At 41.1% G+C, this 57,671-nt stretch carries 47 protein-coding genes and 2 tRNA genes (2 of these 49 cut by a window edge); 31 read left to right on the top strand and 18 right to left on the bottom strand.

What is annotated here, in order from left to right; genetic code table 11:
• Positions 1-816: the start of an ABC-F family ATP-binding cassette domain-containing protein gene (locus ATK78_RS19255; protein ID WP_133577763.1), read on the bottom strand. The gene continues 1,101 nt to the left of window position 1, outside the view; the window shows 816 of its 1,917 coding nt (coding positions 1-816); the start codon lies at positions 814-816; the stop codon falls past the left edge of the window.
• Positions 817-938: 122 nt separating this feature from the next.
• Here ATK78_RS19255 and ATK78_RS19260 point away from each other — a divergent pair, with 122 nt between their 5' ends.
• A complete protein-coding gene (locus tag ATK78_RS19260) occupies positions 939-1,967 on the top strand; it encodes a quinone-dependent dihydroorotate dehydrogenase (RefSeq protein ID WP_133577764.1) in 1,029 nt (342 codons plus the stop codon).
• 523 nt (positions 1,968-2,490) lie between these two features.
• Here ATK78_RS19260 and ATK78_RS19265 read toward each other — a convergent pair.
• From ATK78_RS19265 to ATK78_RS19275, 3 genes are all read right to left on the bottom strand, one after another.
• A complete protein-coding gene (locus ATK78_RS19265; protein WP_133577765.1) occupies positions 2,491-2,664 on the bottom strand; it encodes a spore protein in 174 nt (57 codons plus the stop codon).
• A 29-nt stretch (positions 2,665-2,693) separates the two neighbouring features.
• Positions 2,694-2,767, bottom strand: a tRNA-Cys gene (locus tag ATK78_RS19270).
• A gap of 49 nt (positions 2,768-2,816) precedes the next feature.
• The gene (locus tag ATK78_RS19275; protein ID WP_133577766.1) at positions 2,817-3,566 is read right to left on the bottom strand and encodes a TrmH family RNA methyltransferase; all 750 of its coding nucleotides are present in this window, start codon (positions 3,564-3,566) and stop codon (positions 2,817-2,819) included.
• On the opposite strand from ATK78_RS19275, the gene tamL reads away from it, so the two are divergent.
• Positions 3,557-5,953, top strand: coding sequence for a translocation and assembly module lipoprotein TamL (gene tamL, locus ATK78_RS19280; RefSeq protein WP_133577767.1), 2,397 nt, complete (start codon positions 3,557-3,559; stop codon positions 5,951-5,953). The genes ATK78_RS19275 and tamL overlap by 10 nt on opposite strands.
• Positions 5,954-5,957: 4 nt before the next feature.
• On the opposite strand, the gene ATK78_RS19285 is transcribed toward tamL, so the two are convergent.
• The 3 genes from ATK78_RS19285 to ATK78_RS19295 all read right to left on the bottom strand — a co-directional run bounded on the left by ATK78_RS19285 (position 5,958) and on the right by ATK78_RS19295 (position 9,317).
• Positions 5,958-6,491 (bottom strand): hypothetical protein, encoded by a 534-nt coding sequence (locus tag ATK78_RS19285; protein WP_133577768.1) that lies wholly within the window; start codon positions 6,489-6,491, stop codon positions 5,958-5,960.
• Positions 6,488-8,782, bottom strand: coding sequence for a patatin-like phospholipase family protein (locus tag ATK78_RS19290; RefSeq protein WP_133577994.1), 2,295 nt, complete (start codon positions 8,780-8,782; stop codon positions 6,488-6,490). Before ATK78_RS19290 ends, ATK78_RS19285 begins: the two co-directional genes overlap by 4 nt.
• 61 nt (positions 8,783-8,843) lie before the next feature.
• Complete coding sequence (locus ATK78_RS19295; RefSeq protein ID WP_133577769.1) at positions 8,844-9,317, bottom strand: TspO/MBR family protein; 474 nt, start codon at positions 9,315-9,317, stop codon at positions 8,844-8,846.
• A gap of 261 nt (positions 9,318-9,578) precedes the next feature.
• Between ATK78_RS19295 and ATK78_RS19300 the strand changes: the two genes are divergently transcribed.
• Positions 9,579-10,301, top strand: coding sequence for an SGNH/GDSL hydrolase family protein (locus tag ATK78_RS19300; protein WP_133577770.1), 723 nt, complete (start codon positions 9,579-9,581; stop codon positions 10,299-10,301).
• Positions 10,302-10,313: 12 nt separating this feature from the next.
• Entirely contained in the window at positions 10,314-11,744 is a 1,431-nt protein-coding gene (locus ATK78_RS19305; RefSeq protein WP_133577771.1) for an arabinose isomerase, read from the top strand.
• Positions 11,745-11,752: 8 nt separating this feature from the next.
• Here the strand turns inward: ATK78_RS19305 and ATK78_RS19310 are convergent, their stop codons facing one another.
• Entirely contained in the window at positions 11,753-12,733 is a 981-nt protein-coding gene (locus tag ATK78_RS19310; RefSeq protein ID WP_133577772.1) for a c-type cytochrome, read from the bottom strand.
• Positions 12,734-12,930: 197 nt separating this feature from the next.
• On the opposite strand from ATK78_RS19310, the gene ATK78_RS19315 reads away from it, so the two are divergent.
• The 12 genes from ATK78_RS19315 (at position 12,931) to ATK78_RS19370 (ending at position 31,646) form a co-directional block, all read left to right on the top strand.
• The gene (locus ATK78_RS19315) at positions 12,931-13,263 is read left to right on the top strand and encodes a hypothetical protein (protein ID WP_133577773.1); all 333 of its coding nucleotides are present in this window, start codon (positions 12,931-12,933) and stop codon (positions 13,261-13,263) included.
• A 134-nt stretch (positions 13,264-13,397) separates the two neighbouring features.
• Positions 13,398-16,094, top strand: a complete 2,697-nt coding sequence (locus ATK78_RS19320; RefSeq protein ID WP_133577774.1) for a glycoside hydrolase family 78 protein — start codon at positions 13,398-13,400, stop codon at positions 16,092-16,094.
• Positions 16,095-16,129: 35 nt separating this feature from the next.
• The gene (locus ATK78_RS19325; protein ID WP_133577775.1) at positions 16,130-18,811 is read left to right on the top strand and encodes a glycoside hydrolase family 78 protein; all 2,682 of its coding nucleotides are present in this window, start codon (positions 16,130-16,132) and stop codon (positions 18,809-18,811) included.
• Positions 18,812-18,907: 96 nt separating this feature from the next.
• Positions 18,908-19,939 (top strand): GntR family transcriptional regulator, encoded by a 1,032-nt coding sequence (locus ATK78_RS19330; RefSeq protein ID WP_133577776.1) that lies wholly within the window; start codon positions 18,908-18,910, stop codon positions 19,937-19,939.
• A 105-nt stretch (positions 19,940-20,044) separates the two neighbouring features.
• Positions 20,045-21,124, top strand: coding sequence for an L-rhamnose/proton symporter RhaT (gene rhaT / locus ATK78_RS19335; protein ID WP_133577777.1), 1,080 nt, complete (start codon positions 20,045-20,047; stop codon positions 21,122-21,124).
• A 23-nt stretch (positions 21,125-21,147) separates the two neighbouring features.
• Positions 21,148-23,268, top strand: a complete 2,121-nt coding sequence (locus tag ATK78_RS19340; RefSeq protein ID WP_208112404.1) for a bifunctional aldolase/short-chain dehydrogenase — start codon at positions 21,148-21,150, stop codon at positions 23,266-23,268.
• Between the two features lie 27 nt (positions 23,269-23,295).
• A complete protein-coding gene (locus tag ATK78_RS19345; RefSeq protein WP_133577778.1) occupies positions 23,296-24,570 on the top strand; it encodes a TIM barrel protein in 1,275 nt (424 codons plus the stop codon).
• 1 nt (position 24,571) lies between these two features.
• Positions 24,572-25,960, top strand: coding sequence for an FGGY-family carbohydrate kinase (locus ATK78_RS19350; RefSeq protein WP_133577779.1), 1,389 nt, complete (start codon positions 24,572-24,574; stop codon positions 25,958-25,960).
• Between the two features lie 106 nt (positions 25,961-26,066).
• Positions 26,067-28,145: a CehA/McbA family metallohydrolase domain-containing protein gene (locus tag ATK78_RS19355; protein ID WP_133577780.1), complete on the top strand. Its 2,079-nt coding sequence runs from the start codon at positions 26,067-26,069 to the stop codon at positions 28,143-28,145.
• Between the two features lie 542 nt (positions 28,146-28,687).
• Positions 28,688-29,011: a LytR/AlgR family response regulator transcription factor gene (locus tag ATK78_RS23120; protein ID WP_133577781.1), complete on the top strand. Its 324-nt coding sequence runs from the start codon at positions 28,688-28,690 to the stop codon at positions 29,009-29,011.
• Between the two features lie 183 nt (positions 29,012-29,194).
• On the top strand, positions 29,195-30,067 hold the full coding sequence (locus tag ATK78_RS19365) for an ABC transporter ATP-binding protein (RefSeq protein ID WP_133577782.1): 873 nt from the start codon (positions 29,195-29,197) through the stop codon (positions 30,065-30,067).
• 1 nt (position 30,068) lies between these two features.
• Entirely contained in the window at positions 30,069-31,646 is a 1,578-nt protein-coding gene (locus ATK78_RS19370) for a hypothetical protein (RefSeq protein WP_133577783.1), read from the top strand.
• Positions 31,647-31,772: 126 nt separating this feature from the next.
• Here ATK78_RS19370 and ATK78_RS19375 read toward each other — a convergent pair.
• Positions 31,773-31,844, bottom strand: a tRNA-Arg gene (locus tag ATK78_RS19375).
• A gap of 408 nt (positions 31,845-32,252) precedes the next feature.
• Between ATK78_RS19375 and ATK78_RS19380 the strand changes: the two genes are divergently transcribed.
• From ATK78_RS19380 to mgtE, 3 genes are all read left to right on the top strand, one after another.
• On the top strand, positions 32,253-35,051 hold the full coding sequence (locus tag ATK78_RS19380; protein ID WP_166664918.1) for an outer membrane beta-barrel protein: 2,799 nt from the start codon (positions 32,253-32,255) through the stop codon (positions 35,049-35,051).
• A 14-nt stretch (positions 35,052-35,065) separates the two neighbouring features.
• A complete protein-coding gene (locus tag ATK78_RS19385; RefSeq protein ID WP_133577785.1) occupies positions 35,066-35,824 on the top strand; it encodes a GLPGLI family protein in 759 nt (252 codons plus the stop codon).
• Positions 35,825-36,044: 220 nt separating this feature from the next.
• Positions 36,045-37,415: a magnesium transporter gene (gene mgtE, locus ATK78_RS19390; RefSeq protein ID WP_133577786.1), complete on the top strand. Its 1,371-nt coding sequence runs from the start codon at positions 36,045-36,047 to the stop codon at positions 37,413-37,415.
• Positions 37,416-37,714: 299 nt separating this feature from the next.
• Here the strand turns inward: mgtE and ychF are convergent, their stop codons facing one another.
• Complete coding sequence (gene ychF / locus ATK78_RS19395; RefSeq protein ID WP_133577787.1) at positions 37,715-38,809, bottom strand: redox-regulated ATPase YchF; 1,095 nt, start codon at positions 38,807-38,809, stop codon at positions 37,715-37,717.
• A gap of 103 nt (positions 38,810-38,912) precedes the next feature.
• Between ychF and ATK78_RS19400 the strand changes: the two genes are divergently transcribed.
• A complete protein-coding gene (locus tag ATK78_RS19400) occupies positions 38,913-39,422 on the top strand; it encodes a DUF5362 family protein (RefSeq protein ID WP_133577788.1) in 510 nt (169 codons plus the stop codon).
• A gap of 101 nt (positions 39,423-39,523) precedes the next feature.
• Here ATK78_RS19400 and ATK78_RS19405 read toward each other — a convergent pair whose 3' ends face one another.
• Positions 39,524-40,210 carry an SRPBCC family protein gene (locus ATK78_RS19405; protein WP_133577789.1) on the bottom strand — a complete coding sequence of 229 codons (687 nt, stop codon included), beginning with the start codon at positions 40,208-40,210 and terminating at the stop codon, positions 39,524-39,526.
• A gap of 118 nt (positions 40,211-40,328) precedes the next feature.
• Here ATK78_RS19405 and ATK78_RS19410 point away from each other — a divergent pair, with 118 nt between their 5' ends.
• A complete protein-coding gene (locus tag ATK78_RS19410; RefSeq protein ID WP_133577790.1) occupies positions 40,329-41,765 on the top strand; it encodes an alpha-L-fucosidase in 1,437 nt (478 codons plus the stop codon).
• Between the two features lie 64 nt (positions 41,766-41,829).
• Here the strand turns inward: ATK78_RS19410 and ATK78_RS19415 are convergent, their stop codons facing one another.
• The 5 genes from ATK78_RS19415 to ATK78_RS19435 are packed head-to-tail and all read right to left on the bottom strand — an operon-like array spanning position 41,830 to position 49,473.
• Complete coding sequence (locus ATK78_RS19415) at positions 41,830-44,967, bottom strand: efflux RND transporter permease subunit (protein WP_133577791.1); 3,138 nt, start codon at positions 44,965-44,967, stop codon at positions 41,830-41,832.
• Between the two features lie 30 nt (positions 44,968-44,997).
• Complete coding sequence (locus tag ATK78_RS19420) at positions 44,998-46,104, bottom strand: efflux RND transporter periplasmic adaptor subunit (RefSeq protein WP_133577792.1); 1,107 nt, start codon at positions 46,102-46,104, stop codon at positions 44,998-45,000.
• 7 nt (positions 46,105-46,111) lie between these two features.
• Positions 46,112-47,383 carry a TolC family protein gene (locus tag ATK78_RS19425; protein WP_243732576.1) on the bottom strand — a complete coding sequence of 424 codons (1,272 nt, stop codon included), beginning with the start codon at positions 47,381-47,383 and terminating at the stop codon, positions 46,112-46,114.
• 55 nt (positions 47,384-47,438) lie between these two features.
• Positions 47,439-48,797: a sensor histidine kinase gene (locus ATK78_RS19430; protein ID WP_133577793.1), complete on the bottom strand. Its 1,359-nt coding sequence runs from the start codon at positions 48,795-48,797 to the stop codon at positions 47,439-47,441.
• A gap of 1 nt (position 48,798) precedes the next feature.
• The gene (locus ATK78_RS19435; protein WP_133577794.1) at positions 48,799-49,473 is read right to left on the bottom strand and encodes a response regulator transcription factor; all 675 of its coding nucleotides are present in this window, start codon (positions 49,471-49,473) and stop codon (positions 48,799-48,801) included.
• A 93-nt stretch (positions 49,474-49,566) separates the two neighbouring features.
• Between ATK78_RS19435 and ATK78_RS19440 the strand changes: the two genes are divergently transcribed.
• On the top strand, positions 49,567-50,016 hold the full coding sequence (locus ATK78_RS19440) for a KTSC domain-containing protein (protein ID WP_133577795.1): 450 nt from the start codon (positions 49,567-49,569) through the stop codon (positions 50,014-50,016).
• Here the strand turns inward: ATK78_RS19440 and ATK78_RS19445 are convergent, their stop codons facing one another.
• Together ATK78_RS19445 and ATK78_RS19450 are read right to left on the bottom strand one after the other, a co-directional pair.
• Positions 50,017-50,712: a LytR/AlgR family response regulator transcription factor gene (locus tag ATK78_RS19445; protein WP_133577796.1), complete on the bottom strand. Its 696-nt coding sequence runs from the start codon at positions 50,710-50,712 to the stop codon at positions 50,017-50,019.
• Between the two features lie 34 nt (positions 50,713-50,746).
• Positions 50,747-51,856 carry a sensor histidine kinase gene (locus ATK78_RS19450; RefSeq protein ID WP_166664919.1) on the bottom strand — a complete coding sequence of 370 codons (1,110 nt, stop codon included), beginning with the start codon at positions 51,854-51,856 and terminating at the stop codon, positions 50,747-50,749.
• A 237-nt stretch (positions 51,857-52,093) separates the two neighbouring features.
• Here ATK78_RS19450 and ATK78_RS19455 point away from each other — a divergent pair, with 237 nt between their 5' ends.
• The 9 genes from ATK78_RS19455 to ATK78_RS19495 form a co-directional block, all read left to right on the top strand.
• Positions 52,094-52,816 (top strand): dioxygenase family protein, encoded by a 723-nt coding sequence (locus tag ATK78_RS19455; RefSeq protein ID WP_133577798.1) that lies wholly within the window; start codon positions 52,094-52,096, stop codon positions 52,814-52,816.
• On the top strand, positions 52,816-53,316 hold the full coding sequence (locus tag ATK78_RS19460) for a hypothetical protein (RefSeq protein WP_133577799.1): 501 nt from the start codon (positions 52,816-52,818) through the stop codon (positions 53,314-53,316). Before ATK78_RS19455 ends, ATK78_RS19460 begins: the two co-directional genes overlap by 1 nt.
• Positions 53,316-54,071 carry a pirin family protein gene (locus ATK78_RS19465; protein WP_133577800.1) on the top strand — a complete coding sequence of 252 codons (756 nt, stop codon included), beginning with the start codon at positions 53,316-53,318 and terminating at the stop codon, positions 54,069-54,071. The genes ATK78_RS19460 and ATK78_RS19465 overlap by 1 nt, the downstream gene beginning before the upstream one ends.
• A gap of 45 nt (positions 54,072-54,116) precedes the next feature.
• Entirely contained in the window at positions 54,117-54,719 is a 603-nt protein-coding gene (locus ATK78_RS19470) for an alpha-ketoglutarate-dependent dioxygenase AlkB family protein (protein ID WP_133577801.1), read from the top strand.
• A 98-nt stretch (positions 54,720-54,817) separates the two neighbouring features.
• On the top strand, positions 54,818-55,423 hold the full coding sequence (locus ATK78_RS19475; RefSeq protein ID WP_133577802.1) for a TetR/AcrR family transcriptional regulator: 606 nt from the start codon (positions 54,818-54,820) through the stop codon (positions 55,421-55,423).
• 42 nt (positions 55,424-55,465) lie between these two features.
• The gene (locus ATK78_RS19480; RefSeq protein WP_133577803.1) at positions 55,466-55,897 is read left to right on the top strand and encodes a DoxX family protein; all 432 of its coding nucleotides are present in this window, start codon (positions 55,466-55,468) and stop codon (positions 55,895-55,897) included.
• A gap of 84 nt (positions 55,898-55,981) precedes the next feature.
• Positions 55,982-56,140, top strand: a complete 159-nt coding sequence (locus ATK78_RS19485; RefSeq protein ID WP_133577804.1) for an LPXTG cell wall anchor domain-containing protein — start codon at positions 55,982-55,984, stop codon at positions 56,138-56,140.
• A 40-nt stretch (positions 56,141-56,180) separates the two neighbouring features.
• Entirely contained in the window at positions 56,181-56,780 is a 600-nt protein-coding gene (locus tag ATK78_RS19490) for an NDR1/HIN1-like protein (RefSeq protein ID WP_133577805.1), read from the top strand.
• A gap of 115 nt (positions 56,781-56,895) precedes the next feature.
• A protein-coding gene (locus ATK78_RS19495) for a PIG-L family deacetylase (RefSeq protein ID WP_133577806.1) crosses the window boundary here: on the top strand, positions 56,896-57,671 show its 5' end (the start). The gene runs 1,663 nt beyond the window's last position; 776 of the gene's 2,439 nt are visible here — the first part of the coding sequence; its start codon is at positions 56,896-56,898; its stop codon lies off the right edge, out of view.

Here is a 57,671-nt window from a genome sequence, read left to right on the forward strand (position 1 = left end):
AATTAAACGCTCTTCCTGCTTAATCTTAGCCTGTTGATTTTTAAATTCGCCTTTCTGGATTTCACCTCTCAGTGATTTTTCTTCCAGGTAGAAGCTATAGTTACCGGAATATGGGGTTAGCTTCCCTTTCCTGGATTCTACAATTTTATTCACCACTTTATCCAGGAAATACCTATCGTGAGAAACAATGACAATGGCACCTTCAAAAGTACCAAGGTAGGTCTCTAGCCACTTGATGGACGGTAAATCCATGTGGTTGGTAGGCTCATCAAGTAGCAGGATATCTGGAGTTTGCAACAGGATCTTGGCAAGCATTACACGCATCCGCCATCCTCCTGAAAAGGTATTTAAGGGTCTGTGCTGATCATCTGTGCTGAAACCAAGACCAGCAAGGATCTCGTTTGCACGGTATTCAATGCTGTATCCATCCAGGGCTTCAAACTCCTGCTGCTTATCGCTAAGCTTATTTAAAACTTCTTCAGAATAGTCTGTTTCGATCTTTTTTAACAACTCTTCGATCTCATCATGCAGCTGGTTCTGGCGCTCAAATGCTTCCATGGCCACATGCAGAATGCTGTGATGGGAGTCATAAGAAAGAAGATCCTGGTTCAGGTAACCGATTTTTAAGTCTTTAGACATAGAGATCGTTCCTGAAGAAGGGCCATATTCTCCAACAATTATTTTTAATAAGGTGGATTTGCCGGTTCCGTTGGCACCAATTAGTCCAACCCTGTCGCCTGGTTTAATGTGCCAGTTTGCCTCGTCATATAATGCCCTTGAGCCTATTAGGAATGTTAAGTCGTTTATCGAAATCATGTGGCTGCAAAAATACAAACAAAAGTGCATTTATGGCACATTATTAGGCTCGTTCTTAAATTTTATATTAAAACCTGATCGTTGCGCTTTGTGATCCATAAAAACGTTCCTATCTTCGTTGCATGTATAGCTTAATCAAGCCTCTCTTTTTTAAATTTGACCCTGAAAAAGTCCACCATTTCGTTGTAAAACGTCTGGACTGGTTTCATGATCATTTTCCATTGGGACAGACCATCCTGCGCAGCAGTTTTGATATTAATATCAAAGGACTGGAACGTGAGGTTTTTGGAATTAAGTTTAGAAACCCTGTTGGTCTTGCTGCGGGTTTTGATAAGAACGGCGAATACATTGAAGCATTGAGCGATCTTGGCTTTGGTTTTATTGAAGTAGGTACAGTAACGCCATTGCCGCAGCCGGGCAATGATAAGCCCCGGATGTTCAGGCTGGAAGAAGACGAAGCCATCATTAACCGCATGGGCTTTAACAATAAAGGTGTAGATACCCTTGCTGAACGTTTGCGCTTACTGAAAGCCAAAAATACCGATATCGTAATTGGCGGAAACATTGGAAAGAACAAGAGTACGCCCAATGAAGATGCGGTTAACGATTACATCAAATGTTTTGATCGTCTTTTTGATGTGGTAGACTACTTTGTGGTCAATGTAAGTTCTCCAAATACTCCGGGTTTAAGAGAACTTCAGGAAAAGGAGCCGCTTATGAATTTATTGAACACTTTACAGCAACGGAACCTTAAGCATGACAGATCCCGGCCTATTCTTTTAAAGATCGCCCCGGATCTGACCAATGAGCAACTGGATGATATCGTGGAAATTGTTTTAGAAACAAAGATTGCCGGTGTGATTGCTACCAATACGACGATTGACAGAACTGGCTTGCATACACCTGATAAAATAGCAAATGAAGCTGGCGGATTAAGTGGCAAGCCTTTAACGCTCCGCGCTACCGAAGTGATCCGTTATTTGTCAGATAAATCGAATAAAGCCTTTCCGATCATCGGTGTAGGCGGGATTCATTCTCCACAGGATGCGAAGGATAAACTGGAAGCTGGTGCGTCTTTGGTTCAGCTATATACCGGTTTCATTTACGAAGGTCCGGGTCTGGTAAAACGAATCTGTAAGGCACTGGTTTAGCCGGGTTTAAGAAGCCTTGCACAAAACCGGTTATAATCAGGTCAGAAAGCAGTTAGATCCGGGTTATATATGCAGGTCAATTTAAAGGTTAATTAAAGTGTTGATAAAACTGCAGGCCCTTCAACCCCCTGTTAATGCCTATTAGATGCCCAGTTATTACCTACTAAGATAGCCTGTTTATAACCGGAATATAACGTGGTTGTAACCGTTATCTACAGCGGGACTATCTTCCAGGCTTTAGTGGAAGTGTAATAGTCCGTGCTGTGTTTAACTATAACGAGATTACTTCGTGTTCTGTCTCCAATGAATTGGCGCAGGCATAGTGGTCTAAGACCATTAATAGACCGCTAAACCACCGGCAATAGATCGCTAATATTCCTTTAACTGACGGGTAATTCCTGCTATGGTGTAATGTGTTCTATCCTGATGTAGCTATATCCTGGCTGATCACTTCCAAAATTAAGTGCATAAAAAAAGAGAATGCTGTTCAGCATCCTCTTTTTTGTCTCGTTTGAAGAATTAACTATCCTTTTGTAAGTTGATCTAAGACCGCGTTGTTTTTAGCCAACTGATCTTTAGTAGATTGTTGTGAACGGCTACCCAATTCGATGTTAGTAGCTAATTTCAAGTTTTTCACATCTAACTTTGCGAAAGTTTTATTTCTTCTGTCTTTTCTTTTTAGTCTGGTAACTGCCATGTCAATCTTTTTTTATTTAATATAAAATCTGGAGGTCGAGAGCGGATTCGAACCGCTGTACGAGGTTTTGCAGACCTCTGCCTAGCCACTCGGCCACTCGACCCTGATAAAATTCAGGCTGCAAAAATAGTAATTATATGTTAGTATGCAATTTATTTCGTTAAATTTCTGCTTATATCTGAACAAAATATGGCTGCAGAAACCGCAACATTAAGTGATTCAGCTTCTCCAACGCGTGGAATTGTTACCGGATTATCAATAAGTTCCAGTATTTCAGCACTGATTCCCTGACCTTCATTGCCCAATATCACCAATCCTTCGGTGCCCCAATCCGTCTCGTAAATGTTCTTACCGTTTAGAACGGCACCGAAAACAGGCAGTTTAAATTCTTTTAAAACTGAAGGAAGGTCGAGGTAATGGATCTTAACCCTGCTCAGCGAACCCATTGTTGCCTGTACGGTTTTTGGATTGTATACCTCTACAGTTGTATTGGAGCAGATTACCTGCTTAAAGCCAAACCAGTCTGCCGTACGGATAATGGTACCCAGGTTTCCCGGATCCTGAACGCCATCCAATATCAGTGTAAATGAATTTTTTAGGTCTTTGATGCTTAAAACAGGGTTTTCAGGAATGTGTACCAATGCTAAAATTCCTTGTGGAGTCTGTAAAGTACTAATCTTATCCAGTTCAGCGTTGTTTACTTCAAATAACTTTATATTTGCAGGCAAGTTGGGCAGCAGAGACTGATATTGAACCAGGTAATAAATACTGTGAACCTGGTAAGATGATTGAATAAATTCTGCAATAGATTTTATACCTTCAATAATGAATATCCCATTTTCTTTGCGGTACTTTTTTTGATGTAACGATTTTATATAACTTATCTGAGACTTTGAAAGCATACTATAATTATAAAAGCAATTTCCTATTCCTTGCAATATTACTATTTATTATTGTTTTTGTTACAGCATGTTCATCAACCAAATACATTGCAGACTATCAATCCATCGTGAGGGATGTTCAGATTGACAGCATTGATAAGGCTTTTGAAGAAGAATCTTTAAACTATATCCAGAAAGATATCCGTCCAACTTCCGGCCTGGGTATCAATGTATTCATTTATAATATCTTCAATACCAAGAATGGCAGGTATAAAACATCTGACATCAAACCGCTTGGAACACCGCCTCCAATATTGGATAGTGCACTGGTAGAAATATCGCGTGAGCAGATTGAGAAGTTCCTGATCAGTAAAGGATATTTTAAAGCGAAAGTGAAGTCGGCTATAGAAATTAAGAACCAAAAGGCAAAAGTTTCTTTCAAGGCCGATCAGGGTCCTTCTTTTACCGTTAACAAAATTAAATATGATATTGCTGATCCTGCTGTGCAGGAGATATACCTGAAGAATAAGGCTGTTTTTAGTCATTTTAAAGAAGGTATGAGGTATGATGATGATTCATTAGCTTATGAACGCGATCAGATCTATACCCTGATGAAGCAGAATGGTTATTTTGATTTTGCCAGGCCCTATGTCAAATACTCTGTAGATTCGAACCTCAATGCCAGCAAGGCAAATGTGGTGCTGTTTATCGATAATCCGGCAGACAAATCAAAGCATGATGTGTATACCATTGGTGAGGCGAACGTGATCATTGCCCCAAATGCAGATGGTTTTCCGGATTCCATTGCCATGAACCCCAGGGTTTTCCGGGGCTTAAGATATACCGATCTTTCTAAAAAGTTTAGGAGAAACCCGATTGTCCGTTATAATTTCTTACAGGATTCTACACGCTATGACATCCGGAACGAGAACCTGACGTACGACCGGATGTACGAGCTGAATGTATTCAAGAACGTGAAGATCGATTACGATAAAGCTAAAGACAGTTCAAATACGGTTCTTCCAATTATTCAGCTGATCCCTCAAAAGATCATGAGCAACCGGGTTGAAGGAGAGGTGCCTTTTAATGCGGGTACCATCGGCTTTACCTTAAGTAACACCTACACCAATAACAACTTGTTCAGAGGGGCTGAGCGGTTCGAATTTCAGGTTAAAGGTGGTCTGCAATCCAGAATTGGTCAGGGGAACAACCTGTTTAGTGATATCTACCAGCGCGATTTTTCAATAAGTACCAATTTGAGTGTACCCAGGCTGATGCTTCCGCTGATCAAAGCCAGCCCAAGCAGAAGAGGTGGTATGCCGCATACCATATTCTCGTCCAGCTATGTTTATGCGTTGCAGAAGGATGTTTTTAAACGCCAGGTACTACTTACATCAGTTACTTATGAGTTTGTAGAATCCAAGTCGAAGTACCATTCCTTAACCCCGTTGAATTTTGAATATCGGTTTGGTGGATTGCTGTTTGATCAGGGCGACCCCAATAATGCGACTAACTTGCTGAATAACCTGTATAACCTGACGCTGCTTGACAGGAAAGACGTTACACTTGGAATTAAATATACCTATTCATTGAATGCCGATAAGCTGCTTACCAATGGTGATTTCATCTATTTTAGGGGGAACATGGACATGGCAGGTAACCTGCTGCAGGGCGTTACCAGGCTTATAGGAAATAAGCACAATGTGGATGAAGGAGATTATGCGGAGATCTTAGGACTTCCTTTTAACCAATATATCCGTCCGGAGATTGATGTGCGCTGGTACAAAGGCCTTGGAGGTGATAAACAATTTGTAGCCCGGTTTAATGGTGGTGTGGGTTACGCGTATGGTAATTCCAACTCTATCCCGTTCGAGAAGTTGTTCTTTGCCGGTGGTTCAAGCGGGGTTAGGGCCTGGCAGGCGAGAACCCTTGGTCCGGGTAATTACGACAGGGCTGTTAGATTTCCGGAAGAGGCTGTCCGTAATGCCATCTATGGAATTGACCAGTTGGGAGAGATGCACATTGAAGCCAATTTGGAATACAGGTACAAGCTGCTCAACAAGTTTTTTGGGGCTAAGTTAAAGGGTGCTGTGTTTTTAGATGCCGGTAACGTTTGGAATGTATCTAAAGGGAACGATTTTGAAGAAACCTACTTTAAGCTTAATAAGCTGGGCAAACAAATTGCGCTGGGTACGGGTGTAGGTTTCAGATACGACGTACAGTATTTTGTATTCCGGTTTGATGTGGGTCTAAAGCTGAAGGATCCGCAGTTTACAGGTTCCAATCAATGGGTGATCAACAAATTCCTTAACGGCGGAAAAGAATTCAGAAGTGCTTATGATGCGCTGCATACTCCGGAAAGATACCGCTTTGTGCAGTACAACTTCGGAATAGGAATGCCATTCTAAAACCTTAAAATATCTTTTTTAACCCGTCGAATATTGTTTCGAAAAATGTGCTTAGGTTTAGGCCGCTGCTGTGGTTAAAATAGATAAAGATCAGCAGGATGATCACTGCCGCATAGATAAACTTTCTAAACGCGAAGGCCAGAAAAATAATGATGGCCGGGAATAAGATCAGCCAGAAACTATTGATCACATAAGGTGTTAATGTTCCATCTTTTTTATAAACATACAGCAGTTTGCTGTGTGTACCTTTATCATTCTGGTGTTTGATGTATACAAATGCGGAACGTTCCAGCTGGAGCGGTAAAACCGCAACACCATCATTAAATTTAATAGATTGGGTAAAGCCGCTGACGGTGAAGGTGTAGATCCCGTTAATTTTTTCAATGGGGTTATCTAATGAATCTGTAGCGATGATGGCCATTTTACTGTTTTTAAGCAGACTTTCCTTAACCATAAAGTTGTTGATGTCTGCATTTTGTGCAAAAACAGAACCTGTAGTTAGTAAAAGTAAAAGCAGTACATAAAATAGTTGTCTCATTCTATTGATCTTTTATTATAAATTAGATATCCCAAATGTAGTAAAACGCCGTTTCTTTTTATCGGATCATCGTATATATTATAACTCAGGCTTATTGGACCAACGGGAGTATGGTAAACCAGTCCGGTTGTAGCCGCATATTGCCACTTTGTAAAAGCCTTCATTCGGTTTATGCCCTGGAAACCCATCTTTTCAAACTTTTCATAGGGTAAGAACACATATCCTTCCAGCCGGATCTCTAAGTTCCTTTTAATGTTATACACATTTTTTATACCTCCCGCCAGGTAACTGGTGGCCCTGAAATTCTCTAAAAATAAAGACCTGCTGTCCTGAAGCGGATAAAATGCTGGTGCAGCAATTAAGGTAGAATAGTAATTGGAAAATAAGGGCTGGTTAGAAAAAACACCTTCCGCCAAATAACCCAATGCGTACTTGCGCTTTTTGAAAAAGTAGTTCTCATCGCTAATCTTCAGGTTGATCCATTGCCTGAACTGTTTATTTACCACTGTTTTGCTGACGGCAGCGAACGTTTCACCTGTGATGTTTCCTGGTGTATAACTTTCCCGACCGGTGATATAGTTGAAGCTCAATAGAAAATCACGGCCGCGATTGGCGTATTGCTTGCGGTTTAAGGTATTTTGTTCAAAAGCGAAGGTAGACCGGGAACCGTTGAATATGGTTTTGTCCAGGGTTTCTCCGATAGAAAATGAATTGTTCGGACTATACCTGTCGTTGTTATTGATAAAGGCAGTGCTTATAATGATCCGTGTATTCCTGTTTAATGGAAAGCCGATCCTCAGATCAATCTTCCGGTCGGCCTGCTCAATATAAATGGGGTTCGGATTTTCCAAGAAAATGGAACTGGTATTGTAATAGTCAAAGTGATTATAAGTCATTTCTGTAGCCAGGAAGAGCGGGAGCCTGGATGGGTAATCAATACGGCCACTCAGCTGGATGGATTCATAAAAGCGGCCAGAATAGACATTGGTGCCAAATGTATACGACTTACGGTCCAGGTAATTGTATTGGAGTCCTAAAAATACATTGCTGATCGGTCGGCTGGATATGTTGCCGCCAAAATCTATTTTGAAGCTCTTTTGCGGCTTGGCAACGATCTCAAAATTATAGCTGTCAGAAATCGCATTGTAAGAGATCTTTGGATAGATGGTTTCAAACGTTTCATCTGCAACGAGCTTATAGTAGCCCTGCTTAATATCATCCAGGTTAAAGGTGGGCTGATCTTTTTTAAATAGCCTTTCTATATAACGTTTTTGCTGCGCATTTACCCCGGTTACCGTAACCCCGCTAAAGACCAGGTTGGGTTTTTTAATATTGAAATTATTTCTTTTAATGGCCAGCTCTTTATCGCTTACCCGTTTTTTTATTCGCAATTTAATGGAAGGCATCTCAGCCATGGTGGCTTCATAGCCTTGTTTAATTAAAGCCTCAACCGGGTTAAAGTTACTTACTGAATAGCCGGTTAGATCGGGTTGGATGTAAAATCCATTTTCACCAATCAGGGTAGAGTCTGATTTTGACAGGAACATCCACACCATTAGACGGTTCATAAGGCGCTCGTCGTTACTCTTTGGATACTCATTAAAGATCTTAGCCGATACATTGGATCCGATGATGATGTCTGGATTAAAGTTCTTCTTCATCACATCTGCCGGGAAATTGTTGTACAATCCACCATCAAATACGTATTTATCATCCAGTTTTATGGGCCTGTAAATCAGCGGGACGGTCATTGTTCCCCTTACGGCTTCTGCCAGACTGCCTTTACTTACGGTAATGCTGGTTTGAGAAAACACGTCGGATACCATACAGCGGTAAGGCACAAATAAATTGTCAAAGTTATCTTTAGACAGGGCAGATGCCTGTGAAAAAAGCTCTAATAGCGCAAAGTTTAACGGAATGTCATTAACCAGGTTGGATCTGAAATTTAGCCTTAAGTTGCTGTCTACCGAGAGTTTAGCAGTAAGTACTGAAGGATTGGTACTTTTCTTTTGAAAGAAAAAGCTGTAATCGCTGGTGTACCTTCCGCTTACCCAGTCCTGAAAATCGCTGCTTAACGCAATCTTTTCAATCTGAGCAGGGGAGTAACCTGCCGCATACATGGCCCCAACGATGCCGCCCATGGAGGTGCCGGTAATGTAGTCTATAGGGATGTTGTTCTCTTCAAGCGCCTTTAAAATCCCGATATGCGCCAGTCCCTTGGCGCCACCTCCACTCAATACCACACCTACCTTTTGAGCAAATGAAGAAACTGCACAAAAAAGGAGGATCACTGTAAGGAGTTTCTTTAAAGCTATCACATCCTAAAAATAGGACTTTCCATCTGTAAAGCTGTCAGTTTAATTTAAAAATGTTATAGGTAAGCAGCGTGGCAAAACTAACCCATAATATATATGGAATATACAGCAGGCCGGCTGTCTTGTCTATTTTATAGAAAACCCGCGCGTTCACAATGATCGCAATTAATAACGCACAGATTTCGTAAAACGCAGCTCCGAGTAAATGAGAATAGAAGAATAAAAATGACCAAAACAGGTTTAAAACCAACTGAATGAAATAAATAGCCATGGTACGCGGCAGGTGTTCAATCTGTTTTCTTTTTTGCCAAACCAGGTAAGCAGAAATCGCCATTAAGATGTATAGTAATGTCCACATTGGACCGAATACCCAGTTAGGCGGGTTAAAAGAAGGTTTGTTAATGTACGGATACCATGTTTTAACAGACTGGGCAGTTAAAAATGCGCCGCCGGCACCTATCGATAAGGTGATTAACAGGTTTATAATTAAGGCTAATGGATTAAATTTCATTTGGGTGTATTTATCGTGCAGGCTAACACCGGCAATTTATAACAATTTTAACTAAGTTTGGTTTGTCAGCAGTATACATGTGATACTTTTTCATGTACAATATAACGAAAGTCAGATGGATGAATTGCTATCCGGCAGGAGGATAAAATAAATGCCAACTATCAAAAAGGACAGTTTATTAATCAGATTATATAAATGAATATAAGAAAGGCCTTTTAAATTTGTGTTTGCTGATTTCCACGCTTTACTAACCAGATCAAGATGCTGCCTGTACAATATCTTTACCGTTCAATTGCCATTACTATATCGGCATTGCTATTCGGCTCATACCTCTGCACTGCCCAGGTTAAGCAGGCAGATTATTTAAAACCCATAAAAGATAAGCTGGTAAAACAGTGGCCGGATAACCGCAGCATCAACCTGGTCTTTCATGGACATTCTGTCCCTTCCGGTTATACAAACACCCCGTTTGTGAATACGCTGGGCGCTTATCCGTATTTGTTGCTTAAAGAACTAAAAGCTATTTATCCGTATGCGGTGATCAATGTGATCGTTACTGCAATTGGTGGTGAAAATTCAGTTTCAGGAGCCAAAAGGTTTAAAGATGATGTGCTGATTTATAAACCTGATGTACTTTTTATAGACTACGCATTGAATGATATGGGTATTGGTATGGCTAAAGCAAGGGAGGCTACCGGGAAGATGGTGGAAGAGGCGCTGAAGCAAAATATAAAGGTAATCCTGTTAACCCCCTCGCCAGATCAACGGATAAATATTTTGGAGCGTAACAACGCGCTGGAACAATTTTCGGATCAGATCAAGTCGGTTTCTGCAAAGTATGCTGTTGGTGTGGCTGATAGTTTTGGTGCGTTCCGGGATAAAGCGGGAACACCCGATGGATTAAAACCTTATATGGGCTGGGTAAACCATCCCAATGAAAAGGGACATCAGTTAATTGCCGGTGAAATACTTAAATGGTTCTAATAAAATGATCATATGACTAAAAACTACTTAAAGATCGGTTTGTTTGGTATTGGCCTGGAAACCTACTGGCAGCAATTTGAAGGGCTCGAACAGCGATTGTCCGGATATGTTGACCATGTGGAACAGCGCCTGGCGGGTTTTGGCGCCGAGGTTGTTAACCTGGGGCTGATCGATACTACTGATAAGGCTTTTGAAGCGGGCCACGCGTTTCGACAGGCTGATGTAGACCTGATCTTTTTATATGTTACTACCTATGCCTTGTCTTCAACAGTACTTCCAGTAGTGAGAAGGGCCAAGGTGCCGGTTATCGTGTTGAATCTTGCTCCGGATGCGCACATTGACTATGAAAGCTTTAATGCAATGGATAATCGTACCCAGATGACCGGAGAGTGGCTTGCCTGGTGTTCTGCTTGTCCGGTTCCTGAGATTGCCAATGTTTTTAAACGTTCAAATATTTCTTTTTACCAGGTTACCGGAACTTTATATGATGATCCAATTGCGTGGCAGACCATTGAAGACTGGATCTCTGCCGCCAGGGTAGCCCATGCGATGGAACACAATACACTCGGTATTATGGGCAATTATTATGGTGGCATGCTGGACATCTATTCCAATTTAACGCTGCAGTGTGCCACTTTTGGAGGCCATATCGAGGTGATAGAAGTAGATGAGCTTTCTGCACTTGGAGCAGGGGTTACCGAAGAGGAACTGATCAGTAAGCAGGCAGAATTTAGACGGGTATTTGATATTCAGGAAGATTGCTCTGATTACGAATTGATGTGTGCTGCAAAAACAGCTGTAGCCCTGGATCAGCTGGTGGATAAATACCAGTTGGGTTCTCTGGCCTATTACCATAAAGGAACTGGAAATCCACAAAATCAAGAAAGTATCCGCTCTATCATACTCGGAAATTCACTGCTTACCGCAAATGGCGTTCCTGTTGCCGGAGAATATGAAATCAAAAATGCACAGGCCATGAAGATCATGGATAGCTTTGGTGCCGGAGGTTCATTTACGGAATATTATGCCATGGACTTTAAGGATGATGTGGTTCTGATGGGACACGATGGCCCGTGCCATATCGGCATTGCCGAAGGAAAGATCAAAGTTAAGCCCCTCAAAGAATTTCATGGAAAGGTAGGTTCTGGGCTATCTGTAGAGATGTCTGTAAAATATGGCGATGTTACCCTGCTTTCTGTTGTGGAAACTGCCGATGGAAAGATCGTTTTTCTTGTTGCAGAAGCAGAATCTGTACCTGGGCCTATTTTGGAGATCGGCAATACGAACAGCCGTTACCGCTTTAAAAATGGCGCAAGGAACTTCGTTGAATCCTGGAATGCCGAGGGACCTGCGCATCACTGTGCGATAGGTACAGGCCATATCGCTTCAAAAATAAGTAAACTTGGTGAGCTGATTGGGGTTAAGACAATTGTGATCAGGTAATCACCTGTTTAACCTTTTTTAGCGGGCACAAAGCGGGTTACTTTATTCGGGATGGGTTTAATCGTTTTCAGGTAGGTATATATTGCCGCAAGGTCTGATTCTTTCATACCTGAATACATGACCCATGGCATAATGGTTTGGAAATCGCCAGGCTTAACGGTGTGGATGCTGTTGCTGTCGGCATATACTTTAAACCTGCTTACAAACATCTCTTTGGTCCAGTTTCCGATTCCTGTAGTTTTGTCTGATGTAATATTGGTTGAGTACAGGCTGCCTGCGGGTGATGCGAATTCCCGTCCTCCCGCAAACTCCATCCCTTTAATGTTATTGCCCTTATCCTGTTTGGTATGACAATCTACGCAAGCCGCTGCATTTAACAGGTAAGCTCCATATTTTAACGTATCAGATGCTGCCGGTTTTTTCTGCGGCATGGCTTTACCCGGAATGGTGTTCACAATAAAGTTAAGCGGAAAATCCAACCTGCGTTCTGGAATGGTTGAAGGAATAGGTTTTAATGTACGGAGGTATGCAATAATATCGTATACATCTTCAGGATCCATTTTTGAATAGGCAGGATAAGGCATAATGTTCATCATTGCTTTTCCGTCTTTAGTTACCCCGGTAGTGATGAGTCGGTAAAGCTCGCCATCTGTCCATCCCTTTAAATTAAATGGGGTAATATTTTTAGAATATACAGCACCGGGAAAACCTGCATTTTCATCGAACACTTCACCACCTTTACCTAAGGTGCCTGGTTTTGGCGGTCCGGCGAACTTGCTCCAGTCGCGCGTGGAATGACAATCTACACATAAAGTAACATGATTGGCAATGTATTCGCCCCTGGCTATGCGTTCCGGAGTGATCTCAACCTTTAGATCAGGCGCTTTCTCTGCATTTGGTAATCCCCATTTTACATAACCCATGGATATTCCAATCAACAGGATTAACAGTAAAACGATAATCAGCAATACTTTAAATATCTTTTTCATGGAGAGTTTATTTTAGTGACTTAAGGTTTGTTTGGTGACTGGTTAATGTCTGTTTAAATGCGTATATAGAACAATGTTACTCAAAAATAAATAAATATTTTACGTGAGGAAATATTTTTTACCAATTTATACTGGTTATAATTAAAACCAAAATCCTGCAGCGATGTTTTCCATATACAAAATCTAACAGAGCAACTATGGAAAACAGGAATGAGGATTCTGGAAAAGCGCATTTGGAAAATGCCGGCCAGGCAAAAGATATTGATCATACCAATAATGGGGTGCAATTTGAAAATTCTGATGTTGATCCCGGCTTTGACGGCCATCAGCATGATGACGGTTTAACTGGTATTGAGGATGAGCGTGAACACGATATTGATGCAGGTACAAGCATTAAAGAGCTGCGCGGTGAAGGCACTGATGATACCCTTTCTGAACAGAAAGGTACAGATGATGAGGCTGGTGAAAATGATGCCCTAAACTACAAGAACGACAGAGAGAATGGGGCCTATAACCCTAAGAATATCTAGGTTATTTGGAGGTATTGTTTCATTGATGTGGTGAAATGGCTGTTATGGAACAGCACAGTACATGACGCGCATTTTAAAATTTTTACGGATACTAGAAGAATTTTAGGATACATTTAGTCAACCAAACACCACAAATGAACCAATACCTCCAAAAGTTAGTGAAGCAAATTCTGTTTGCTTCTTTATTTGTTTTGGGTTTTAGTGCCACAGCGCAAAAACTCAAACTGTCTGAACCAAAGGTTGAATATCAGGATAATCCACTTAGTATTGAGACACTTAAGCCAAGATTCAGCTGGAAGTTAATTTCAACATTAAGAAATACTACCCAATCTTTTTATGAGGTACGCGTAGGTACCAGTATCCGCATTGCATCTGGTAAGGACGTAACCTGGAAAGGAAGCATGAACTCTGATCAATCGGTTCATATTGTATATGAAGGACCGGAACTGCAATTTAAACAGAAATATTACTGGCAGGTTAGGGCAAAGGATAACCACGGTAATACGTCTGCCTGGACTGAACTGAAGTTCTGGCAGATGGGCATGAAGCCTGCTGACTGGACTGCAAAATGGATCACGGTTCCTGGTCAGGATACTTCGAGGATCAGTCCTATCTTTAGAAAAGAAATTACCTTAAAAAAAGAGGTCAGGTCTGCAATGGCCTATATCACGGCTAAAGGTCTTTACGATGCCGAGATCAATGGAAAACGGGTTAGCGATAGTTACTTTGCCCCGGGATGGACCAGTTATGCCAAACGTTTACAATACCAGGTTTATGATGTAACCGCTTCTTTAAAAAAGGGGAATAATGCGATCGGCGTTACCCTTGGCGACGGATGGTATAAAGGTTATATCGGCTTTGCCACACAAAGGAATTTTTATGGCACTGCACGTGCTTTGCTCCTGCAAATTGCAGTAACCTATACAGATGGTACTAGGGAACTTGTGGAGACCGACGAAAGTTGGAAATCTTCTAAAAGTCCAATATTGGTTTCTGACATCTACTCCGGAGAATACTATGACTCCAGACTGGAAAAAACGGGTTGGACCAGTCCCGGATATAAAGAAGACGGAACATGGGCTGGTGTTCAGATATTGAGCAGTGGTACGGAAGAATTGGTGAGCATGAGCGGGCCTCCTGTAAAAAAACATGAGCAGTTTAAGCCATTAAAGATCTTTAAAACTCCTGAAGGAGAGACTGTGGTTGATTTTGGACAGAACTTAGTGGGTTGGGTACTGCTTAAAGCTAAAGGGCCTGCAGGTACTAAGATTACCGTAAGCCATGCCGAAGTCCTGGATAAAGCCGGTAATTTCTATACCGCAAATTTAAGATCTGCCAAACAACAAAATACTTACATTTTGAACGGTACGGACGGACAGGTTTTTGAACCCCACTTTACCTTCCAGGGTTTTAGATATGCCCGCGTAGAAGGTTTTCCCGGTGATTTAAAAGCTGAAGACCTTACGGCTGTTGCGTTGTATTCGGATATGAAGAACACCGGGAACTTTACCAGCTCTAACCAAATGGTAAACCAGCTGCAGCACAATATACAATGGGGTCAGAAAGGTAATTTTCTGGATGTTCCTACCGATTGTCCGCAGCGTGATGAACGTTTGGGCTGGACGGGTGATGCCCAGGCTTTTTACACTACTGCTGCGTATAATATGGATGTTGCCGGTTTTTTCACCAAATGGCTGAAGGATCTGAAAGCTGATCAGTTAAAGAGCGGAAGTGTTACCCATGTGGTGCCTAATGTTTTAGGACAGGGATGGGCTGGTGCTGCCGGCTGGGGTGATGCCTCTACGATCATTCCATGGCAAATGTATGTGGCTTATGGAGATAAGCGCATTCTTGAAGACCAGTATGAAAGCATGAAGGGATGGGTGGGATTCATCACCAGCAATACGCGGGAGAATCTATGGAATACAGGTGCGCATTTTGGCGACTGGTTATTTTATCGTCCGGAAGATGACAACGACGGACGTGCAGCAGTAACTGATAAGTACCTGATTGCACAAACGTATTATGCGAATTCTGTACAGATCATGATCCATACTGCGGAAGTGCTTGGTAAAAAAGAAGACGCCCAGAAATATACGGAGATGCTGATAAAAATTAAGAAAGCATTTGTGAACGAATACCTGACGCCGAATGGCAGAATGGTTTCCGGAAGTCAGACCGCTTATGTGCTGGCTCTACAGTTTGATATGCTGCCGGAAGATCAAAGGCAGCAGGCGGCGCAAAGGCTCGCAAGAAATGTAAGAGATTATGGCAACCACTTAACTACAGGCTTTTTAGGAACACCTTATTTGTGCCATGTACTTAGCCGCTTCGGTTATAGTGATGTTGCTTACGACCTCCTGCTTCAGGAATCTTACCCATCCTGGTTATACCCTGTAAAAATGGGCGCTACTACGATTTGGGAGCGTTGGGATGGCATAAAGCCTGATGGTTCTTTTCAAACCATCAGCATGAACTCATTTAACCATTATTCATATGGTGCCGTTGGTGATTGGATGTACCGCTCTATGGCCGGTATCAATTCTGATGCTTCCGGACCTGGTTATAAAAAGATCCGTATTGCTCCAAAACCTGGAAGATCAATTACCAATGTATCCGCTGATCTGGAAACAGCTTATGGTATGGTAAGGTCTTCCTGGAAGATTGAAGGCGGTCTTTTTAAACTGGATGTAACCATTCCGCCGAATACAACGGCTACCGTTGTTCTGCCACAGCCAGCTTCCAGAAATGGTGCGAACAACAGTAACAATTTAGATAATATTAAGGAAATTGGCTCAGGAAGCTACCACTTTGAATATACCTATCAATAGATTAATTAGTATTGCAACACACACATTAAACAGATATGAAAGCTTATTTACTGAAATTACTTTACCCGTGTTTGCTGATCTGCCTGGTTTTACCCTTAAGCGGTAAGGCTTCCGGCTATGCAGATATACAACCGATCGCTTTAAAATGCGAACATCTTGAAAATCCAATTGGAGTTGATGCTGCACATCCGCGGTTATCCTGGATGATGTCTGACAACCGAACCGGTGCAAAACAAACGGCTTACCGCATTGTGGTTGGAACAGACTCTTTGGCTGTTCGCAATGGTAAAGGCGTAACCTGGGAAACCGGCAAAGTGCTTTCATCCAATAACCTGGTTATTTATAACGGAAAGGCACTTGCTGCCTTCACTAAATATTTTTGGCTTTTAGAGTTGTGGGATAAAGACGGTAAAGCCATCCCGGCAAAGCAGGTGTCAAGTTTTGAAACCGGTATGATGGGCATGGAAAACTGGAAAGGTACCTGGATCAGCGACCGTAACGATGTAAATATCTTACCGGCACCCTATTTCAGAAAAGTATTTTCAGCAGCTAAGAAAGTAAAATCTGCACGTGCTTATATTGCCGTTGCTGGTTTATATGAGCTTTATTTAAATGGTAAAAAAGTGGGTAACCATAGACTGGATCCTATGTATACCCGTTTTGACAGACGAAATTTATACGTTTCATATGATGTTACGGCACAAGTACAGTCCGGTAAAAATGCAATAGGGGTATTGCTAGGAAATGGATGGTACAACCACCAGTCTATTGCCGTATGGAATTTTGATAAGGCTCCATGGAGAGCCAGACCTACTTTCTGTATGGACCTTCGTATTACATACAGTGATGGATCTACGGAAGTGATCGCTTCTGAAAACAGCTGGAAAAGCAGTCCGAGTCCAATCACTTTTAACAGTATTTACACTGCAGAGCATTATGATGCGCGCCTGGAGCAACCGGGATGGAATACGGTTGATTTTAATGACAGCAGATGGAGAGGCGTTACCATGCGTGCTGCTCCTTCTAAAAATATTGTAAGCCAGGTGATGCACCCGATCCGTAATGTAGAGGAGATTCCTGCTAAAACCATGCAGAAATTTAACGATACCACCTATGTATATGACCTTGGCAGAAATATAGCCGGTGTAAGTAAGATCAAAGTTAAAGGAGAAGCAGGAACGGTTATCCGCATTAAACACGGTGAACGTTTGTATGCAAATGGCCATGTTGACCTTTCGAATATTGATGTTTACCATCGCCCTAAAGATAAAAATGACCCTTTTCAGGTAGATATTATTACACTTAGCGGTAATGCTGACGAGTTTATGGCCAAATTTAATTACAAGGGCTTCCAGTATATCGAAGTAACCAGCAGTAAGCCTGTTGAGTTAACCAAAGAAAGCATTACCGGTTATTTTATGCACAGTGATGTGCCTGCAACGGGTACGATCAGTTCCTCTAATCCATTAATTGACCGGTTATGGTGGGCAACGAATAACTCCTACCTGTCTAACTTATTTGGCTATCCTACGGATTGCCCGCAGCGTGAGAAGAATGGCTGGACTGGTGATGGTCACTTTGCCATTGAAACCGGTTTGTATAATTTTGACGCGATTACGGTATATGAAAAATGGCTGGCCGATCACCGTGATGAGCAGCAGCCAAATGGTGTATTGCCAGATATTATCCCTACTGGCGGATGGGGTTATGGCACTGCAAATGGTACAGACTGGACCAGTACAATAGCGATCATTCCATGGAATATTTATATGTTCTATGGTGACAATAAATTACTTTCTGACAGTTACGGCAACATTAAAGAATATGTAGATTACGTAACACAGATTAGTCCGAATGGCCTTACCTCTTTTGGCAGGGGCGACTGGGTTCCTGTTAAATCTCAATCTTCGTTAGAATATACCTCTTCGGTCTATTACTACGTAGATGCAGTGATCCTGAGTAAAGCGGCAAAAATGTTTGGCAAGCAAAGTGATTATGCATTTTACAGCACACTGGCAGAAAAGATAAAGACAGCGATCAATACCAAATACTTTAACCGGGAAACAGCCATTTATGGTAAAGGTGTACAAACGGAGTTAAGTGTTGCATTACAATGGGGAATTGTTCCTGAAGAATTTAAGGCCCGTGTTGCAGAGAACCTGGCCAAACGTGTTGCCGCTGATGGTATGCACCTGGATGTAGGCGTACTTGGTGCTAAAGCGATCTTAAATGCATTGAGTGATAACGGACAGGCCGAAACGGCTTATAAAATTGCGGCACAGGATACCTACCCATCCTGGGGATGGTGGATTGTAAATGGGGCAACTACATTATATGAGAACTGGAACATCCAGGCTACCCAGGATATCTCTTTAAACCACATGATGTTTGGTGAAATTGGCGGATGGTTCTTTAAAGGATTGGGCGGTATTAAAATTGATGAACAACAGCCCGGGTTTAAGAATATCCTTTTAAAACCAAACTTTGTTTCTGGTCTGGATCACTTTGAAGCCACTCATGATGGTCCTTATGGCAAGATTGTATCGTCATGGAAAAGATCAGGAAATTCAGTGATCTACAAGGTAACTGTTCCTGCAAATTCAAGTGCTACTGTTTATTTCCCGCTGGCCGGAGGTAAAAAAGCATATAAAGGTACACAGATGTTAACAGACAAACTGGCCATTGGTGCAGGTAATTATCAATTTGAGATTAAATAGTGATAAAACGGGCTGCGGTTTTTAAACAAAGCAGCCCGTAATTAAGATAATACCAAAAGGATCATTTCAATTGATAATAATCGCTTAAATTTAGAAATGAAGAAAAATAGTTTTTTTGATTTTATACATGTAGATGAGTATTCTGCTACGCCAAAATACCTGCAGCTTTCCAGTGCAATCATTAAGGCTATAGAACAGGGCAACCTGACGCAGGATAACTTATTACCTTCGATCAATGAACTGAGCTACCGCCTGGAAATTTCCAGGGATACTGCAGAGAAGGGATATAAGTACCTGAAGAATGTTGGGGTAATTAATTCGGTTCCGGGTAAGGGGTATTACATCACGAATGTAGATTTTAAGCAAAAACTAAAGATCTTCCTGCTGTTTAATAAGCTTAGTGCACATAAAAAGATCGTCTATGATACTTTTATTGCCGCGCTGGGCGAAGATGTATCGGTTGATTTTTATGTATATAACAATGATTTCAGACTTTTTAAACGCCTGCTTACGAATAAAAAAGAGGATTATTCACACTATGTGATCATCCCTCATTTTTACCATGGCGAAGATTATGCGCGGGACATTATCAATACCATTCCGAAAGAAAAGCTGATCCTGCTGGACAAGAAAATCCATGGTGTAGATGGTGAGTATGCTGCGGTTTATGAGAATTTTGAGAAGAATATTTACGATGCCCTTGAACAGGCCCGTAAGGAATTAAGTAAATACCATACGCTGAAGATCATTTTTCCGAAGCGGAGTTATTTTCCTAAGGAGATCCTGGATGGTTTTCACCGGTTCTGTCAGCAATATGCATTTAGTCATGAGGTAGTAAATGACATTAATGTAGAGCCGATCAACCAGGGAGAGGCCTTTATTAACCTGATGGAAGCTGATTTGGTTGTTTTGCTGGAGCGGCTGATCAGCATGGATCTTAAAATTGGCAAAGATGTAGGGGTCATCTCTTACAATGAAACCCCGTTAAAGAAAATTTTATTGAATGGGATCACTACGATCTCTACAGATTTCAGATTTATGGGTACTGCCGCTGCTAATCTGATACTTGACAATTCGAGAAGACACATAGAAGTCCCTTTTTATTATACAAAAAGAGCTTCTGTATAACTACTAATTGTGCCATTTACATGATGGTACAGGATGGTTAAATAAAATAACCTGCATAAATTGGTAGCACGATAATACCTAACCATATTATAAAACCAAACGTTTATGAATGCAATTTTTGGAATTCTGTTCCACTTTATAGGAGGCTTTGCTTCCGGGTCTTTCTACATCCCTTATAAAAAAGTAAAAGGGTGGGCATGGGAAAGTTATTGGATCATAGGCGGGGTATTCTCCTGGCTTATTGTACCTCCGGTAGCAGCCTGGATCACGATTCCGGGATTTGCAGATATTATTGCAGCAACAAGCGGTAAGATTTTATTACTTACCTATTTTTTTGGGGTACTGTGGGGCATTGGTGGATTGACATACGGACTTGGGGTCCGGTATTTAGGAGTTTCACTGGGAAGTTCAGTGATCCTGGGGTTGTGTTCCGTTTTTGGTGCAATCATACCCTCGGTTTATTATAATTTTTATCCAAAGGAGGGTAAAGATAGTTTAACAGATATGTTAAGCAGCAGTTGGGGACAATTTGTCCTTTTGGGCTTACTGGTTTGTGTGGTTGGGATTGTGGTGTGCGGAAAAGCCGGCGGAATGAAAGAAAAGGATCTGGTAGAATCCGGCAAGGTTGATCCATCCAATAGTGAGTATAAGATTGGTCTCGGACTTACGGTAGCGATCATCTCTGGTATATTGAGTGCCTGTTTTGCATTTGGTATTGATGCAGGAAAAGATATGGCGAATGAAGCCAATGAAATATGGAAAAGTGCAAACCCCGGACAGGGCGAATTCCTTTTCCAAAATAATGTAACCTATGTGATCATTTTGTGGGGTGGTTTAACAACCAATTTATTTTGGTGTATGCTTTTAAACTTCCGCAATAAAACCTTTGGCGATTACACGAATAAGAAAACCCCGCTGCTGGCCAATTATATTTTTTCGGCACTTGCGGGTACGACCTGGTTCCTTCAGTTCTTTTTTTATGGAATGGGAGAGAGTAAACTCGGAAACGGGCCAAGTTCATGGATCCTGCACATGGCTTTCATCATTTTGATTGCCAATGCCTGGGGCCTTGTATTAAAGGAATGGTCGGGAGTGAAGAAAAAAACATTGATTACCGTATTATCCGGTATTGGAATTATAATACTTTCTGTATTGATCGTTGGGTACGGAAATTCAATAAAATAAAACGCTATTAATTAAATATTTTTATGACTGTTCGAATAACTGATTTTAAGTATGTAAGCTACTTGTGGGACGAAGCAAAGGCAGCAGAGCTGGCCGGAGACGAAGTGGCATTGCTAATTTACCGTTCTAATTTGCTTGGTGCAGATTTGCGCCTAACAAATTACGGAGGTGGTAATACCTCCTGCAAGGCGATGGCCAGGCATCCGTTAACCGGAAAAGAGACTGAGGTAATGTGGGTAAAAGGATCTGGTGGTGATTTGGGTACCTTGAAACAGAGTGGTCTGGCGGCCTTATATGTGGACGAACTTCAAAGCCTGAAAAATGTTTACCGGGGTATTGATCATGAAGATGAAATGGTTGAATTGTTTAACCATTGCATTTATGACCTAAACTCTAAGGCACCTTCTATCGATACACCTTTACATGGATTTTTACCTTTTAAACATATAGATCATTTACATCCGGATGCGGCAATTGCAATTGCTGCAGCGAAAGATGGTAAAGCAATTACTGCGGAACTGTTTAATGGATCTATTGGCTGGGTAGACTGGCAAAAACCTGGTTTTGACCTGGGTTTACAGCTGAGACAATGCCTGGATGAAAATCCCGGTATCAGAGGGATTATGCTGGGTTCTCATGGTTTATTTACCTGGGGTGACACGGCCTACGAAAGTTACATCAATACGTTAGAGGTTGTAGAGCGCTGCTCTTTGTATTTGGCAGACCATTATGGTAAAGATGCACCTGTTTTTGGCGGACAAAAAATAGAAAGCCTGGAAGCTGAAGCACGTAAGGCACAAGCAGCAGCATTAGCACCTGTTTTAAGAGGCTTATGCTCCAGCAAAAAACACATGGTTGGTCACTTTACGGATGATGCCCGTGTACTTGAATTTATCAATTCAAATGACCTTTCCAGACTTGCCCCAATGGGTACGAGCTGCCCGGATCACTTTTTAAGGACTAAGATCAGTCCGCTGGTATTGCAGCTTGATCCTGCTGAAGACTTAAGCGATGTTGCAGCAATAAAGAGTAAGCTGATCCCTGAGTTTGAAGCTTATCGTGCGATGTATACCGCCTATTATGAAAGCTGTAAACATGCAAATAGCCCGGCAATTCGTGATACCAATCCGGTGATCATTATATATCCTGGTGTAGGTATGTTCTCTTTTTCTAAGGATAAACAGACTGCAAGGGTAGCTGCTGAGTTCTATATCAATGCCATTAATGTAATGAAGGGCGCTGAGGCGGTTTCTTCTTACACTTCTCTTCCAAGACAGGAAGCTTTTAATATCGAATACTGGTTATTGGAAGAAGCGAAGTTACAACGCATGCCAAAGCCTAAAGCTTTATCTGGTAAGATCGCTTTGATTACTGGTAGTGCAGGTGGTATCGGTAAGGCTATTGCAAAGAAATTTATTGATGAAGGTGCCGTTGTGGTGGTTAATGATAATGATGGAAACCGATTGGCAGAAGCTGATCATTGGTTTAATACCACATATAATGCAGACAGCTACGTTACAGCACCCTTAGACGTTACCTCTGCAGCGCAGATCCAATCTGCTTTTGATATTGCCGCACTTTCTTTTGGAGGTATTGATATTGTTGTAAATTGTGCTGGCTTATCTATTTCCAAGCCGATTGCAGAACACACTGAAAAGGATTGGGATCTATTGTATGATGTATTGGTTAAAGGCCAGTTTTTTGTAACCCAGGCCGGAGTAGCTGTGATGCGCAAGCAGAATATTGGTGGTGATGTTGTTAATATTGTAAGTAAGAATGCTTTGGTATCTGGTCCTAATAATGCAGGTTACGGATCAGCAAAAGCGGCACAATTACACCTGAGCAGATTAAATGCTGCTGAACTGGGTGAAGATAGGATCCGCGTAAACGTGGTAAACCCGGATGCGGTGATCTCTGACAGTAAAATTTGGGAAGGTGCATGGGCTGAAGGAAGGGCAAAAGCATATGGTATTACCGTTGCCGAGCTACCTGCTTTTTATGCAAAACGTACGCTGCTGAATGAAGTGATCCTGCCTGAGGATATTGCCAATGCCTGTTTTGCCGTAACCGGTGGATTATTAAATAAATCTACAGGGAATGTACTAAATGTTGACGGCGGGGTTGCCATCGCATTTGTAAGATAACGGTGTATTTTATTAAAATATTTAAGAATGAGAATTGAAAAAGACCAAATAGAAGCACATAATGAATTAGCAGCAGTAAAACATAAACGCAAATTCGCGTTTATGTCGGAAGAGATTGAAGGACTTGAGGGAATCATTGAGAAACTGATCAAGTTCCAGATTGCAATTCCAAGCTGGGCTTTAGGTACAGGGGGCACGCGTTTCGGACGTTTTTCCGGTGGAGGCGAGCCAGGAAACCTGGAAGAAAAGATACAGGATATTGGTCTTTTACATGCTTTAAACCGCTCAAGTGGTGCAATATCACTTCATATTCCCTGGGATATCCCAACGGATTATGATGCGATCAAATCTTTGGCTTCTTCGTACGACCTGAAGTTTGATGCCATGAACTCGAATACGTTCCAGGATCAGGCAGACCAGGCTTACAGCTATAAATTTGGTTCTTTACAGCATGTAGATAAAGGTGTTCGCCAGCAGGCCATCGATCATAATATTGAGGTAATCCGTCAGGGTGTTGCATTGGGTTCCAGTGCACTTACCGTTTGGCTTGCCGATGGTTCTTGTTTTCCTGGCCAGCTTAATTTTCGCGGGGCTTTTCAAAATACACTGGAAAGTTTAGAAGAGATCTATGCGGCATTGCCGGATGAATGGAAAATATTTGTAGAATACAAGGCTTTTGAACCTAATTTCTATTCGACTACAGTTGGTGATTGGGGGCAATCTTTATTGTACGCTACGAAATTGGGTCCAAAAGCCTATACACTGGTTGATTTGGGTCACCATTTACCGAATGCAAATATTGAACAGATCGTTTCTCTGTTGCTGATGGAGGGTAAGCTTGGCGGTTTCCATTTTAACGACTCTAAGTATGGCGACGATGATCTAACGGCTGGAAGCATGAAACCTTATCAACTGTTCCTGATCTTTAATGAACTGGTTGAAGGTATGGATGCAAAAGGGATGGACCATGCTACCGGACTGGGTTGGATGATCGATGCATCTCATAATGTTAAAGACCCGCTGGAAGACCTGATCCAGTCTGTTGAAGCGATCATGCTTGCCTATACACAGGCCTTGTTAATAGATCGTAAGGCTTTATTAGCCGCACAGCAGGAAAATGATGTAGCTAAATGCCAGGAGATCTTACAAGATGCTTTTAGAACAGATGCCAGGGCAATTGTTCAGGAAGCCCGTTTGAGAACTGGTGGCGCTGCCAATCCGATCCAACTGTTTAGGGAACTGAAGATTCGTGAGAAACTGATTGGATCGAGGGGATTGAAAACAGTTGCTACGGGGTTATAGTATGGCACGTATTCCTGTAATTGTAGTTATTGATGTTGGTAAGACGAATAAAAAGATCTTTGTTTTTGATGAACGCTACCGGATTGTTTACGAACGTTCGGCACGTTTTATAGAAACCAGTGATGAAGACGGCGATCCATGTGAGAATCTGGAGAGCTTAAGGCTTTCTGTTTATGACTCTTTGCGGGAGGTTTTTAAAAAGAAGGATTATGAGATCAAAGCGATTAACTTTTGTACCTATGGTGCCAGTTTCGTCTACGTAAATGAATACGGACAACCGCTTGCGCCCTTATATAATTATTTAAAGAAGTACCCGGAAGCGCTGAGTAAAGATTTTTACGAAACCTACGGAGGTGAAACAGCGATCTCACTGGCTACAGCTTCTCCGGTATTGGGGAGCTTAAATTCCGGAATGCAGCTATACCGCATTAAAAAGGAACGACCAGAGTTGTTTGCTAAAATTAAATATGCGTTACACTTACCACAATATTTAAGCTATCTGATCTCCGGGCAATTTTATACTGATCTAACCAGTGTAGGCTGTCACACCCAGCTTTGGGATTTCACGAAAAACGAATATCATAATTGGGTTAAAAAGGAAGGATTAGCCGCCAAATTTGCAGAAATTAAGTCTGCAGATTCGGTATTTCCTGCTGAGTTTCCCGGAAATAATTACTTTGTAGGTACGGGTTTGCATGATAGTTCTGCGGCTTTAATTCCATACCTGGTTAACTTTAGAGACCCTTTTGTATTGATCTCTACAGGTACCTGGTGCATTAGCTTAAATCCATTTAATGATCTGCCGCTTACTGATGAAGAGTTAAAGAAAGATTGCCTGTGTTACCTTCAATACCAGGGTAAGCCTGTTAAGGCTTCCAGGATCTTTGCCGGTTATGAGCATGAGATGCAGCTGAAACGAATTACTGTGCACTTTGGATCGGACACCATGAAATACCGGACTATGGATTATGATTCGCTATTGATGCGGGAGATTATCGATAGGAACGAGGCTAACCCGGTAAAAATTAAACTGGAAGATCATGAGTCTGCCTTTGGAGCACGTGATCTTTCCTTGTTTGCAACGGATGAGGAAGCCTATCACCAGTTTATGTATGATCTTGTGCAGCTGCAGTATCTTTCTACGTCACTGGCTTTAAAAGGCTCTGATGCCAGGAGGATCTTTGTGGATGGTGGTTTTAGTAAGAATGCCATATTTATGAATATGCTGGCCTTTGTGTTTCCTGATCATGAAGTTTTTGCGGCCTCTATGGCACAATCTACCGCACTTGGTGCCGCACTGGCTATCCACAGCAGCTGGAATGAGCGGCCAATTCCAAATGACATTATTGAACTTAAATATTTTTCTGTTCCGCAGCACCAGCGTTCCTGATGTAAGCGGGATCATTTCATGATCTTAGGAAAAAAATGTTTAGATTGTATTCCTGTATTCTCATCCTATGAAAATACAGGAATAAATTTATGCCATTTATAACCTTATGAAAAAGACCCTATTGTTGATCCTGCTCATCTGCAGTGCAGGAGTAAAAGCTCAGATTTCTGTAGATTTAAAATCCTTAAAGAAGAACGGGACTACCGTTTCTGTAAATAAAAGCACATTGACCGTGAACTGGCCTGCAGGTAAATCGGGTTCCGGTAAAATGATCCTCGATCTTGATCATTCCAAACCCTTATTTACCAGTATCCAGCTGGGTAAAACAGGATCATTCCAGGAAATTGCAGCGGGTCTTGATCCTGCATTTATTTTAAGGGTTGGAAAGCGTACGCTGAGTCCGCAGAGTGGGGGATGGGATGTGTTTTTTGACCGCGTGCCTACCCGACCAAATCAATCCTATGTAGTAAAGATGGATAAGCAGCGGGCAACGGTTTCTGCTTCAGGTTCTCAAACCATCATCAGCATCTCTGATTTAACCGCCTCTACATTTAAAGGAAACCTGGAGATTACATTATATACTGGTAGTCCGCTGTTTAATGTTGCTGCGGTTTTGGCTACTCCGGTTGATTCTACTGCAATCCTTTATGATGCAGGTTTAGTGAACAAAAGCAAGCTGTGGGAAACGATTGCCTGGTCTGATGTTAAGAACAATCTGCAGACGGCTAATCCAGCGAAAACAGATCAAAGTAAAAACCTTGAAGTAAAATACCGGACGGTTATTGGGGAAAGTAAAGGTGGAAGCCTCGCACTTTTTCCTGCTCCCCATCAATATTTCTATCCTTTGGATGAAGCGTTTAATCTTAAATTTACCTGGTACGGAAGTAATTACCTGGATCTGATCCCTGATTTTGGGATTGGCATCCGTCAGGATCCTTTAGGGGATAAACGATATGTACCATGGTTTAATGCACCTCCCAATACGAAGCAACGGCTTAATTTCTTCTGCCTGTTGAGTGAAGGAAAAGCAGCTTCCGTTTTAGAAGATGTTAAGAAGTATACACATGGTGATTCTTATGTGCCTATTGCCGGGTATAAAACTATGGCAAGCCACTTTCACAATGAGTTCATCTCTGATGTAGTATTGAGCGGGAAACCCGTTCCTGAAAAGCCTGAATTTGTGGATGTGCTGAAGAAAGCAGGGTTGAACATTGTGAAGCTGGCCGAATTTCATGGGCCTGGTCACCCGAAAGGGCCTGATAGTACCCGCCTGCGGGAATTGAAATCGTTGTTTGATCAAACATCGCGTCTATCTGATCCTGATTTTCTTTTATTGCCCGGAGAAGAAGCAAACAACTTTTATGGCGGTCATTGGCTGGCCTTCTTTCCAAAACCGGTGTACTGGGTCATGTCCAGAAAGCCGGAGGTGCCATTTATGTCGTCAGATCCCAAATATGGAATAGTTTATCATGTTGGCGATAAAAAGGAAATGCTGAAACTGCTGGAGTTAGAGGGTGGTCTTGCCTGGACTGCACATGCACGTACGAAGGCTTCTACCGGTTTTCCGGATAAATACAAGGAGGAAGACTTTTTTAAGTCGGAGACTTTCTTTGGAGCGGCCTGGAAAGCCATTCCGGCCGACCTGTCTCTACCTACCTTAAGCAAGCGGGTGCTTAACCTGATGGACGACATGGCGAATTGGGGATTGAAAAAGCACATCATATCTGAGGCGGATATATTTACCATTACGGAACAGAATGAAATGTATGCGCATTTGAATGTGAACTACCTTCAAATGGATAAAGTGCCTAGTTATAAAGATGGCTGGAAGCCCGTTTTGGATGTAATGCGCAATGGGAAGTTCTTTGTTTCTACAGGAGAGGTTTTGATGCCGGTTTTCAGCATCAATGGTAAAGGTGCAGGTGAGACTTTAAAGCTGGATCAAAGTGGTAAAGCAACGGTTAAGATGCAGCTTGACTGGACATTCCCGATGAGCTTTGCAGAGATTGTTTCTGGTGATGGTAAAAACGTTTACCGCGAACGGATCAATTTGAACCAGAGTCAGGCTTTTGGCAAGCAAACCTTTAACTGGCCGGTAAATCTTGCAAAGAGAACCTGGGTTAGGGTTGAGGCCTGGGATATCGCCGCCAACGGTGCATTTACCCAAATGATTTGGCTCAACTAATTGAATTGACATTCCCTCTTGTCTTGCCATCTGCTTTGATTTAGGAGGCAGGGGTGATAGGTATTTAGGATTGGCACTTATGATTTACCGTTTTTCTTTTGATCCATTTGAAGATGAAAAGGAAAACGCCAACACAAAAATCGTATTAAAAATAAGTCAGAAGGTTTGTGGTAAGTTGATAAATTTTAATCTTTAGTGGTTATTTTTATTCTTTTAAAGAGTTTGATAACAAGAAAAATAACTAACGCCAATACTGCTAAATTTATGATTGGCCAGATGGTAGATGATAGATTCAAAAAAAGTAGGCTCATAATTTCATGTTCTGTTGTAAAGCATTAGAATGAGGTAATGCTTAATTAATTCTGAGTTACTAAGCTATGTTAAATAAACAGTTAATTGCTGCATAATCTGAGTTTTATGAATCTGGTATATATTTTTAAGAATAAGCAGGTTTTTTTGCAGGATAGTACAGGTTGCTGTGTTGACTAATCTACAGTAATTTTAGTCATCACATTTATATATTTTCTTATTGCATACGCTTCATGAACAAAATTATCCTTCATTCACAGAACCAACTGGTATTTATAAACAGGTCTGATATCGTATATTGTAAATCTGATAATTGTTATACGATTTATCATCTGGCTAACCATGAGGAACATATTGTTTGTAAGTCTTTAAAAAAGACTCAGGATGAATTAGACTCTTTTACCTTTATACGCATTAGCCAATCTTATATTATAAACCGGGATTTTATAAAGCTAATTGATAAAAAGAAAAAATTTCTAAAGATGGCCGGAGATGAACAGTTACCTTATACTATATCCTTATCGTCGCTGGTTAATCTGATCGGTTTTAACGATTAAGGTTAACAGGTGCTCCTTCTTTAAAGGGTAATTGCTAAGCCGATAAAATTGCCCCTGAAAATGATATTCTTAATAAAGGTTACCTGCAATTAGATATCAATATTTAAGCAGGCTTCACTTATTTACAAATGCCTGTAACTTAATCTGCTTAAACGTTGTCATACCGGCATACTCAACCTACTCATGGCGCTTACGATAACCAATGTTACCAAACAGTACAATGCACAAAAAACGGCACTAACCAATTATTCCATTGACATTGATAAAGGTGTATTGGGATTATTAGGGCCAAATGGTGCTGGAAAATCAACACTCATGAAGATCATTGCTACAATTAGCAAACCATCTGAAGGAACATTGTTTCTAAATGGTATTGACATTGTGCGAAATCCAGATGCCATCCGAAAAGTGCTGGGCTATTTACCGCAGGATTTTGGGGTGTATCCCAATCTTAATGCTTATGAGTTTTTGGAATACATAGCCGCCATGAAAGGTGTTGGAGGTAAAGGACTTCGACGGCGTATTGACCTGTTGCTGGAAGGTGTTAATCTTTCTGCCGATGCTAAAAGGCCCATTGGCAGTTATTCGGGTGGTATGAAACAGCGTATTGGAATAGCACAGGCTTTACTTAACGATCCGCAGGTGCTGATCTTTGACGAACCCACTGTTGGCCTCGATCCGGAAGAACGTATGCGGTTTCGCCAACTGATAGCCGATCTGGCCCAGAATTGTATCATTATCCTCTCTTCGCACATTGTATCAGACATTGAGACCATTGCCGATCAGGTAGCCATTATGCAGGACGGAAAGCTATTGATCCATGCGCCCCAGCATGACATTATTAAACAGGCCGACGGCTGCATATTTGAATTGTTATTGGACAATAGTAAACTTGGTTCATTTAAGCAACAGTACAAGGTAATTGACACTGCCCGGCAGGCAGATCAAATCAGGGTGCGATATATCAGTTCGAAGGGTAAAGAGGCCCCGTCGTCAACGCAGGTTACGGCTACATTAGAGGATGCGTACCTGTTTTTAACCCAGGATAACGGTTAAGATGCAGTACATCTATCCTATCATTAAAGCTGATTATCTGCAGCGTACCCGAAGTTATTCATTTCTGATTACACTGGCTATTACCATTTTTATGGCCTATTCATTTATACCAGCCAATTCTGCAAACTACACCACTTTAAGTGCTTTGGGCTATAAGGGAGTTTATAATTCAGCCTGGGTGGGCTATGTATCGGGTATTATGACGACCGTTATGTTGTCTATTTACGGCTTTCTGTTGGTTAACAGTGGTATTAAAAAGGACATCAATACCGAAGTTGGCCTTATTGTAGCCACTACGCCTATTACCAATTTTAAGTACCTGCTCAGTAAACAACTCAGCAATTACATAGTACTACTTACCATTGCCGGAATTACCTTTATTGTGAGCATTGGGGTATTTTTTATGCGTGGTACGGGATATCCTTTTATCCTGGGTAACTTCATTTTTCCGTATCTGTTTTTTGCTGTACCGGCGTTGTTTGTAGTCGCGTCGCTTGCCGTTGCCGGGGAAGTTTTTCTAGGGAGGCGCAGTATATTGCAGTTCATTGCATACTTTTTTCTGGTCGGGATCTGCATGGGACTCATTAATGCCAAAAGCGATGATCAACCAACTGGCATATTCGATCCATTTGGTTTAAGCCTGATCACCAAAAGCATCACCCAGCATATCAATTCACATTTTAACGAAGATCTCAAAGGCGTATCGTTTGGCTTTATTTTTAATGGCCGTAGTGCCTATAAAACTTTTACGTGGGAAGGACTTAACTGGTCGGCCTTATTTATATTCAGTCGCTTGCTTTGGATGGGATTAGGTCTGGGTGTGGTTTATATCTCTTCCCTTTTTTTTCATCGGTTTGATTCTAAGCAAGCTGATCCTAAAAGGAAAACCAAGGAAGTAGCGGCTATTCAAACAGATCAACCCATTGAGCAGCATGCAGGGATCAGCAGGGCAGTCTTACCACCTCTTGTTTTTGATTATGGGATTTTTCCACTGGTGAGAACGGAATTGTTCATGTTGATCAGGCAGGGTAAGAAATGGTTATGGCTGGTTAATGCCGCATTGTGGGTAGCGATGTTTATTGTTCCCTTTAATATTGCCCATAATTATCTGCTGCCGGTATTATTGTTCCTACAGGTAACGCGATGGTCAGAACTGGTAACTAAGGAAAAAACGAACCGTGTCCATTATTTTTCTTTTGCTTCTTACAAGCCATTACAGCGGATGTTGCCTGCCCAGATCTTATCGGGTGTTCTGCTGTCGATTGGCCTGTCTTTGCCACTCATTATCCGCGGTGCGTTAACTTTTAATAGTGATGTGGTCTTGAGCATCATTAACGGAGCAGTGTTGATTGTCTTACTGGCTGTAGCATTTGGGATATTAACCGGAGGCAAAAAGCTTTTTGAAGTGTTTTTCTTCCTGCTTACCTACTCTGTAGTCAATAAGGTGCCAGTAACTGATTATCTGGGTAGTTTGCCCCATCAGGATATGTCGTTTTTTATGCTGGTGATATTGGGTATAAATACTGTTTTGGTCATAGTTAGTTTTATGATCAGAAGATACCAAACCAGACATTCTTAGTGGGATTGGTTGATGTGTATGAAGGCTATAGCGATAAATGAAATTATGTATGCTTACTACAGGACCGGCAATAAGTATATATAAAAAGCGGATTAAGTCTTAATCTTAAGGCTCAATCCGCTAAAGTGTCCCCGACGAGATTCGAACTCATATCGTTGGTACCGGAAACCAAAATTCTATCCATTGAACTACGGAGACAAGTCCGCGAATATAGGAAATTTAGCGTACAGTCAAAGCACAGTATTGTTTTTTCTGGCTTTATCTTAAGTATTTGATTTATTTCTAAATGAACATATTTAAGGATGTCTTCGTCAATTTATGTCTGTTTATTATTGTTGAGCAGATAAATATCAAAAAATTTTATTTCATAATAAAATGATTTTTATGTAGTGCAGGTTAATTGGGGTTTAAAGTTTTATCATTATTACATGTATTAAGTAAGCTGTTTGTGTGTAATAATGATGTAGAAAATATTTTTCTTTTTTTTAAACCCAAGCTCCCGGTTTACCGTAACACAAGGGAATGCTATTGAGATTACGGGTGTTCTCCAATACCAGAACCAGAAGTAACCGCTCTTGCTTGAATAAAACACACTTAAATCAATTTATGAATAAACGGCTACCGATATCTCTAACTAAACTTTTTTTTACTGGTCAATGGAAAGTATCGCTTTTTCTGCTCTTATCAGCGTTTAATAGTTATGCTCAGCAAAACCACAGCATTAAAGGGAATGTTGCGGACGGCCTCAATAAGGTCAAGATCAGCAACGCTGTGGTATGTCTCTTATCTGCTAAGGATTCCATATTGGTAGATTTTGCATACAGTGATGCAAATGGTGCTTATCATATTGATAAGTTTAAAAGGGGAAATTTTTTACTGTTAATTCTTCATCCCAATTATGCCGACCAGTCTGCACCGATCCTCCTTTCCAGGGATCAAACAGCTACAATTTATAACATTGAATTGACCTCAAAAATAAACCTGCTCAATGAAGTCATTATTAAAGGCGAAGCCCGAAACGCAGTGTTGAGGGGAGATACAATTGAATTCAATGCAAAGAAAATAGTGCTTCAAAAAAATGCGAAAGTCGAAGATCTTCTGAAGCAGCTTCCAAACATCCAGGTTGATCAGAATGGTAAGATTACTGTGCTGGGAGAAACAATCAGTACAGTTCTGGTTGACGGTGCTGAATTCTTTTCTGATGACCCAACCCTTGTTACCAGGAATCTGCGTGCAGATATGGTAGATAAGGTACAGCTTTACAACAGGAAATCGGATAAGGAATTGATTACCGGTGTTGGGAATGGAAAGAAAACAATCAATATCCAATTGAAGGAAAATAGTAAAGAAGGTTATTTTGGTAAGCTGGAAGCAGGCAGTTCTCTCGATGGGCGATACCAGGGACAGGCGATGGGCAATATGTTCCGGCTAAAGTATAAAGTCTCGGTATTTGGAAATATATCTAATACAGGTAAACTGGGGTTAAATAATGCCGATTCCAAAAGTCTTGGTTCTGTGCAAATGGTGCAGGCTGAGGGGCCAAGATTTATCTCCAATAAAAACTTTAATGATATTACCAGTAACGGCGCAAGCGGGATTCCGTTAGCCAGATCTGCAGGGATGCATTATGATACGCAGTGGAACAAGAACAATCAATCTGTAAATGCAGATTTTAGCCTGTCCAAAGTGGATATCAACGGGCAGGAAAATACCATGTCTCTAAATGCTTTGCCATCGACGGTTCTTAGAAGCGATGCTGATCAAAGCTTCCGTAACGAGGTTTCCGTTAAGAAACTAAACATTACCTACCAATCGAAGTTTAGTTCTTCTTCTTCATTAAAGGTAATCATTACCGGAAGTCAAAGTCTGACCAGTTCATCCAGCAGCAGTTTTTCTGCGAACAGGTTTGGAACAGATACACTGGTTAACCAGGGAAATCGTGAGGTTAACAGTAACGGAGAAAAAACAGTCTTTAAATTCAACTCGTTTTATGCAAGGAAATTTTCAAAACCAGGAAGGTCGTTTAGCTGGACAGCCAATATTTTTACTGCGAATGACCAGAACGCGGGGAATTTCAAATCTATAAATACTTTTTTTGATCGTTCCGGAATCACAGACAATATACTTCTTACCGATCAATATAAAGACAATGGGATTAATACCTCAAACTTTGTCAACGAGTTCACCTGGTCAGAGCCATTATCTAAAGGTTTGTCTCTGCTGTTTAACTATGAAATCGGCTGGAATAAAGGTCATTCGGACCGAAGAAGCTTTAACAGGTCTGCCTCAGGTTTATATGCTGAACCTGATGCCCGGTTCAGCAATGATCTCAGGTCAGATCAGTTAGCCAATCAGGGAAAAATATCTTTGATCGTAAAGAAAGATAAGCATATATTTAATATCAGTAATGGGGTTTCTTTACTACATTATCATCACAATGACCGGTTTACTGATGCCGCTTTCCGCCGGACATTTGTTAACTGGAACCCGACTGTTAATTACACGCGTCAGGTTTCAGCACTTACCATGCTTCAAGCTGGGTATTCCGGGCAAAATAACCAGCCAACAATAGACCATCTGCAGCCACTGAATAATAACAATGATCCGTTGAATGTCCGTCTGGGAAATCCGGAGATACGAAATTCTTTTAGTAATAATTTGTCCATTAGTTATATGTCGATGAGACTGGTAAGCGGCGCATCTTATGTACTTCAGAGTATGTATTCAAATACCATTAATCCTATTGTACCGGATATCACAACCGATCCGGCGGGTAAAACTACTTATCGCTTTGTTAATGCGGATCGAAATGCATCAAACCTGATGCTCGCTGCCATGATTATGTCAAAGGTAAAATCACTGGGAATGATTTTGGCGTTAAAGCCAAATTTCACGAATAATATAAATTTTGGAATGACAAATGGTACCCTGGATAAGCGGAACACCCAGAACTATGATATTGATCTCACCATAAATAAAACCGTGGCAAGTAAATACGAATTTATGGCCGGGGGAGGACCTGGTTACCAAAGGAGTATCTCGTCACTGCAAAGTCAAGCCAATAATAATGGCTGGCAATATAAGCTGATCACTTCGCTTACCCGTTACTTACCTTTTAAAACAGAATTCAGCACATTTGTGAGGGCTGACTTTCAATCGAAAACTAAAGCATTCCGCGAAGATCTTAGCGTATTTTTATTAGATGCTTCAATAAGTAAGAAATTCCTGAAAGGTGACAATCTGAAACTTTCAGTTTCAGGAAATGATTTGCTCAATCAAAATAATGGTTTTAGCAGGACAAGCCTGGGAAACACAGTAACCCAAAATAACTATACCACCATAAAACGCTACATCTTTTATTCACTAAAGTGGGACTTCAGCAATATGAGCAAAGCGTCCAACTAAAAAACCGGCAAGACATGAAACTTCAATATTTTATAATAGGTATTATTTTATTCTTAAGTCACTCCAGTTTTGCGCAGGAAGATTCCTTAATTACATCGGGGACGATCGAATTTGAGAAAAAGATTGACTCTTATGCTCAGATGCGAAAAAGATTAAAAGGAAATCCATCTCCAGCAACCTTACGTGCTTATAATGAATATAGAGACAATCAGCCACAGTTTCTAAAGGTGCAAAGCAAGCTTGATTTTAAAGATCATGTGTCTCTTTTTACACCGCTAAATGCACAGGGTACTTTAATTATCGATCCGGGCCAATCTCAAAGCATTGTTTTTAATGATTGCTTCCGAAAAACCAGTATTGTACAAAAACAGTTTCTGGAAACTACTTTTTTAATAAGCGATAGTACACGTCAAATCAGGTGGAAGATGACCAATGAAACACGCCATATCGCTGGTTTTCTATGCCGCCGTGCAAATGCAGTTATCATGGATTCTATTTATGTTGTTGCCTTTTTTACGGTAAAAATTCAACTGAGCAGTGGCCCGGAATCATTTGCCGGATTGCCAGGAATGATCCTTGGCCTTGCACTACCACATGAAAACATAACCTGGTTTGCAACCCGTGTTACAGCCAGGCCTGCAAGTCAGATTTCTATAACCGCTCCTTCAAAAGGTAAACCGATAACCAACGCCGGGTTTAAGATTGTCATTATTGAGACGTTAAAAGGCTGGGGTGCATTTAAACCGGAAATGTTGCTGCAATTTTTGTTGTAAAGGGTCATTTGTATTCTTTTAAGAATAAAGGGATGCTTTGTAAGTCATTATAACTTATTAATTCTTCATGAACAGGGCCGGGCTTATGGACCTGGATATACTTTGTTATCAAAGATGGAATTCCATTTTTAAAACATTTATTCTTATAAGTGCCATTTTTAAAAATAAAAAGGCATTTTTGCAGATAACGGGGTATAACGATGTAAAGAAATAAGTGAATATGGAAGAAATGATTGTTGAAGAAATCGAAGCGATCTTAACAGCTGAGAACGATGAACAATTAAAAGTTTATCTGGATGACCTGAACATCTCTGATGTGGAGCACCTGATAGACGAACTTCCCCAGCATGCCGTAAAATTTATAGATACACTCTCCGTTAAAAGAGCTGTAAACGTATTTAGAATCCTTGATTTTCCTACCCAGGAAAAGATCATTAAGAAGCTTCCCGGAAATAAACTTGCTGAGCTGATCAACTTGCTTCCTCCAGATGATCGTACTTCCCTTTTTAGTGAATTGAAGGGCGATGCGGTTAAGAAACTGATCATTTTACTTCCTGCACAGGATAGGGTTGAGGCACTTTCCCTTTTAGGATATAAGGAAGATAGCGTGGGCCGGTTAATGACGCCGGATTATGTTGCTGTTAAAAAGGACTGGACGGTTACCCGGGTACTGTCGCACATCAGGCGTTATGGCAAGAACTCTGAAACCATTGACGTGATCTACGTAATCGATAAAGACGGCGTTTTATTGGATGATATGCGGATCCGGGAGATCCTGCTTGCTGATCCGGAAGCAAAGATTGGTGAACTTACCGACCACCGTTTAATCGCATTAAAGGTTACCGACCCGCAGGAAGAGGCGATTAATGTATTTAGAATGAACAATAGGGTTGCACTACCCGTGGTTGATGATAATAATGTTTTACTCGGAATTGTAACTGTCGATGATATTTTATGGATTGCAAATGAAGAGTATACAGAAGATATTCATAAAATAGGGGGTACACAAGCCCTGAATGAACCTTACCTGGATGTACCCGTATTTCAGCTTTACAAAAAGCGCGTAGTCTGGCTAATCGTTCTTTTCTTCGGCGAGCTCCTTACCATTTTTGCGATGTCCAGCTTTGAGAGTCAGATCGAAAAAGTGGTTATCCTGGCTACCTTCATCCCATTGATCATATCGAGTGGCGGTAACAGCGGTTCACAGGCTGCTACCTTAATTATACAGGCCATGGCCCTTGGAGAAATTACCATTAAAGACTGGTGGCGTGTTATGCGCAGGGAAATCGTTTCAGGAATATTTTTAGGTTCTACCCTTTGCCTGCTTAGCTTTTCAGTAATTATCTGCTGGCAGCTTATTGGAGGATCATTGGACCAGCCTGTATTAATCGGCCTGGTGGTTGGATGTTCTTTGGTCGGCGTTGTATTATGGGGCACACTAATGGGATCAATGCTCCCTTTATTATTAAAAAAACTCGGGGCTGACCCCGCCGTATCTTCAACCCCTTTTGTTGCTACCTTAGTTGACGTAACCGGACTCTTGATTTACTTCTCCATGGCATTGCTGTTTTTAAAAGGTGTGCTGCTATAACAAACGTAAAGTAATCCCAACACAAATAAAGCGTCAAAATAAACACTTTAAAATCTGCTAAGCCGCCTAAAAATCTTCTAAAAACAACACCCTAGAAAGCACCAAATAAATACCCCGCCCCAAATAAAGCACCCTAAAAAAATAAAGCCCTTAAAAATAAACGCTCCAACCTTTCGGATGAAGCGCCCTAGTTTGATATATTCTAATAAAAATGCTTGCTATGAGGAGGCATAGGATTCATTCCGATTCTTCATCGGGATTATTCCAGCCTCAAAATAGCACAGCTTTTTTATTAAGTGTTATACGTTGAAGCGGAAGTGCATGATATCTCCATCCTCTACTACATACGTCTTACCCTCAACGCCTAACTTACCTGCATCTTTACATGCATTCTCAGAACCCAGTGTTACAAAATCAATATATTTAATAACCTCGGCCCTGATAAAACCTTTTTCAAAGTCCGTATGGATTACACCGGCAGCCTGCGGAGCAGTGAAACCTTTGGTAATTGTCCAGGCTCTTACTTCCTGTACGCCACAGGTAAAATAAGTATATAAGTCTAATAGACGGTATGCCGCAACGATCAGTTTATTTACACCAGATTCGGTTAAACCAAGGTCGCCTAAAAACTCCTGACGTTCTTCATAGCTTTCCAGTTCAGCAATTTCAGATTCAATCTTGGCCGAGATGACCAATACCTCAGCATTCTCATCTTTTACGGCTTCTTTAACGCGGTCAACATAGGAGTTACCATCAATAACGGAGTTTTCATCAACGTTACAAACATACAAGACAGGTTTCTGTGTTAATAAACCAAGATCTTCGATAAAGTCGAAATCTTCAGCAGAAACAGCTGCAGAGCGAACAGATTTTCCGCTTTCAACATGAGTTTTAATGATGCTCAGTATGTCGAATGTTCTTTTGGCTTCTTTATCTGTTTTGGCCATTTTCTCCACCTTTTGAATGCGTTTAGAAATGGTATCCAGATCTTTAAGCTGTAGTTCGGTATCAATAATTTCTTTATCGCGGATTGGGTCAACGGAACCATCCACATGGATTACGTTACCATCATCAAAACAACGCAGCACGTGTATGATTGCATTAGTAGCACGGATATTACCTAAAAACTGGTTGCCCAGTCCTTCACCTTTGGAGGCTCCTTTAACTAAACCGGCAATATCAACGATCTCTATGGTATTGGGAACGATCCGGTTAGGATTTACCAGTTCAGCCAGTTTGGTGATCCGCTCATCGGGTACAGTAATTACACCAATGTTAGGTTCAATAGTACAGAAAGGAAAGTTAGCAGCCTGAGCTTTTGCGTTAGATAAACAGTTAAATAAGGTGGATTTTCCAACATTTGGTAAACCAACTATGCCACATTGTAATGCCATGTATGTTTTTTTTCTTGATTTGGCGCAAAGGTATCAATTTTTTAAAAATATTCTTTATGTTTACTCAAGCTAAAAACCCTTAAAAAATTAACCCAATCAAGAAATGGAAAATTACGAAGAAACTTCTCCGGAAGAATTTGCGCCTGTTCAAAAGGAAAGCCCTGAAGTACCTGTATTAGTGATTACAGAAGACATCCGCAGTTATGTTTATGAAACTGCAAAATGGGCTAAATTCTTAGCAATTGTAGGATTTGTCTTTTGCGCATTGATTATTATCGCTGCCTTTAGCGTTGGTGCAATAATGGGCACTTTATCTACTATGACTCCTGGAATGGGCGCATTTGGTAAAATGGGTGCGGGATTTTTAACCGTAATCTATTTAATCTTTGGATTATTATACTTTTATCCAAGTTTAATGCTGTTTAAATACGCTAATGCTGCTAAAAGAGCAATCTTATTTAGTGATCAGTTGAGTCTTAGTGAAGCAATGGGCAAGATGAAATCATTCTTCAAATTCTATGGTATCTTAATGATCATTGTTATATCCATATATGCGCTTATTTTCTTATTTGCAATTGTTGCAGGTATTGGAGCAGCAACTATGGCAAATTAATCGCTGGTATTATAAACTATATTAAAATTTCCTGATATGCACTGCCCCCAAAAAGTTAAACACTATTTGGGGGCAGTTTTGCAATGGGGCTTTTCTTTTTGTTAGAATTGATGCTCAATCTTATGCTTAAAGCTTTTGATCTCTTTCTTTAGGAGACTTTCGAGGAAGGGGTTCATGAGTTTAGCAAGGCCAATGCCTACACCGCCAATAGGGGGATGATAAGAAAGTACTACCTTAAGTATGGTTCCGGTTTGATCAGGTGTCTCTTCAAAGGTCACTTTGCCAACATGGTGGATCAGGCTGCCGGATGCAGAGCGCCATCCGATTAATCTTCCGGGTTCATCCTTTACAATTTCAGCATCCCAGTTTATTGAGAATAGTTTGCCGAGAATGTTAGACTTCCATCGCGATAAGTTTCCATCAATCACCTTTACATCTAATAAATGGGCGATGCTGCCAGGAAGGTTTTCAAAATTGCGCCAATAGGCATATACTTCAGCAGCGGGTCTGTCGATCACAAATTCTCCGCGGATGTTAACCGCCATTGGGTTATTGGAATCAATCCCAAAACGCTCATAGAATAAGCATCTTCCGGTAAATGCACGATAGGTAAGGTATGCCCCATATAAAAATTGACCTTTAAAGGGTCTCCTGATTCCGCGGGTAATTAAAACACCACCCAGGAACATAGAAACCATTCGTTCCGTTAGACCAACGTTTTCATAGTGATGCTTTTCGATTGAGAAATTGCCGGAGCGTAGTTTAAGGTTAGTTTGATGTGTTTCCATCTGCAGTTTTTTAGAATTTATTTTAAGGATACTGGTGTGGGTGAGCACCAGCCTATACGTTAACATCTTGTTTGGGCATAAGTTTTGGTAATTCAGAATATTCCGTAGATTTAAAGGTATGAACGCATCCAGAAATATTCCAATCCTGATCTTAACAGGTCTTGTTTTCAGCTTAACCAGTTTGGCACAAAAACCACCGGCAGCCTATGGAGCTATACCTGTTAAGAACCAGCTGGCCTGGCAGGAAATGGAATATTATATGTTCATTCATTTTGGGCCAAATACATTTACGGATAAAGAATGGGGACATGGTGATGAAGATCCTAAGGTGTTTAATCCAAAAAAACTGGATGCCCGGCAATGGGCACGGACGGCTAAGGCTGCCGGAATGAAAGCGATTATCATCACAGCAAAGCATCACGATGGTTTTTGTCTGTTTCCAAGTAAATACAGCACACATACAGTTAGGGAGAGTGACTGGAAAGATGGAAAGGGTGATGTATTGAGGGAACTTTCTGATGCGTGTAAGGAGTATGGTCTTAAGTTTGGCGTATACCTTTCGCCCTGGGACCGCAATCATCCCGATTATGGGACACCTGCTTACAACCAGATTTTCGCCAATACGCTGGGAGAGGTGCTGAGCAATTATGGAGACGTTTTTGAACAGTGGTTTGATGGTGCCAATGGAGAAACAGAGAACGGCAAGAAACAGGAATACGATTTTAAGCTGTTCAATAGTGTAGTTTATAAAAATCAGCCACAGGCGGTTATCTTTAGTGATATTGGTCCGGGGGCACGCTGGATGGGAAATGAGCGCGGTGTTGCCGGAGCAACCAACTGGAGCACTTTAAATACGGACGGTTTTGGGGTAGGTGCTAAAGCACCAGATGCCGCGGTATTGAATACAGGTAATGAAAATGGAAAATACTGGATTCCGGCAGAGGTTGATGTGTCTATCCGACCGGGATGGTTTTATAGCCCATCAACAGATAATCAGGTTAAGACCCTGGATCAGCTGATGTCCATCTACTATACTTCTGTTGGCCGTAACAGCAATTTGCTGCTGAACGTTCCGGTAAACCGGGATGGCCTGATCCATCCGAACGACTCAACCCGCTTAGTAGAATTTAGAAAAGCCATTGATAGCCTGATGAAAACGGATCTGGCTAAAGGAAAACGGGTTGTAGCCTCTAATGTGAGGGGAGGGGTAAAACAATTTGCAGCTCAAAACCTGACTGATGGCAAGGCTGAGACGTATTGGGCGACTGATGATTCGGTTAAACAAGCTTCTGTTACCATTGAACTGGGTAAGGAAACGGAGTTGAACCGGATGCTCATTCAGGAAAATATTGCATTGGGACAGCGTATAAAATCTTTTTCTGTAGATTATTGGGACGGGAATATCTTTAAAAAGCTGGATCAGCAAACGACGATTGGACGTAAGCGGATCCTGGTGTTTCCCAAGGTTAAAACTTCCAGGATCCGGTTAACTATATTGCAATCTAACGCAAGTCCGGTGCTTACAAACATTCAGCTTTTTAATGCTGCGAATTAACTGGATTTTACTTTTTTAACTGGCGCAGCAGAATAATTGCGTGATGTAGATTTTACTTTTTTAATTAGTGTACTGCAATCGATGTGTGTGATATGGACTTTACTTTTTTAGCATAAGCCCAGTAAAATACAATCGGATATACAAATAGATTAAACAGGGTATTGGTAATGAGGCCGCCAATTACCACAATTGCAAGCGGTTTGGAAGCTTCTGAACCGATACCTGTAGATAATGCAGCCGGCATTAATCCAATGGCAGCCATTAATGCAGTCATAATTACCGGGCGCATCCGGCTGGCTATCCCATCTTTTAGTGCATCAGCAAAGGTCCAGTCCGGGCGATGCTTTAATTCGATTATGTTACTTTTAAATCGGGTAATTAGTATCACCCCGTTTTGTACGCAAATGCCGAACAGCGCAATAAAGCCAATGCCTGCAGAGATGTTAAAGTTAATTCCGGTAGCAAGCAGCGCTAATATTCCTCCAATCATTGCGAAGGGTACATTGTTTAGTACAAGCAATGAATCTTTGATGTTCCCAAACAGAACGAACAGGATAAAAAATATGAGCAATAAGCTGATCGGAACAGCTGTTGAAAGCTGGCTAATTGCCCTTTGCTGATTTTCAAAATCTCCGGCCCATTCCAGTTTATATTCCTTTGGCAGTTTGATCTGTTCCTTAACTTTGGCCTGTGCCTCCGCAATTACACTTCCCATATCCCTTCCGCGGATGGAAAATTTAATGGCTCCATACCGTTCGTGTTTATCGCGGTAGATCATGCTCGGACCGGTGATCTTTTTAATGTTTGCGATCATGCCCAGGGGTACCTTGTTTCCGGACAGGGTAGGGATCCTTAAATTGGAGATAGAACTTTCATCGTTTCTGAAATCTTCAGGATAGCGGATAATGAGGTCAAACTTTCGTTCTCCTTCATAGATTTCTGTAGCAGCTTTTCCACCAATGGCCATCTCAATCACAGCATTTGCATCAGCCGTACTTACACCATATAGTGCCATCTTTTTCTGATCCAGATTAATCTGAAGTTCCGGCTGCCCAAGGTTTCTGAGGATTCCCAGGTCTTCTATTCCTTCAATGTTTTTTAAGATCCCAAATATTTTTTCCTCTTGCTGTTCCATATAGCTAAAATCATTGCCGAACAGCTTCACTACGATTGATCCTTTAACACCAGAAACAGCCTCTTCTACGTTGTCTGAAATGGGTTGAGAGAAGTTGAGGCTAATGCCCGGAAAGCTTTTAAGTTTCTCCTGCATCCGTTCAATCAATTGCTCTTTACTCTGTTTTCTTTTCCATTCCTTTCTGGGATAAATGTCTACATGGAATTCCATATTGTAAAAGCCTGTAGCATCCGTTCCGTCATTGGGTCTTCCGGTTTGTGACATGACTTGTTTGACCTCTTCGAAACTCAAAAAGATCTTTCTCATTTCATTGGAAAGTTTCTTAGTCTCATTCAAAGAGATGCTAAGCGGACCGGTAGCACGTACATAGATGGAGCCTTCATCCAGGGTAGGTAAGAATTCAGTACCCAAAAAGTTGAAACTGAATAAGCCAGCGATCAGGAGCACGATAGAGAAACCAAATACGGCCTTCCTGAACTTAAAGCATTTTTCATAGATCTTAAGGGTGTATTTAGTGATAAAATCCAGGAAGATATTGTGCTTTTCACGTACTTCTTTCTTTAACAGAACGCTTGCCATAGCAGGTACCAGTGTGAAGGTAAGCAGTAGCGCACCCAACAATGCGAAGCTAAGTGTCCAGGCAAGGGGCGAGAACATTTTACCCTCTACTTTTTCAAAGGTGAATATGGGAAGCAAACCGGTAATGATGATCAGTTTGGCGAAGAAGATCCCTTTTCCATTTTCTAAACAAGCTTTCTTGATCAGTCCCATTTTGCTCATCTTATTGAACTTTTCCATGCCAACTTTAGATGCCTTATGATCGAGCGTTACAAAAATACCCTCAACCATCACAACCGCACCATCAATAATGATCCCAAAATCTATTGCTCCCATAGACAGCAGGTTTGCCGACATGCTTTTTAGCTTCAGGCAAATGAATGCAAATAGAAGTGCCAATGGAATGATGATGGACACGATTAGTGTCGTTCGCCAGTCTGCCATGAACAGGAACACGATCAGGGTTACAAAGATGATCCCTTCCAGCATGTTGCCCATTACAGTATGGGTTGCATAATTCACGAGATCTTCCCGATCATAAAAAGCATTGATTTTTACATCATCCGGTAAAATGCTATTGTTGATTATGTTGATCTTTTCTTTGAGACGGCTGATTACTTCTGATGGGTTTTCACCCTTACGCATCACCACTATACCCTCTACAACATCTGGATCGCTATCCCGTCCAACCTGTCCCAGCCTGGGTAATGCAGATTCAGACACTTCTGCAATGGTCTTTACATAAACAGGGGTACCATTAAAGTTATCGATTACAATATTTCGGATCTCATCAATATTGTTTAATACACCTATTCCCCTTACCACGTAAGCTTGTCCGCTTTGAACAATGACATCGCCGCCAACATTGATGTTGCTCCTGGAAACAGCTTCAAACAATTCCGTTGCGCTTACTCCGTATTGAATGGATTTTTCAGGATCTACCGTGATCTGGTAGGTCTTTACTTCACCTCCAAAACTCACCACATCTGCAATGCCCGGCACGGAAAGCAATTCTCTCTGGATCACCCAATCCTGCAGGGTCTTTAGTTCTCTTACTGATTTTTGATTGCTGCTTAATGTATACCTGAAGATTTCGCCAGTAGGCCCGTACGGAGGCTGAACCTCTGGTCTGATTCCTTCTGGTAAATCTGCATCTTCAATATGATTGTTAACCTGTACCCTTGCAAATGCATAATCTACATCATCTTCAAAGGTGATCTTTACAATGGACAGTCCAAAGAGCGAAGAAGAGCGGATACTGGTTCTTTTTTCTGTTGGGTTCATCGCAATTTCCAGCGGTCTGCTTACAAATTTTTCAACCTCTTCTGCGCTTCTGCCCGGCCATTGAGTAATGATCGTGATGTTGGTATTGGTTACGTCAGGAAAAGCTTCTATCGTTGTGTTCTTGAAGCTTAAATAGCCAGCAAGGATCAGGATAAAAGTGGAAAAGAAAATAAAGTATTTGTTTTTTAGCGAGAAGCCTATGATCGTCTTAATGAATTTGTTCATTACAGCTGTTGTTAGGTAGAATTGGAAAATTTAGTTTTTAAGGCTCTCGTATAAGAACACTTGTTTTGAAGCCACAATGCGGTCTCCGGGAATTAAGCCTTTGCTGATATATACTTTATCGGCTGTTTTTCTTCCAATCTCTACTTCCTGGATCCTCACCTTTTTTGCAGGATCAATGACCAGCACATAGTTTTTGTTTTCATCAAAGATGACCCCTCTGGCATTCACCACCGGCAGGTTAATGCCTGAACTTGCAGAAACGTTTACAGTAGCCATCATTCCGGGTTTTAATAAAAACTCAGGATTGACAATGCTTACCCTTGCATTCATCACTTTACTTTCACTATCGATCAGATTATAGATCTTTTCTACTTTACCGCTAAATTGCTTTTCCGGATAGGAAAGGATAGAAATATGTACCTCGTCACCTTCACGTACCCTGGAGATATCGGATTCATAAATATTGATCATTGCCCACACGGTAGAAAGATCTGCCAGGGTAAATGCATTTTTATCCCGGTCCGGGCGCAGCTGCATGTTTGAAGTAATGTTCTTTTCAATGATAAAACCACTTATAGGTGCATTAATGGCATAGTTGCCGCTTTTGTTACTTCCATTAAGCTTTAAAATCGTGTTGGCACGTTTATTTTCTGCGCGTTTTATTTCGTAGTTATTTTTAGATTCCTCCAGTTCTCTTTCGGATAATAGCCCGCTGGTAAAAAGCTGCTGAGCCTGCTTAACATTTCTTTCGGCATTCTTAAGTTCTGCTGAGGCACTAATTGCTTCTTTATCATATCCGGCCATTTCAGAACTGCTTATGCTGGCCAGTAACTGTCCTTTTTGAACGCGGTCGCCCAGTTGTACCGGCACCTTTTGTACCGTTCCGCTTACCATTGGAAAGATCTCTGCCATTCGTGCTTCATCAGCCGTGATCTTCGCGGAAAAATTCAGGTCGGTACGGCTGTTAACTGCTTCAACGGTATCAATTAAAAGCTTGCTGATCAATGAGTCTGTCAACGCAAATTTACCGGCTACTGCCGGTTCCTGTTTACTGGTGCAGCTTACTGCGGCGAAAACCAATGCCACTACCGAGAATTTACCTGTTGTTTTTTTGAACGTTCTTATTATGTTTTTCATGGTGGACTTATTTGAATATGGTTGATCCGGTTACGTAATTGATTTCTTCCTTCGCATTCATGCGTTCGTATTTCAGCAGGTTTAATTGAAGGATGCTCTCTTTATAAGAATCATAGAAATCCAAAAATTCGATTAAGCTGATGTTTCTGTTTTTAAAGTTTTTAGTTACTTCTGTGATCAGCTGTTCAAAATTCTTGTTAAAGCCGGTTTCTATAGATAGATAGAGGCTTTCTGTTTGTAATGCTGTTTTATAACTGTTATAGAGTTCGTTCTCCAGAACAGCTTCCTGTTGTTTCAGGTTTACATTTCCCTGTTCAATTAAGATCCGTGCCTTTTTAATTTCCCCCTGGTTTCTGTTAAACAGGGGAACTGGAATTTTGATACCCAGACCGGTATATTTTTCAGGATAGTTGCCTTTAAGATCATAGCTTAACGAGATTTCTATATCGGGTATGGCATTGGCTTTTTGAATACTGAGGTTATTTTGCGCATAGATCGCTTCTGTTTTTGCCAGTTGCAGATCGGCACGGTTCAGTCTGGCTGAATCCAATAGCTGTACAAAACTTTGCCTTTGCAGGGAATACTCCAGGTCATCAGCTGGTTGTATGATCAGCAGGAGATTTGTTGAAGAACTGATATTGGTCAACAATTTGAGTGTACTTTTCAGATCTTCAATTTCATTTAGAAGGGCAATGTACTCGGCTTTAAGTTTGTAGTATTCTGACCGGATGCGGATTACATCTTTTAAAGCTACATTTCCAAACTTAAACTGGGCTTCGGAAGCTTTTAGCAGCTGATCTAAAGATTCAATCTGATCATGATAAACTAATGCAGACTGCTGGGCATAATAAGCCTTGTAAAAGGTGCTGCGAAGGTTATAACGAAGGGTTCGCATTAAATCGTAATATGCATATTCAGCCAGCTTTACGCCGGTATTGGCCAGCTGTATGTTTTTGTTGCGTTTCCCGGCAAGTTTAACCAGCTGAGAGAGCGCTGCACTATACTGACCCGTTGCGGCAGAGGTTTCTAAAAACCTGTTGGTTTCATGGTTATAAAAGAGGTTTTCATAACTGAGTTGAGGATTGTCGAAAAGCCTGGCTGTGACCACGTCAGCCTTTGCCTGTTCTGTTTGATATTGCTGTGCAATAAGCTGGTAGTTTTTGGATAGAAATAACTGTTCAGCTTGTCTCAGGTTCAGTTTAAGTGTGTCCTGGGCAATGCTAACTGAAGTAATTCCAAGCACCATGGAAGCAATCAGGATTAATTGTGTCTTCATCATCTGCAAAGCTATCTGCAAGGAATTAAGGCGGAATTAAAGCCGGATTAAAACGGGATTAAAATTTAGGCAGCGTGATTGTAAAGGTACTTCCAATGCCTTTTTTAGAGGTAATGGTCAGCTGTCCGTTGAAAAGTAAGGCAATCTTTTTAGCCATATACAGGCCCATGCCGCTGCCAGAATATTGGCCGGTAAGGGAAGATCTGTAGAAAGGTTTAAAGATTTCTGCCTGTTCAGATTTTTCTACGCCGGTTCCCTGGTCGGTAATGGAGATTATAAGTGTAGTATCCTGTACATCTAAGATACACTGAACATCCTGCTGGTCTGAAAACTTAAAAGCATTTGAAATGATGTTATTAAATAGAATGAGCAGCAGGCTGGGGTTTCCTTGTGCTATTAGCTGGGAGGGTTCGTCGGGCATATTAAGAATGCTGACCAGAAGCTTGGCCGTTGTCTTCTTATTCCATTCATCTGAAATTTCCCATAACATTTCATCAATACGCACAGGCTGCAGGTGGATGGCTCCAAATTCGAGATCCGACTGCGCAAGGTTAACCAATCCTGTGATTGTATTTTCCATCTTCTCTGCATCATCCATAACAGATGCCAGTACGTTTTTATAATCTTGCGTTTGCCGTTCCTGCGATAAGGCGATCTCTGCACTCATCATCATGCGTGTTACCGGGGTGCGGAGTTCATGGGATGCATTGGCAATAAATGTTTTTTGAAGTACAAAGGCCTGTTCCAGGTGCTCCATGAGATTGTTGAAGTTCTGGGCGAGCAAATTGATCTCATCTTTATTCTTGCCTTCATGAACCCTAAAATGCAGGTTGTTTGACTTGATCTGTTTTACTTCATCCATAAAGTGATCCAATGGATTTAATACTTTTCGGGCAATCCATCTGCCGGATAGAAGGAGGCCGGCAAAAATGACCACAAAAAAGATGGCCATGATCTTTTTTAGGCGGTCGATGCGGGAGTAGGTTCCCTGGTCAATGGCCGAAGCCAGGATTACAAAATCACCCTGGTTGTCTTTGTAAAAGATACCAACTACTTGTCTGCTGCCATCTTTGAACTGGATCTTTTTTAACCTTCTTACTTTATTGATCGTCTCGGCATTCCAGTATTGCTGATCATCACCAATAAAGGCAGCCGTATTCTTCGAGTTATAGATCCGTATTACCTCACCATTTAGTGTGGCCAGGTATTCATTGCGTACCTTATTTAACGAATCAGTAGAAATTTCATCGGCTTCCAGGTAAAGTTTAGCGGTGATCCTGGCCCGGTCTGTAAGCCGGTCAAAAAAATCGCCCTCCAGAAACTTTAGAAATGTAAAATAGACTGCAATGAGCATTCCCAATAAAGTGAGGGTACTCACCAGTGTAAAATAGATAGAAATGCGGTCTTTGATCTTCATGCTACGCTATTTTTAGGATATAGCCCATATTGATCCTGGTGTGGATCAGTTTCCGGCTAAACCCTTTATCTATTTTATTGCGCAGAAAGTTTACATAAACATCAATAACATTGGTTCCGGTATCAAAATTTATATCCCAGGCATTTTCTGCAATGTATTGCCGGGAAAGCAGGCGGTTTGGATTGCGGAGAAACAATTCCAGCAAGGTAATTTCTTTGGCTGTTAATTCAATAAGCCTTCCTGCACGATGAACCTCCTTACTGTATAGATTTAAAGTAAGGTCATCAAAGATCAGCAGCTGCCCCAGATCTTTTCGATGCCTTCTTAATAAGGCTTCTATTCTTATCAGCAATTCTTTAAAATGAAAGGGCTTAACCAGGTAATCATCTGCGCCAGAATTAAAACCCCTGATCTTATCGTCAATGGTACCTAAGGCAGTAAGCATTAATATGGGCAGGTCAGGATAAGAGATCCGGAGTTCTTTACAAATTTCAATGCCGGTTAACCCAGGCATCATGACATCGAGGATGATGAGGTCAAAAGGTTGACTTTGAAGTTTTTCTAATGCCAGTTTGCCTTCAGAAAAGGTGGTTACGGTGTAAGAAAGTTCTTCCAGCCCGGTTTTAATCAGGGAGGCTATTTTAGGATCATCCTCTGCCAGTCCAATTTTAAACATAGGCGGCAAATATCGGTGATTTTGTTTCCTATTTTATAATTAATTGAAACTTAATGTGATTAGAATAAAAATTGCAGTACCTTTGCGCAAATTATGAAGAAGATAGTCGATTACAGGAAGTTATTAGGTGTGCAGAAAGATGCAGAATTGAAAGAATTAAAGACCGTTTACCGGAATTTAATGAAAGACTGGCATCCGGATAAGTTTCAGGACAGTGAAGAAGCAAAACTAGAAGCAGAGATTAAAAGCAAGGACATCATTGAAGCGTATCACTTTTTAGTGAGTATAGCTCCTGAAACCCTTCAGCTATCTTTAGAGGCTTACACGCAGACTACTGCTGCCTGCGGTATAGCTGATTATACCTGGGAACGTCAGGTGTTGAAAGTTTACTTTTTAGATGGAAGCGGTTACGAATATTTTGAGGTGCCTAAAGCGGTTTACGTTAAACTGGTTAATGCAGACTCACCGGGAAGATTTGCACGCAGACATATTTTTAATGTTTTTGCATATCGCAATATCGCCAAACAGCAAGAACCGGCTTAATTAATAGAGCCAGGTCTTGACATTTTCAAGATAGCTGTCCCCAATCGGAAGTACAACTGTTTCCAGTTGTATTTTTTTATTTTGTACCGATCTTACTTTTGAAACCGGAATGATATAACTCCGGTGAATCCTTTTGAACTGTGGATCGGGAAGCATTTCTAAGATCTTCTTTAAGGTCATTAAAGAGAGTATGGGTTTTTCATTGTGAATGTGGATCTTCACATAATCTTCCATACTCTCTATATATTCAATCTGTTTTAGAATGATCTTGATCATCCGGTACTCCGAATGCACATAAATAAATGCATCTTCTTCAGCAGAAACGATATCGCTCTTATATCTTTTAATGTCTAAGGCTTTATATATCGCCTTAGAAAACCGCTCAAAGTCAATCGGCTTTAACAGGTAATCAACGGCATCAAGCTCAAATCCATCAAACGCAAATTGTTTGTGTGCCGTAGTAAAAATGATCATGGGTTTTTTCTTTAATGCCCTTGCAAGGTCAACGCCTGAAATATCCGGCATGTTAATGTCCAGAAAAACCAGGTCTACCGGGGTATGATTGATATATTCTGCACCAGAAATTGCATCTTCAAACGTATTGATCAGTTTTACTTCTGGTATTCTTGAAATGTAGGCGCTAATCAGTTTAAGTGCGAGAGGCTCATCATCTATGGCTACACATTTTAAAAACATAAGTCTATATTATGCAACTAATATAGAGATTTCTTTAAGAATGAAGTATCAATTTAACCGTAAATAACTCCTGCTGTTCATCGATCTTTAAGCTGTATTTTTGAGCATAAAGATGGTCAAGGCGCTGTTTGGTGTTTTTGATTCCCAGTCCTGTACGCTCGTCTCCAGGTGATTTCTGTGTGGTAGGGTCTCTCCGTTCTCCGGGATTTCGCTCCTGTTCGTTCCTGTTTTTAAAGATCCTGTTTTGGGCAAAGAAATTGATCTTATCCGGTTCTATATCAATCGCTATTGTAACTGGTGCTTCTTCATGGTTGCTCAAGCCGTATTTAAATACATTTTCAATGAAAGTCATGAGAATGAGCGGGGAGATCTGGTGACCGTCAGGGTTTCCTGTTGTTGTATAATTTAAAATTACCTTTTTACCTAACCGTAACTTTTGAAGATCTATAAAGTTGCCAATGCAGTCAAGTTCATCTTGCAGGGTTACAAAGTTAGCCTGGGCCTCGTCCGTAACGTAACGCATGATGTTTGATAATTTCATAATGCTGTCAGACGCATCCGGACTTCCGGTGATGGATAAGGTATAAATGTTGTTTAAGGTGTTGTATAAGAAGTGGGGATTGATCTGTGCCTTTAAGAATGACAGTTCAGCATTTGCCCGATCGGCCTCTGCGAGTATCGCACGTTTTTCGGTAAGCTGCCATTCTTTGATAGAGCTTAAGGCAGTTCCAAGTCCAATCACCATCACAAAGCCGCAAAAACTCAGAATATCGAAATGGCGGTTATTTTCGGGTCCGTGGGGTACTGGCCTTCCGTCTTCCTCATGAATTCTGTCCATTCCATCATTCATGTGCTGTTGTTCCATAGGAGGAGGCATGGGTGGCCCCAATCTTTTAGAAGCATTGTTGTGCTGCAGCAATTGGTCAAAAGGCTTTAAGAACATCACAGCAGCCAGTAAGATGAATAGGGATAACGTATATAAGATGTATTTTTTCTTAACGTAAAATTTTGGAAACAGATAATAGGCATTCGTATAAAATATCAGGATATATACCAATGGAAACTGAACATACACCCAGGAAAACTGCAGATTATTGGCATTTGTACTACTGTCCTGGTTCATGAACAGTAAAGGAAAACTCATAAAAAGAATCCAGGCCGCAGTATGAATAATGATTGTGGAAATTTTAGTGCGAACCATACACAAATGAACAGCATTTATCCGTAAAATATAAAATTTCATCGGCGAATCGGTCAAATGTATGGGTGAACAGGCAACTAAAACCCTTTACCGATACAATTGACCTGTTTATCCATATAAGGTCATTAACTACTTTTTGAAATGCATTTTTGTTTTGTACACAGATTAACAAGCAATATCATGGAAAGAAAGAATTTTTTAAGAAGTTTAATGGTTGGCGTAGTCTCTGGTCCGGCGTTGTGGGTAGCCTGTAAAAAAGATTCAGCGGCAGTAAGTACAGAAATCGTATCTAATCCAGGTTCAGGAACCAGCAGCGCTACCTGTGCTGTTGCACCTACAGAAACAGAAGGCCCGTTTCCTACTAAAAGTCCTTCAGGATATGTTAGGAGTGACATTACAGATGGCCGTACCGGTTATAAGCTGACAGCCAAGCTTACCATAGCCAACTCCAATACAAACTGTACAGTGCTTTCAGGTGTACTTGTCGACATTTGGCATTGCGATGCGGAAGGGAATTATTCTGAATATGGAGGGTCAGGAATGCAGTCTACAAATTACCAGTCTGCCCATTTTTTAAGGGGAAGGCAGGTAACAGATGCCAATGGGCTTGTTACATTTACGAGTATCTTTCCGGGATGGTACAGTGGCAGGTCCACTCACATTCATGTGCATGTATACAATGCTGCGGGAACATCACTAAAAGTTACCCAGATCTCTTTTCCGGAAGGCAGCGGATCTGCAGTAAACATCGTAAACGGATACAGCAAAGGGATGTCCGGTTATACACTCAATGCAAATGATAACGTATTTAGTGATGATAAGAATAATTCGGAAATGGCAACTGTAACCGGAAGTATTGCTGCCGGTTTTAATCTTTCCATTAAAATTAATGTTCCTGCATAATGACCAATAGAACCGTTGTTTTTTGCTACCGCAAGATCATTGATATTCATTCGGTCCTGACATGGGAGAAGATGATCTTTGAAGATTCTTACCTGGAGTTTAAAATGCAGTTTCAGTACTTTAATGCAGATCGCCTGTATTATACCTTTGCTGATCTGCATCACCATGTTCCTGCTGCAGATCGCCTGCATTTTTTGATCAGCCCATCAATAGCGGGATATATGCAGCAGTTCAATGAATTAATTCCGGATGTATTGAATACATTGGGAAAACATTTTATGAGTTTTAAGAATTTCAAATTTGAACTCATCAATTCAGATATCCGTTCCATTGAAAAACACCAGGTTGCGGTCAATTTTTATTCTGAACCAATGGCATGGCTGGATTCCATTGGTAATTATTTGCTGCTTTCTGATCCATTGGGCGTTGAAGAACCGAGGCTTACCAATTTATACCAGCTGCAGCCCTTTGTTAATATTCATTCATTAAGATCTGAATAATGGGAGCCTTGGAAAAACGTTCAGAAGACCGCCATAAACCCGCAGAACCACTGCCAGGAAAGATCTTTTTAAATGAACAGCGCGGAATCCTGGAAACCGCCATGTTTAGACGGCTTATGACTTTTAATGAAGGTGATTTTTACGATATAAATAAAGCGTCCTTTAAATCACTGATCCGGTTAAACCAGGAAACGCTGATCCAAAACGGGAAGCTTGATCTCGCAGCTGATGAAGCTGTACATTTAATTGTGCTGCCAATTACCGGCGACTTATATTTTACTGGCAGGGATGATCATTCTTCTGATATCAGTGCTTCAGAAATTAATGTTTCTGAAGCTAAAGTTTGCTGTCTGACTCCCGGGAGCCGGTATTCGATTGCCAATCCCTATGAACTGGAAAATGTAGACTTTCTGCAGATCATGATCAGGGACATCACGGTATCGAAAAATTCTTTCCTGAATCCAATAGCCTTTGATCTGACCGGTAATAGGAACAGGCTTACTGAAGTCTATAAATTGAATAAGCCGGCTGCCTCACACTTTAGTCTTTCTATAGGTCAGTTTGATGGCCGGTCTGAGATCTGCTATCAGCTTCAACAGAAAGGAGCTGCGTTATTTTTATTCGTGATATCCGGAGCATTTGAGATAGAAGGAAGGTTGCTGGAGACCGGAGATGCATTGGCACTTTGGGATCTCGAACAGGCCGAAATCGAAGCCTTAAGTAATTACGCAACGCTGATTGTTCTTGAATTATAGTACCAAATTAAAGTATACATTTGCTGCTGTAATTTTTATTGAGTTATGGAAAAGATCTATGGAGGTCACATCAATCTCCTGACGCATCCGGGAGAAGCATTTTTTCATCCTGAATTTTTTGACAGTGAAGACAGCTATGTGTATTTTGATAAGCTTACTACCGAAATAGAATGGAAGCAGGAGCCAATTAAAATATTTGGTAAAACGGTTCTGCAACCACGTTTTACCTCTTTTTACGGCGATGAAGGCGTTAGCTACAGCTATTCAGGAATAACTATGGAGGCATTGCCATGGACAGATACGTTAATTAAGATCAAGGAAGCGATTGAGACTAAGTTTGAAGCCAAATTTAATGGCTGCCTGCTTAACCATTACCGGGATGGCAAAGACAGCATGGGCTGGCACCGGGATAATGAACGAAACCTGGGCCGGTATCCACTGATTGCCTCAGTCAGCTTTGGTGCATCAAGGATCTTTCAATTCAGAAATTATAAAGATAAACTCCCGATAATATCCATTGAATTAACCCATGGAAGCTTATTGATCATGAAGGCTGAAACCCAGGAACTTTGGGAACACAGATTACCTAAAACCGTTGTAAGCACACAACCCAGAATAAACCTTACGTTTAGACTAATCAAAGATTAATTTTCCATTGTTGTAGTTAAGTCAGAATACACCATCCTGTTTTTTAATTTGATGCCTGCCTGTTATATTTGTTAACACTGTTATTAAATTTAATGAGCATGGGGATTATAGAGCGTAAACAAAGACAAAAAGAAGAATTCAGGGCCAGCATACTGGAGGCTGCCTGGGTACAAGTTCTTAGTGATGGCTGGCAATCTTTGTCAATCCGCAAAATTGCTGATGCCATTGAATACAGTATTCCCGTTATTTACAACCATTTTGAAAATAAAGATGCCATACTCCTCGAATTTACAAAAGAAGGCTTCCAGAAACTCGCAGATACGCTCTTAGAAGTTAAAGGCAGGTATAATAATCCGTCGGAACAATTGGAAGCCATGGCGCATGCCTATTGGGATTTTGCTTTCGATCAAAAAGAATATTACCAGCTTATGTTTGGTTTGGGTATTCCGGCATGCGAAAGGGTAAACCAGATCTCTGAAATGAAATGCATGAGCAATATTATGATCTCAACCATTCAGGAAGCAATTTCTTCTAGTAAAAATCAAAATACTGACTACTTTTTAAAATATCATACTTATCTTTCGATCCTGCATGGTCTGGTTTCTATTCAAATGATCCAAAAAGAAGGTAAGCCTGATCCGGAAAAGAAAATGATCCTGCAAGACGCCATCTCTGGGTTTATAACCGCTCTCGTTAAAAACTAATTTAGAATTTTCAATTTTACTAACTATAACTACAATTAAACGATGAAAAGACTATTCAACACCAATTTTAACCATGAAGGCATTCATTTTATGCTGTTTGTTTTACGGGGCGCACTTGCTATATTCATGGCCATTCATGGCTATCAAAAATTACAGGGACTATTGGCTGGCGGTGAAATACAATTTGGAGATCCTATTGGTATTGGTGTTGTCCCATCTTTTTATTTAACTGTTTTTGCAGAGTTCTTCTGCTCTATATTGCTTTTTCTTGGCCTGGCAACGCGACTGGCACTTATTCCTTTAATCATTACCATGCTGGTAGCAGTGCTGATTGTGCATGCGCCTGATGAATTTGGTAAAAAAGAACTTGGGTTGCATTACCTGGTTGGTTACTTATTCTTAATGGTGTCAGGAGCTGGAAAATATAGCATTGACCACCTGATCAGCGGTAAGTTAAACAGCCGCAGAAGATAACTGCAGTTGACCTTAATGTTTTTAATTTGTTAACATTAAGGTCAATTTTAAAACGTTTGTTTATGTAAATCTAAAATCATAAACATGAATTTGAATTACACAACACTGGCAATTGCAGGAGTTTTAATACTTTTGCTGATCGCCTTTCTTATCTTCAGGAATAAAAAAGATCAAAAAAACTTTGAAAAAGAAAGTAACGAATCTGAAATTAAGCCCGATAAGCATGACGATCCTAAAATTTAACCGGTATATCATTTTTTAAAAATATCCGTTATAGCCTTATATGAAAAAAATACTCCTGGTTTGCCTCACGGCTATCGCGCTATCTGGCTGCGGAATCAATAAACAAGCACAGCAAATTAAAGCGCTTGAAAAATGTACCTATAAGATTACCTCTGCTGAAGAGATCTATCTGGCAGGTACAAACGTTAAGAAGCTGCTTAATGATCAGGAAATTAGTTTGGGTAGTTTGCCCGGACTGGCCCTGGGCTTGTTCCGTAAAGATGTGCCGCTTAAAGCACGCTTAAACCTTGAAGTTAAAAATCCTTCTGGTAATGATGCGGCGATCAATCAGTTTGAATATGAGATACTGATCAATAAACAGGAACTGGCCGAAGGTTTTGTAAACCAAGAGGTAAATGTTGCTGCCGGACAATCAACTACTGTTCCTGTGGATCTGCTGATTAACCTTTATCCTTTTATTTCAAACAGTAAGGTAATGGCAGAGATCACTGATTTTATACAAAGCGGTAAAAGCGGCCCCGAGAAAAAAGGCATCCTGACCCTTAAGATCAAGCCTAGTATTAAGGTGGGTAATTCTTTGGTTAAATACCCGGGTTATATTACGATCGATAAAGAGGTTAGCAGCAAGATCCTTTTATAATAACTTTTCTCCTATAAAAACTGTCGTACTTTTGCAGTATTGTTACGGAATTTTAAATGCGGTATGATCTCCATCATGCCGTTTTTTAATTAATTTCGAAAATTAAGATCACGGTATGAAATTTCGTTTGTATTTGCTGCTTTTTACAGCAGTTCTCCCAATATATAGTAAAGCACAGATCATGCAGCAATTGAATGCCGCAGAGATTAAACAAGGATTGGAGGCTTTACAGGTAACGGGGAGCGTTTTATATATTGCCGCGCATCCTGATGATGAAAATACGCGTCTGCTTGCTTACCTCGCTAAAGAGAAAAAAGTAAGAACAGGTTACCTCTCTTTAACCAGGGGTGATGGCGGACAGAACCTGATCGGTAATGAACAGGCCGAATTGCTGGGCCTGATCCGTACGCAAGAACTTCTTGCTGCCAGACGGACAGATGGTGCCGAGCAATTTTTTACACGGGCAAACGACTTCGGTTTTTCTAAAAACCCGGAAGAGAGCTTTAAGATCTGGGATAAACAAAAGATCCTTGCCGATGCTGTATGGGTAATCCGTAAGTTTCAGCCGGATGTGATCATCACCCGTTTTCCTGAAGATTCCCGCGCCGGGCATGGTCACCATTCCGGTTCTGCAATAATAGCCCGCGAGGCATTTGCAGCAGCAGCAGATCCAAAGCAGTTTCCGGAACAATTGGCTTTTGTTAAGCCATGGCAGGCCAAACGAATTGTTTGGAATACGTTTAACTTTGGAGGTACCAATACCACTTCTGATGATCAGCTGACCATAGATGTTGGACAATATAACGCACTACTTGGAAAAAGCTATGGTGAAATTGCTGCAGAGAGCCGTTCTAACCATAGAAGCCAGGGCTTTGGTTCTGCACGGCAGCG

Origin of the sequence: Pedobacter metabolipauper (assembly GCF_004362715.1) — a bacterium.
Taxonomy (GTDB): Bacteria; Bacteroidota; Bacteroidia; order Sphingobacteriales; family Sphingobacteriaceae; genus Pedobacter; species Pedobacter metabolipauper.

Coding starts and splice junctions, on each gene's coding strand:
- ATK78_RS19370 (WP_133577783.1), top strand. CDS start 30,069: ATGCAGTACATCTATCCTATCATTAAAGCTGATTATCTGCAGCGTACC.
- ATK78_RS19355 (WP_133577780.1), top strand. CDS start 26,067: ATGAAAAAGACCCTATTGTTGATCCTGCTCATCTGCAGTGCAGGAGTA.
- ATK78_RS19420 (WP_133577792.1), bottom strand. CDS start 46,104: ATGAAAAACATAATAAGAACGTTCAAAAAAACAACAGGTAAATTCTCG.
- ATK78_RS19465 (WP_133577800.1), top strand. CDS start 53,316: ATGGGAGCCTTGGAAAAACGTTCAGAAGACCGCCATAAACCCGCAGAA.
- ychF (WP_133577787.1), bottom strand. CDS start 38,809: ATGGCATTACAATGTGGCATAGTTGGTTTACCAAATGTTGGAAAATCC.
- ATK78_RS19365 (WP_133577782.1), top strand. CDS start 29,195: ATGGCGCTTACGATAACCAATGTTACCAAACAGTACAATGCACAAAAA.
- ATK78_RS19460 (WP_133577799.1), top strand. CDS start 52,816: ATGACCAATAGAACCGTTGTTTTTTGCTACCGCAAGATCATTGATATT.
- ATK78_RS19260 (WP_133577764.1), top strand. CDS start 939: ATGTATAGCTTAATCAAGCCTCTCTTTTTTAAATTTGACCCTGAAAAA.
- ATK78_RS19300 (WP_133577770.1), top strand. CDS start 9,579: ATGCTGCCTGTACAATATCTTTACCGTTCAATTGCCATTACTATATCG.
- ATK78_RS19380 (WP_166664918.1), top strand. CDS start 32,253: ATGAATAAACGGCTACCGATATCTCTAACTAAACTTTTTTTTACTGGT.
- ATK78_RS19310 (WP_133577772.1), bottom strand. CDS start 12,733: ATGAAAAAGATATTTAAAGTATTGCTGATTATCGTTTTACTGTTAATC.
- ATK78_RS19440 (WP_133577795.1), top strand. CDS start 49,567: ATGAAGAAGATAGTCGATTACAGGAAGTTATTAGGTGTGCAGAAAGAT.
- ATK78_RS23120 (WP_133577781.1), top strand. CDS start 28,688: ATGAACAAAATTATCCTTCATTCACAGAACCAACTGGTATTTATAAAC.
- ATK78_RS19340 (WP_208112404.1), top strand. CDS start 21,148: ATGACTGTTCGAATAACTGATTTTAAGTATGTAAGCTACTTGTGGGAC.
- ATK78_RS19265 (WP_133577765.1), bottom strand. CDS start 2,664: ATGGCAGTTACCAGACTAAAAAGAAAAGACAGAAGAAATAAAACTTTC.
- ATK78_RS19405 (WP_133577789.1), bottom strand. CDS start 40,210: ATGGAAACACATCAAACTAACCTTAAACTACGCTCCGGCAATTTCTCA.
- ATK78_RS19305 (WP_133577771.1), top strand. CDS start 10,314: ATGACTAAAAACTACTTAAAGATCGGTTTGTTTGGTATTGGCCTGGAA.
- mgtE (WP_133577786.1), top strand. CDS start 36,045: ATGGAAGAAATGATTGTTGAAGAAATCGAAGCGATCTTAACAGCTGAG.
- ATK78_RS19345 (WP_133577778.1), top strand. CDS start 23,296: ATGAGAATTGAAAAAGACCAAATAGAAGCACATAATGAATTAGCAGCA.
- ATK78_RS19435 (WP_133577794.1), bottom strand. CDS start 49,473: ATGTTTAAAATTGGACTGGCAGAGGATGATCCTAAAATAGCCTCCCTG.
- rhaT (WP_133577777.1), top strand. CDS start 20,045: ATGAATGCAATTTTTGGAATTCTGTTCCACTTTATAGGAGGCTTTGCT.
- ATK78_RS19480 (WP_133577803.1), top strand. CDS start 55,466: ATGAAAAGACTATTCAACACCAATTTTAACCATGAAGGCATTCATTTT.
- ATK78_RS19450 (WP_166664919.1), bottom strand. CDS start 51,856: ATGAGTTTTCCTTTACTGTTCATGAACCAGGACAGTAGTACAAATGCC.
- ATK78_RS19415 (WP_133577791.1), bottom strand. CDS start 44,967: ATGAACAAATTCATTAAGACGATCATAGGCTTCTCGCTAAAAAACAAA.
- ATK78_RS19425 (WP_243732576.1), bottom strand. CDS start 47,383: ATGATGAAGACACAATTAATCCTGATTGCTTCCATGGTGCTTGGAATT.
- ATK78_RS19445 (WP_133577796.1), bottom strand. CDS start 50,712: ATGTTTTTAAAATGTGTAGCCATAGATGATGAGCCTCTCGCACTTAAA.
- ATK78_RS19455 (WP_133577798.1), top strand. CDS start 52,094: ATGGAAAGAAAGAATTTTTTAAGAAGTTTAATGGTTGGCGTAGTCTCT.
- ATK78_RS19315 (WP_133577773.1), top strand. CDS start 12,931: ATGGAAAACAGGAATGAGGATTCTGGAAAAGCGCATTTGGAAAATGCC.
- ATK78_RS19330 (WP_133577776.1), top strand. CDS start 18,908: ATGAAGAAAAATAGTTTTTTTGATTTTATACATGTAGATGAGTATTCT.
- ATK78_RS19350 (WP_133577779.1), top strand. CDS start 24,572: ATGGCACGTATTCCTGTAATTGTAGTTATTGATGTTGGTAAGACGAAT.
- ATK78_RS19485 (WP_133577804.1), top strand. CDS start 55,982: ATGAATTTGAATTACACAACACTGGCAATTGCAGGAGTTTTAATACTT.
- ATK78_RS19470 (WP_133577801.1), top strand. CDS start 54,117: ATGGAAAAGATCTATGGAGGTCACATCAATCTCCTGACGCATCCGGGA.
- ATK78_RS19285 (WP_133577768.1), bottom strand. CDS start 6,491: ATGAGACAACTATTTTATGTACTGCTTTTACTTTTACTAACTACAGGT.
- ATK78_RS19410 (WP_133577790.1), top strand. CDS start 40,329: ATGAACGCATCCAGAAATATTCCAATCCTGATCTTAACAGGTCTTGTT.
- ATK78_RS19295 (WP_133577769.1), bottom strand. CDS start 9,317: ATGAAATTTAATCCATTAGCCTTAATTATAAACCTGTTAATCACCTTA.
- ATK78_RS19490 (WP_133577805.1), top strand. CDS start 56,181: ATGAAAAAAATACTCCTGGTTTGCCTCACGGCTATCGCGCTATCTGGC.
- ATK78_RS19475 (WP_133577802.1), top strand. CDS start 54,818: ATGGGGATTATAGAGCGTAAACAAAGACAAAAAGAAGAATTCAGGGCC.
- ATK78_RS19385 (WP_133577785.1), top strand. CDS start 35,066: ATGAAACTTCAATATTTTATAATAGGTATTATTTTATTCTTAAGTCAC.
- ATK78_RS19430 (WP_133577793.1), bottom strand. CDS start 48,797: ATGAAGATCAAAGACCGCATTTCTATCTATTTTACACTGGTGAGTACC.
- ATK78_RS19320 (WP_133577774.1), top strand. CDS start 13,398: ATGAACCAATACCTCCAAAAGTTAGTGAAGCAAATTCTGTTTGCTTCT.
- ATK78_RS19400 (WP_133577788.1), top strand. CDS start 38,913: ATGGAAAATTACGAAGAAACTTCTCCGGAAGAATTTGCGCCTGTTCAA.
- ATK78_RS19325 (WP_133577775.1), top strand. CDS start 16,130: ATGAAAGCTTATTTACTGAAATTACTTTACCCGTGTTTGCTGATCTGC.
- ATK78_RS19275 (WP_133577766.1), bottom strand. CDS start 3,566: ATGCTTTCAAAGTCTCAGATAAGTTATATAAAATCGTTACATCAAAAA.